This is a genomic window from Mesorhizobium sp. C277A (genome assembly GCF_040324395.1).
Taxonomy (GTDB): Bacteria; Pseudomonadota; Alphaproteobacteria; order Rhizobiales; family Rhizobiaceae; genus Mesorhizobium.
Genome location: NZ_JAMYVW010000002.1, coordinates 4,718,831 through 4,776,501 on the forward strand (window position 1 = coordinate 4,718,831; position 57,671 = coordinate 4,776,501).

The following is a 57,671-nucleotide window of genomic DNA, read 5'->3' on the forward strand; positions in this document are numbered from 1 at the left end:
AGCGGCACGAAGGCCGTGGAGAACAGGCGATCGAGCCATGCCTCCGGACCAAGGCCGGACTGCTCCATCAGGGCGCTGGCGATCGGCCTGCCGTGGGCGTCGCGCTGCGGCAGGGCGCCCATCATCATCGGCCGCTGGCCCGCTGTCAGATCCTTTTCGGGGCTTTCGCGCCATATGGCGCCCAGCATCTCGCAAAACTGATAGGGCGCGCCTTCAACGCCGGTATAGTGCGGATGCGGATAGAAGGCGCCGGCGACTTCCTTCAGCACCTTGACGTCCTTGAGCACCGGGTCCGCGGCCGCCACCGTGGCCAGCCAGCGCGACAGATCGGCGCCGATCGCCATGTATTTGCCCGGCACGCCGCGCCACGCTGAGGTGTTGAGGACGGTCAGCGGCAGCTTGACGTGCAGCGCCTCGGGCCGTGCCACATTGGCAAGCGTGCGCAGCGACTGCAAGGGCAGGAACGGATCGCCGAACTGGCCAAGCGGCACCAGCCGGCCGGCGGCGATCTCGCTACCATATTGCGAGGCGATCATCGCCTGCCACTGCCAGGGGTGGACCGGCAGCAGCCTATGCGTCGATCGCGAGATCCCGGCGGCGCTGAAAGCCGCTTCGAGCCTTGCGCGCTCGTAGTCGCCGAGTGCGGCCTGCAGCAGCGCCTCTTCGTCGAGCCCGCAGTCAAGCGCCAGCAGGCAGCGATCGCTGGCGGCGGCAAGCCAGAAGAGCTGGAATGCGGTGGCCGATTCTGGCGCGTAGCGCTCGAAGTCGTCCCGTCCCCAGCCAAGCCGTCCCTTGTTGGCAGGGGCCTTCGGATGGCCGTCGAGCAATGCCTGCAACTCGGTATCCGGCAGCGCGGCTAGATCGGCGGCCGGTCGATTGCCGCGTGCCTTGGCGATCCGCATGTCGGCCATCAGCGTGTTGTAAAGCTCCTTCGCATAGGTGCAGAATGTTGCCGGCGACATGCCGAGCGTCTCGCGCGCGTCGGCGAAGAAGGCGACCGCATCGTCGACCGGCAGCTCGATGCCGGCGTCGCGAGTCAGCGTCTCCGGACGGACGGCGATCTGGCCCCACAGGCGCCGCGTCGCGGCAAAGCGATAGGTCACGCCGGGGCCGGGCGTCAGCTCCCATCGGCCGGGCGAAAGCTCGCGCGGCGACAGGCACTCCTCGAAGGTCAGTTCGGAAATGGCCTTGGCGACGGCGTCGCGGTTGATCGCGGCCCAGCGTGTCGCCTCCCCCGCTTTGGCAATCGGTTGCTGCACCGTCACAGCGGCACCTCGCGGAAGAAGCGCTCGCGTTCGCAGCAGACCAGCGCCGCGCGCTTGTGCGGGAAGTCGAACTCCTTGACCTTGTCGTAGGCGGCGCCGGCGCAATAGCTCAGCATCTTCTGGTGCGCGGCGCGTGGCTCGCCGACGACGCGCTGCGTGCGCGGCTCGTCGAGGAACAGATAGTGGGTGACGGAGCGGAACAGTGACAGCGTCTTCGGCCGGCCGAGATGGCGCATATTGCCGATCAGCCCATGCCAGCCGCGGTCCCAGTCGAGCGGCTCATAATAGGGCCCGAGCCGGTCCTCCTTGGCCCAGTAGAACTCGAAATAGCCGGTCGGCTCGCCGTCGAAGCTGGCGATGACGCCGAAAATATGCGGATCGCTTTCCTGCTCGGCGAGATATTTGTCGAGATCCTCATGGCTCTGGGCAAGTTCCCAGAAGAAGGCGACGCGGCCATCGTTCATCCAGCGATGGAAGAGGTCGAGATCGGTCCGGCGGTCGATCGGCCGCAGCGACACGGTGAGGCCGATTTCCGGAATCCAGCGTTCGTACATCGGGCCGCAGGGGCGCGGTTGGCGCAATGGCGGCAGCCGGTCTTCCGGGCCGATAGCGGTCGTCAATGCCGGATAGGTGACATGCGAGGCCTGGCTGCGCCACAGCAGCGGCAGCTGGCGCAGGACCGACCGATGGATGACGGCGCATTCCGGTTCACCCGGAACCGTCTCGGTGGCCAGCGCCGAAACCGGCCACAGCGTCTTGGCCGCCGGCAGGAAGGCGCAGTCGAAGGAAGGATGCAGGCGCAGCGCGGCGTCGACGAGACCTGCCAGGATTTGCGGTTGGTCGAGGCGGCCGCCAATGAACGCGACATCGTCGATGAGCAGGCGGCCATCCGCGTCGGAGATGCGGGCCTGTCCCACCGCTGTTCCCTCAGCGTTGACCAGGCTGACATGGCCATCGCCGGCACGGATGGCGAGCGGCTCCGCGGCCGAGGCCAGATGCTGCCATCCTTCGTTGCCGGCGACGGTGGCGGGTGACCAGTTTTTCGCAGCCTCGATGTTCATGCGTATTCTCTCACATGCAGGGGGTTCGGAAGCTCGACGTAACCTGCCAGCGGGTCGGTCACTTCGGTGTTCTCATTGATGTCGCGCAGCGCGATCAGGAAATTGCCCTTGGCGGCGAGCGTCGGCGCGTTGAGCAAATAGTCGACGCAGGACCGGTCAGCCATCGGCGTGGCGGCCAGCCGCTCGAGCGAGCGGCGGAATATCGCCAGCAGATCGTTTTCGTTGGTGAGGCCAGCGGCCGCAAGGGCTGCGACGGCGGCGAAAGCGCCATTGACGACCAGATAGTAGCCGAACAGCTTCGCGGCCGCTTCCGCTGGGAAGACATGATCGCCCGCCTGACCAGCCTCGGGCACGAATTCGCGCAGCCTGGGCAGGAATTCCTCGACATAACCGGTGCCCTGGCAGTCGCGAAAATAGAGCGCATTCGGCCAGCCGCCGGCGAGGCCGACGACGAGGTTTTGCTGATGGGCGCCGAACAACAGGCCGAATTCCGAGAAGGCCACAATAAACGGCACGATGGCAGTTTCGAGGAAACGCTCGAACCAGAAACGCGCCGTTTCCTCGACAGGTCGCTTCTCGTCGCGGGCGATACGGTGGACCAGGTCGGACAGATGGCTTTCGGTACGGCCGGGATGGCGCTCGCAAAGCGCGCCGAGAACGGCAGCCGGCGGACTGCCCGTGCCGCGAAACGGGTTTTCGCGGAACGAGACGATGGTGTCCGTCATCAGCCGGCCGTCTTCGTCGCGCAAGCCGAACCAGGCCGGCTCACCCAGCACCGTCATGGTCGGGCAGCGCCGCTGCAAGGCATCGCCAAGCTTGCCCTTGACCAGCCGGTGGACCGAAAGGCCGCGCCGGCACTCATGCTCCTCGACGATGCGCCTGGAATTGGTCAGGCGCAGGCTGAGCGAGAATTTCAGCATCCACTCGGCTTCAGCTGAATGAACCGTGCGCAGCGAGGTCGTGGCTGCCACGCTGGTCCGCCGAGCCCAACATCGACGATACGGCCGGCGCAAAACAGGCGCTCGACGCGGTCTTCCAGCATGAGCCGTACGGCCTGCCACGGATGCATCGGAACGAGAACCTTGCCCTGTTGCTTGCCAGCCCGAGCAAGCAGCTGCGGATCGCTGGCGGCAAGCCCGCGGACCATCTCGGTGACATCTAGTGGCTCGACGCTGCCCCCAGTGAGGATGGTCGGGTCGACGGCCCACCAGCGCAGTTTGAACGCATTGCAGTATTCATGCCCGAAGCGCGCGGAATCCGTGTGCGTGAACTCTTCGCGACTCATCGGCGCCGGATGCACGGCATGGCCGAAGCGCAGGGCGCTTTCGGCGTCGATGAAATCAGGATCGCCTTCGGAGAAGGGCCGCGACGATCCACGCGCCGCAGTCGCGTCAGCGATTGCGGCGATGCTGGCCAGGCTGCGGCGCAGGAAGGTCAGTCGGCTTTTCGCTGTCGCCCGGCCGGCAATGTCGGGATCCGCCAGGATCAGCGCCAAAAGGCTGAAAAGGTCGATCTCGGTCGCTTCGCAATCGGCCCCCTCGTTACTAATATCGAGGCGCCAGAGCGGCATCGCTAAATCGTGGTAACCAACCTTCGAGCGATGCCGCGCCTCGACGAGCACCGCCGCGCGCGAGGCAGGGAAATTCAGACGCAGCACGGCTGCCTGCGGCCGAAACAGCCCGGTTTGCCTGGCGTTGACGAATTCCCAGCCATCCCATTCACGCAGCAACGCGTTGAGTAACGGGCTTAATGCTGAGGAAGATTCAGGTTTTACTTGTTCCATGTGCATCCCCATAAATCCTAATAATACTGAATGCATTTACGTTTATACATTGTCGTCTTTAAACATTTGTGTTGATTAACTGTTCTAAACAAGAAATAAGCTTGGTCTTATGACGACCGGTATGAAAAATCGATCTTCGCTTCTGCGCCGCCTGGCGATCGCGGTCTCGGCAATCGGCTTCGGCCAGTCGGCCTTCGTATCGCTCGTTCCCCTGGTGATGGAGCGGCTGAGGCTCGACACGTTTGCTATCGGCGCGGCAACTGCTGTCGGCGCGGCGGCCTTTCTGGTCGGCTCGCCGCTGTGGGGTCGCATGGGCGAGCGGCTTGGCCATGCCAGGCTGCTGCGCTTGCTCGGCCTCGCCATGCTGGCCGGCCAGACGGTGTTCGCCATTCTGCTGATAGCCGGCATGGGAGCCGCGCTCGGCATCGCTTTGCTGATGCTTTCGCGAACCGTGTACGGTTTTGCCGCGTCCGGCGTCATGCCGACGGCGCAGGTCTGGGCCAGCCGCTCGGTTGCCGATGACAGGCGACAGGCGGCGCTGGGACTGCTTGGAGCCGGCGTCAGCATGGGGCGGCTGGCCGGTGCGCTGGCGGCAACGGCTGCCGTCCTGTCGCCGCTGCTGCCGCCCATCCTGTTCCTGTTCAGCCCGCTGTTGCTGTGGCTCGCGCCGGGCAAAGGGGAAGCCGGCGGACGGAGCGACGGCAAGGCAGCCGACGTCGGCCGTGGAATATCGCCCTTCGATCGCCGCGCTCTGCCTTGCCTGGCGATGGGCTTGTGCCTGACGCTCGGCTTCGGACAGGTGCAGATGATGCTCGGCCCGATGGCCCAGCAGCGTTTTGGCCTTGGTGCGACGCAGGCCACGACGGTGACCGGCCTGGCCCTGATGCTGGTCGCCATCGTCATGGTTTTGGTCCAGGGACTGCTCATGGCGCGCCTGCGGCTGGCGGAGCGCAACAGCGTCGTCGTCGGCTGTCTCATGGTTTGCGTCGGCATGACGGCGCTGGCCGTCACGGCCAGCCATGTTGCCTCGGCAGTGTCTCTGGTGGTGGCGGCGGCCGGCATTGCCCTGGCGACACCCGGCTACACCGCCTGGCTGATGAAGCGCCTGGAGCCCGGCGAGCAGGGCGCGGCGGCCGGCTGGCTCACCAGCACCCATGTGCTCGGCCAGAGCATCGGCGCATTGGCCGGCGGCTTCGCCTTCACGCTCTGGCCTTTTGCGCCACTGGCTGGCTGCGCGGCGTTGGCGCTGGCCGCCGCCTGTCTCGCTGCCATGGTTCGTGAGACCGGGCGTTAGGAAGACCGCGCTCATTCGGCGACCTCCGGCAATGGCGGCATCGGAGTACCCGGTTGGGCTTTTGCGGTATCGGCGAAATGGGCATTCAACATGCGATAGGTCGCCACCACGGCTATGCCCGACAGCACGGTCGCCAGGGTGAACAGCGCGGAGTAGCCGAGCATGTCGGCGAGGCGCCCGGCAAGCATGGAGCCGACGAGGTAGACGATAAGCTGGACGCAGGACAGGATGGTGAAGTCGGTGCCCGGCTGGTCCGACGACGTCACGGCCATGAACAGGCTGTAGAGCGCCACGATCTCCATGTAGCGCACCAGCGTCTGCAGGAACGAGGCGCCGAAGATCGGCCAGAAGCCGGCGATAGCGCCGAAAGCATGCAGTGCAAAGATCAGGAAGCAGATGGTGCGCAGCGCGCCGAGCAGGCCGAGCACCGAGGCGGCGCCCCTTTTGTGCAGCAGCCATGCCGCCAGCGCCGAGCCGCCGAGCCCGACGGTGAGCGCGGCGCCGCCCGAGAGATAACCGATGATGTCGAGCGGCACGCCGGCATCGACGAGATAGGAGCCTTCCATCGACTTCACCAGCCCCTCGCTGGCGCGGTAGATGAGCGCGATCCACAGGATCTGGCGTGCCTCGGGCCGGCGCAGGAAACGCAGGATCGAGGGGCGGTCGATGGCCGCCTGCAGCGCGCTGGCGACGGGATCGGTCTCGCGCATGGCGAAGGCAGCAAACAGCGGGATGACGGACAGCGCGGCCACCATGGCCACCATGGTTTGCCAGCCGGCATGATGATAAACCAACAGGCCGAGCGTGCCGCCGAGAACGACGCCGAGCGCGACGGCGCCGCCCTGGATCGCATTGCCGATCGGCCTGTCCTTCGGGTCGAGATATTTGGCCGCGTAGCCGTCGGTGGCGATGTCCTGGGTCGACATCAACAGGCTCACGACAAGGCCGACGGCAAAGATACCGGCGACATCGGTCGGCTCGATCCAAAGCATGGCGGCGATGCCGGCGATGACGCCGATCTGGGTGATGATGACCCAGCCGGCGCGATGGGCGCGGGCCATTGGCCGAAAGCGGTCGACCAGCGGCGCCCATAGGAATTTCAGCACCAGCGGCAGCATCAGCAGCGCCATCAAGCCAATGGCGGTGCGCGACACGCCCTGCTCGCGCAGGATCGGCGGGATCGCCGCGGCAAACAGATAGCTCGGGATGGCCTGCGCCAGATAAAGGCAGGCGAGAACGACGAAAAGCCGCAGGCGCGAAAGCCCGGCGGGCGCCGGCCGGTCTGCGTCGGCGCTCATTTGACATAGTCCTTCGGTGCGTAACCGTTCAGGAAGGCGCCGGCCTCCGCCCGGCTGCGGGTGACGAGCACTGGAAAGCCGAACAGGCTTTGCCAGATGCGCTGCATGTTCTCGTCGACGGCGGTGCGCACCAGCGCACAGGCGCGGCAGGCTTTTTCGAGCTGCTCGCGTTCCGCCTTGTACCAGAGGTTTTGCGCCTTGCGCTGGGCGTCGCTCAGCGCGATCTCGATGCGGATATCGACCAGGAGCACGAACGGCTCCCGTTCCTGCGAAAGGCGGCCGAGCGCCTCGATATAGCGCGCGCCATCCGCCGGATCGGCTGGCGCTTCTGCCAGCAGCGAGACTAATGCACCGTTTCGTTGGAGAGACACCGCCACCGCCGCCCCTCAGAATGTGATCTGATAGGACAACGCAACCGAACGTCCCAGACCCGGAACGTCGGCGCCGCGGGTCGCCGATGCGGAAGGGTTGATGTAGTAGGTGTCGAACACATTGCGCACGGCAAGGTTCAGCACGCTTTCATTGCCGAACGTCTTCGAGACGGCGAGATTGACCAGTGCTGCACCGTCCAGTTCCTGGGTGGCGATGCGGTCGCGTCCGGAAAACAGCTCCAACTCGCTGCGCAGGGTCAGCTCGTTCTCGAAACGGGTGGTGAGATAGACCAGGCCCTTGTAGGTCGAGGGGACACGGTTGTTCGGCAGATACTCGTTCGCTTCGATGTGGCCGTCGCGATCCGCGTCGTATTTGCCTTCGACATAGCCGACCGATCCGCCCAGCGTGAACATGCCGCTGAGGTCTGCCTCGAGATTGGCTTCGACGCCCCAGATACGTTCCTTCTGCTGCGACACCCGGTTGTTGACGATGTCGTAGCTGACGCCGTTGTCCGAGGTCGACAGATAGGTGCTGACGCCGCCGCGATAGTCGCCCCAATCGCCGCGCAGACCGGCTTCCCAGGTGTTCACCAGCTGGGGTTCAGGCGCGATATCGGCATAGCTGATCGCGTAATCCGGCGCGTTGGTGCACGGCAGCAGCGGCCGGATGGCGGTGCCATAGGCGTCGCAGGTTTCGGCGTTGGAGTTCAACCCGGCGCGGCGGGTGAAGCCGCCAATGTCGGTCAGGCTGTAGCCTTGCGAGAAATTGCCGAAAAGCTGCATCCTTTCGGTCAGATCGTAGACGGCGCCGGCGTTGAAGGTGACGGCGTCGTAGTCGAACGAGCCGCCGGTCACCCGGATCGCCGGCAGGCCGATAATGTTGCGGCCGAGCAGAACGGCAGCGGCAGGCCGGGTGAAGTCTTCAACATTGAGATAAAACTGGTCGTAGCGCGCGCCGCCGCTGATGCGAAAGCGATCCGTCACCGGAATTTCGCCTTGCGCAAACAAGGCAACCGAGTTCTGGGTCGTGGGCGAGATGGCGTCCTGACCGTTGGTCAGCTGCTGATCGGTGGCATCGAAGACGTAGTCGGCGCCCCAGGTCAGCGTGCTGCCCTGAGTGATAAAGTTCATCGGCGTGTTGACGGTCAGGTTGACGCCGCTGCGCCGCGATTGCAGCGCCGTCTGGTTGAAGTCGGCGGTCGGGTCCGTACCCGGCGGCAGGATCACCGGCCGCGTCGGGTTCGTCGGTAAATACACCTGGCTGTTGACGGCCGAGAATTTGGTAAAGGGCGACTGCTTGAAGATGTCGTTGTAGAACGCCTTGACCTCGAGGTTTCCGAGCGCGAAGTCGCTGTCGGTGTATTTGGCGGTCAGATATTTCGAATCTTCCTTCAGCGGCTTGCCTTCATAGGGATCGCCGAAATCCGGGGAGACGGGATTGGTCGTGTAATCGGTGAACCAGTCCGGCTTCTGGTTGGCATAGGTCCAGTCGACGCTGGCCTCGAAGCGCCTGGAATCGAACTGGTAGCCGGCCACGCCGAAGAGATTGCCCGTGCCGGTGCGGTCGCCGCCGCCTTGCCCAAGCATGGCGTCCGAAGCCATCTCGTTGCCGTGGCCGTCATAGGTGCGGCGCGACAGATCACCGGACGCCGAGAAGAAATAGTCGAAATCGCCTTTCTTGCCCTCGACCGAGACACTGGTGCTTGGCTCGGCCGATTTGCCGGGGTTCTCGGTGAAGGCGGTGACGCCGGTGCGCACCGTCACCTTCGGCTTGTCGCTGTCGCCGCGTTTGGTGATGAAGTTGATCGTGCCGCCGGTGGCGCCGGCGCCATAAAGGCTGGAAGCGCCGTTGATGACTTCGATGCGCTCGACCGAATTCAGGTCGATCATCGACAGGATGCGTGACACGTCCCGCAGCGGCGTGTTGCGTGGCACACCGTCGACCATGATCAGCACGCTGCGGCCGCGGAAGGTTTCCGAGGCGCCCGAAATGGTCTGGTTGCGTGGCGCGTAGCCGGGGACGATGCGGCTGATCAGGGTCGCGGCGTCGATGTTTTCCTGCGCGGCTTCCTCGACCTGTTGCCGTTCCACGACCTGAACGGACTGGGCAACGCTGGAAATGGACCTTTCATTGCGGCCGGTGACCAGGATCTGATCGAGCACGGTGGCTCCCTGCTGGTCCGTCGGAGCGGCTTCCTGGGCAAATGCCGCGCCTGCCATAATCGACGAACCCAAAGCCGATGACCAAAGAAGCGTACTGAAAAATCTGCGCATGCTGTCCCCATCCATGCCCTGGTCCCCAGCGCCAGAGCGGAAAGGCCCAGTTATAATTCATGATAAAACGAGTCAACATTTATTTTGTGGCTTTTCAAATCAGGATTAGTCAGCGAACCGATGAGAGCCGGGTACATGAACGGCGCGCATTTTAGCCGGCACTAAGATGCTGAGTTTTCTTGACAAACGGCTTACGGGCGGCCGGCGGCGGCGTCAGCCTTTGTGCTTACAAGAAGCTCTGCGGATCGATGTCGACCTGCACGCGGACCGAGCCGCGCTGCTTCGGCCCTTCGGCCAGCATGGTGCGGATGAAGCCTTGGATGTCGGCGCGCTTTTCACCCTGGATCAGCAAACGGAAACGATGGCGCCCACCGAGCAGCGACAGCGGCGCCTCGGCCGGACCGAGCACGAACAGGTCGCTGGCCTGGGGTGCTGCACGGCGCAGGCCGCGCGCGTGGCCTTCGGCCTCGGCCCGCGTCACCGCACTGACGATGACGCCGGCAAGCCTGCCGAAGGGCGGCAGGGCTGCCCGTTCGCGCTCAGTGATCTCGCGTTCGTAAAAGGCCTCGGCATCGCCCGAGACGATCGCCCGCATCACCGGATGGTCCGGCTGGAAAGTCTGCAGCAGGCCGAGGCTCTTCTTGCCGGTGCGGCCGGCGCGGCCGGTCACCTGGCTGAGCAACTGGAAGGTGCGCTCAGCGGCGCGGGGATCGCCATTGGCGAGGCCGAGATCGGCATCGACGACACCGACCAGCGTCATGTTGGGAAAGTTATGGCCCTTGGCGACCAGCTGCGTGCCGATGACGATGTCGGCCTCGCCATTGGCAATGGCCTCGAGCTCCAGCCGCAGCCGGCGCACTCCACCCATCAAATCGGATGACAGGACGATCGTGCGCGCGTCGGGGAAATGCGCCACGACTTCTTCAGCTATCCGCTCGACGCCAGGCCCGCAGGCGACCAGATGGTCGAGCGTGCCGCATTCCGGGCAAGCCTCCGGCCGCTTCTCATTGTGCCCGCAATGATGGCAGACGAGTTGGCCGCGAAAGCGGTGCTCGACCAGCCAGGCCGAACAAACCGGGCAGCCGAAGCGGTGGCCGCAGACACGGCACAGCGTCAGCGGCGCATAGCCGCGCCGGTTGAGGAACAGCAGCGACTGCTCCTTCTTCTCCAGCGTACGTTGCATCTGGTCGATCAGCAGCGGCGACAGAAAGCCGCCGCGGGCCGGCGGCGCGCGCCGCATGTCGATCGTCTTGAGATCGGGAAGCGCGGCTTCGGCAAAGCGCGCCGACAGCACCGCCCTGCTGTAGCGGCCCTGCTGCGCATTGACCCGGCTTTCGACCGATGGCGTCGCCGACGCCAGCACCACCGGGAAGCCGCTGATATGGCCGCGCACCACCGCCATGTCGCGCGCATTGTAGAAGACGCGATCCTCCTGCTTGTAGGCGGGGTCGTGCTCCTCGTCGACGACGATCAGCCCGAGCTCGCGGAACGGCAGGAACAGCGCCGAACGCGCCCCGGCAACGACGCGCACGCCGCCTTCCGCCACCTGTCGCCAGACCTTTTCGCGCATTCGGGGCGGCAGGTCGGAATGCCATTCCGCCGGCTTGGCGCCGAAACGCTGCTGGAAGCGTTCGAGGAAGGCATGCGTCAGCGCGATCTCCGGCAGCAGGATCAACACCTGCCTGCCCTGGTCGAGGGCTGCCGCCACCGCCTCGAAATAAACTTCCGTCTTGCCCGAGCCGGTGACGCCGTCGAGCAGCGTGACGTTGAAAGCAGCGGCCGCGACATTGGCGCGCAGCATGGCGGCCGCGTCTGCCTGGTCCGGCATCAGCTCCGGCATGGCGTAGGAGGGATCGGGCGCGGCGACCACCGGTCGAGGCGGGATCATCACCGTCTCGAACACGCCTTGCGCCTTGAGTCCCTCGACCACCGTCGACGACACGCCCGCCGCGTGCGCCAGGCCGGATCGCGTCCAGGCAAGCCCCCCTTCCGCCGTCTCCAGCACGCGCGTCCTGGCATCCGTCATCCGGTCGGGCATGACGAGGGTCCGCTGCAGGCCCTCGATCCATGGTTCGGGATCGAACGCCTCCGGCGCGCGCAACAGCATGCGCGCCACCATGCCGGGCGGCGACAGCGTGTACTGCGCCACCCAGTCGACGAAGCGGCGCATGCCGCGGTCGATCGGCGGGCAGTCGAAGACCTGTTCGATCGGGCGCAGCTTTTTGGCGTCGATATTCTCGACCGCACCATCCCAGACGATGCCGGCAACCTGGCGCGGACCGAGCGGCACGCGCACGATCGAGCCCGGCACCACGCGCACGCCGGCAGGCACAGCGTAGGTGTAGGGCCGTTCGGCCGGCATCGGCACCAGCACCGGCGCGGCTGCGACAAAGGGCGAATCTTCGATCATCGGGCGTGACCTTGCCCCGACTTTGGTCTAGATCAAAGGGCAACCCGGAATGTGCATGGCATGCACATGGAAATCTTTCAGGAGACCCCCATGAAATTTTTTGTCGACACCGCTGACATCAAGGACATCAAGGAACTGAACGACCTGGGGCTGCTCGACGGCGTGACCACCAATCCCTCGCTGATCCTGAAATCCGGCGGCAAGATCGCCGAGGTCACCAAGCAGATCTGCGACATCGTCAAGGGCCCGGTTTCGGCCGAGGTCGTTGCGATCGAATACAAGGACATGATGGCCGAGGCCAACATCCTGGCCAAGATCGCCGACAATGTCTGCATCAAGGTGCCGCTGACGCTCGACGGCCTGCGCGCCTGCAAGACGATCCGCACCGAGATGAACCGCATGGTCAATGTAACGCTGTGCTTCTCGGCCAACCAGGCGCTGCTGGCGGCAAAGGCCGGCGCCTCGTTCATCTCGCCCTTCGTCGGCCGCGTCGACGACACCGGCGCGGACGGCATGGAGCTGATCCAGGAGATCCGTCAGATCTACGACAATTACGATTTCGACACCGAGATCCTCGTTGCTTCGGTTCGCACCGTGAACCACGTCAAGCAGGCAGCCCTGATCGGCGCCGATGTCGTTACCGCGCCGGCCGCGACGCTGAAGGCGCTGGTCAAGCACCCGTTGACCGACAAGGGCCTGGATCAGTTCGCTGCCGACTGGGCCAAGACCGGCCAGAAGATCGGCTGAGATCGGTTCGATACAAACAAAAAGGCCGGGAAACCGGCCTTTATGTTGCGGACTGCTAAAAGTCTAGTTGGCAGCGCCAGGGAATGCTCAGGCCTTCTTGCCGTGCCTGACCAAGTCCTGGGCGACCGACAGGCTCACCATTTCAGCCAGCTCACGCGCGGCGCGGTTCTCGGCGTCGAGCTGTGCCCGGTAGGAGGCGAACTCCTGCGTCGGCTTGTCGAAGGATGATGGGATCGACCGTTTGCCGGTTGCGATCACCACGCCGGTCCTGGCATCGGTCAGCACATAGTTCGCCGTCAGCGTCACCGTGCCTGCCGTCGGCTCGTCTTCGTCGGTCTGGATCTGCACCACCGCGGCCGATTCGACCAGTTCGGTGACGCCGAGATCGAGCATGTAGACCGGCGCCGGCGGCTCGCCGGCGCCTTGGCCAAAGGCAAAGATCAGATTGTTGCGGACCTGCTGGGCGTAGCGTGTCTTGACCGGCTTGACCGCGACCGACGCCAGTTCCGCCGAAGCGCTGACCGTGGAGCCGGCGCTCAGCGGCGCGCTGGAATAGAGCGGCCTGACCGTACAGGCCGAAACCAGCGCCATCGAAGCGACCATGCCGTACAGCGCTGCGCGGCGCAGCAAGCGCGCCGTCTTTTCCAGATCAGGCCCCATCCTTCTGAAGTCAAACAACGACATTGACGATCCTCTGCGGCACGATGATCACCTTGCGGGGCGCCTTACCTTCCAGCGCTTTCTGCACGAAGTCGAGAGCCAGAACCGCTTTTTCGATCGCACCTTGGTCCGCGTCGCGGGCAATTGTCAAATAGCCGCGCATCTTGCCGTTGACCTGGACCGGCAGCACAACCTCGTTGTCGACGACCAGCGCCGGATCGTAGACCGGCCAAGGCCGTTCGGCGACCAGATCAGTGCCGCCCAGCGTGTGCCAGCACTCTTCGGCCAGATGCGGCATGACCGGCGCGACCACATGCACCAGGATCTCCACCGCCTCGCGGCAGGCGCCTTTCAGCGCCGCATCGGCCTTGCCCTCGGCAACGTCGTTGAGCGGCGTGTTCAAGGCATTGGCAAGTTCGTAGATGCGGGCGATGGCCCGGTTGAAGCCGAGCTTCTCGATATCCTCGCCGATAGCCTTCAGGATCTTGTGCGCGGCCTTGGAAACGGCGCCCGCCTCGCCCTCCTTCGCCGCCTGCGGCTTGACGCCGTCGAGCGTCTCGGCGGCGATCGACACCAGGCGCCAGATGCGCTGGATGAAGCGGTGCGCGCCGGCCGCGCCGTCGTCGGTCCATTCGACGTCGCGCTCGGGCGGCGAATCCGACAGCATGAACCAGCGCGCAGTGTCGGCGCCGTAGCCATCGGTGATGTCTTCCGGGCTCACCGTGTTCTTCTTCGACTTCGACATCTTTTCGAGCGAGCCGATCGCTGCCTCTTCGCCGGTGGCGATCTCGATGGCGCGGCGCGTGCCGCCGGCATCCTCGATCCTGACCTCAGCCGGCGACAGCCAGCGGCCATTGTTCGACGCACCGCCGACGCGGTAGGTCTCATGCACCACCATGCCTTGCGTAAACAGGCCCTTGAACGGCTCGGCGAGGTCGAGATGACCGGTCGCGCGCATGGCGCGGGTGAAGAAGCGCGAATAGAGCAGATGCAGGATCGCGTGCTCGATGCCGCCAATATACTGGTCGACGGCCAGCCAGTCATCGGCAGCCTTCGGCTCGGTCGGCTCATTGGCCCAGGGCGCGGTGAAGCGGGCGAAATACCAGGACGAATCGACGAACGTGTCCATCGTGTCGGCCTCGCGCCGCGCATCCTTGCCGCATTGCGGGCATGTGACATGCCGCCAGGTCGGATGACGGTCGAGCGGATTGCCGGGACGGTCGAACTCGATGTCGTCGGGCAGCTTGACCGGCAGGTCGGCCTTCGGCACCGGCACCACACCGCAATCCTCGCAATGGATCATCGGGATCGGACAACCCCAATAACGTTGCCGCGAAATACCCCAGTCGCGCAGGCGGAAGTTCACCTTGCGCTCCGCCATCGGCCGGCCGCCGATGGTCTTCTGCTCCAGCAGTTTCGCGACCTCGTCGAACGCCTGCTCCGGCTTCATGCCGTCGAGAAAGCGCGAATTGATCATCACGCCATCGTCGTCATAGGCCTCTTCCGTGACCTGGAAGGTCTTTGCGTCACCATCTTCCGGCATCACAACCGGAATGACCGGCAGGCCGTATTTGTTGGCGAAGTCGAGGTCGCGCTGGTCGCCCGACGGGCAGCCGAAAATGGCGCCGGTGCCGTATTCCATCAAAACGAAATTGGCGACATAAACCGGCAGTTTCCATGAGTCGTCGAACGGATGGACGACGCGGATGCCGGTGTCGAAGCCTTTCTTCTCGGCAGTCTCCAGTGCGGCCACCGACGTGCCCATATGCCTGATTTCGTCGATGAACTTGGCCAGCTCGACATTGGTCTCGGCGGCCTTCCTGGCCAGCGGATGGTCGGCGGCGACCGCCATGAAAGAGGCGCCGAAAATGGTGTCGGGCCTGGTCGTGTAGACTTCCAGTTCGTTCGCATCGCCGATCGGAGCGGCCAGCGGCCAACGGATCAGCAGCCCTTCCGAGCGGCCGATCCAGTTCTGCTGCATCAGCTTGACCTTTTCCGGCCATTCGCCAAGCCCGTCCAGCGAGTCCAGCAGGTCCTGCGCGTAGTCGGTGATCTTGAAGAACCACTGCGTCAGCTCGCGCTGTTCGACCAGCGCGCCCGAGCGCCAGCCGCGCCCGTCGATGACCTGCTCGTTGGCGAGCACCGTCATGTCCTCCGGGTCCCAGTTGACCTTGGAGGATTTGCGCGTCACCAGCCCCTTCTCGACGAAATCGAGGAACAGCATCTGCTGGCGGTGGTAATAGTCGACGTCGCAGGTGGCGAACTCGCGCGACCAGTCCAGCGACAGGCCCATCATCTTGAGCTGCTCGCGCATGGCGGCGATGTTGGCGTAGGTCCATTCCTTGGGATGGACCTTGTTCTGCATCGCCGCATTTTCGGCCGGCATGCCGAAAGCGTCCCAGCCCATAGGGTGCAGCACGTTAAAACCCTTGGCCCGCTTGTAGCGCGCCACCACGTCGCCCATCGTGTAGTTGCGGGTGTGGCCGATATGGATCTTCCCGGAGGGATAGGGGAACATCTCCAGCACGTAGTATTTCGGCTTCGGATCGTCGTTATGCGCTTCGAACAGCTTCTTTTCGGCCCAGGCCTTCTGCCATTTGGGCTCTGACGCGCGCGGATTGTATCGTTCGGTTGCCATCGGATGATTTTCACTTAAAAGCAGGCGCAGACCGCCGGACAAGGCCCGGTGGCCAAGGTAAATGTCGTCGCGGTGTTCACCATGGATTGCCGGACCCGTCAACTGCGGCGAGCCGGCCAAGACGATTAAAGACAGGCAGGATATGGGCATGGCCAGCGCCGTCGAACAGTTTTTCGCCGTCAAGACGAGGATCGCTGCCACCGAGCGCGAGGCCGGCCGTGACGCCGGTTCGGTGACGCTGGTTGCGGTGTCGAAGACTTTTGAGACCGACGTCATCCGCCCGGTCATCGAGGCTGGCCAGCGCGTCTTCGGCGAAAACCGCGTGCAGGAAGCGCAAGGCAAATGGCCGGCCTTGAAAGCGGAATTCCCTAATATCGAACTGCATCTGATCGGCCCGCTGCAGTCGAACAAGGCGAGGGAAGCCGTCGCTCTCGCCGACGTCATCGAGACCGTCGACCGCGAAAAGCTCGCCGCCGAACTCGCCAAGGAAATCGTGCGCCAGGGCCGCACGCCGAAACTCTACGTCCAGGTCAATACCGGCTCGGAGCCGCAAAAGGCCGGCATCGAGCCGGGCGACGCCGTTGCCTTCGTCGCCCGCTGCCGCGATGTCCATGGCCTCGCCATCGAAGGCCTGATGTGCATCCCGCCGGCCGACGAAAACCCCGGCCCGCATTTCGCCCTGCTGGAAAAGCTCGGCAAGGAGGCCGGGGTCGCAAAACTGTCGATGGGCATGTCCGGCGACTTCGAGACCGCCATAGCCTTCGGCGCCACCAGCGTCCGCGTCGGCTCGGCGATTTTCGGCGGCCGATAAACCTCGGTGATCTCGCCGCCCTAACAGTAGCATTGTTGCTGCATCGCTGCAGCGATGCTATATCTAGCCAAGCTAGCTAGGTACCTTCCATGAACTGGCATCTGCAGGACGCAAAAAACAATCTCTCGAAGCTGGTTCAGCAGGCTCGTGAAAAGGGCCCGCAGACCATCACCTTGCGTGGAAAGCCCGCTGCTGTCGTGTTGGCCGCTGAAGAATACGAAAGGCTCGTCGGCTCTAAGCCCTCACTTGCGGAATACCTTCTTTCCGGTCCCGAATGGGACGACGACTTCGTCGAAGAGGTCAATCGCCGCTCCAAGGGGCCCGGCCGAGACGTGGACCTCTGATGTTTCTTCTGGATACGAACGTCGTGTCGGATGCGCGAAAGCGAGGGGGGCCAGTGGCGGATTGGATAATCAAGCAAGAGCGCCAGTCTCTGTTTCTAAGCGTCATCACGCTCGGTGAAATCGCACGCGGAATCGAAATGAAGCGGCGAAACGACCCCGACACTGCAAACCATTTAGCAACGTGGTTCCACGGTCTGCGCCACAGCTACGAAAACCGAATTCTCGGCATAGACGAGAACATCGCTGCCCAATGGGGTCGCATCTCCGCGATCCGCACGCGCGGCGACGCAGATGGGCTTATAGCCGCGACGGCGCTCTTCCACGATCTCATACTGGTCACACGCAACGTCGCCGATTTCGACGATACTGCCGTCACAATGTTCAACCCTTGGGAAGCCTGACCCGCCTCTGTTGATCCGGTGTTGGGTCGGCCGCAGGTTGAGCCAGAGCCGGCCCATCATTGTGCCACCACTGGAAACGAAACGCACCGTTCCTATTTGCTTGGCGTCATCACCAATCTGCTGGAGCCGCCACCATGCGCTACAATCAACTCGGAAATACGGGGATGTTCGTCTCCGAACTGTGCCTCGGAACCATGACCTTCGGCGCCGCCGGCGAGAATGCCCAATGGGGCCTGATCGCCAGCCTCGACCAGAAGGGCGTCAACGACATCGTTGCCCGTTCCATCGCCGCCGGCGTCAATTTCTTCGACACGGCCGACGTCTATTCATTCGGCCAGTCCGAACGCCTGCTTGGCCAGTCGCTCAAGGATCTTGGCGTCAAACGCTCGGACGTCGTCATTGCCACCAAGGTGCATGGCGCCATGGGCCAGGGCCCGAACGAGCGCGGCTCTTCGCGCGGCCACATCATGGATTCGGTCGAGGGCAGCCTGGAGCGGCTGCAGCTAGACCATATCGATCTCTACCAGCTGCACGGCACCGACACCGTGACGCCAGTCGACGAGACGCTGCGGGCGCTCGACGATCTCGTTGCCAGCGGTAAGGTCCGCTATGTCGGCGTCTCCAACTGGGCGGCCTGGCGCATCGCCAAGGCGCTGGGCGTTGCCGAGCGCAAGGGATTTTCCCGCTTCGAGACCATCCAGTCCTATTACTCGATCGCCGGCCGCGACCTCGAGCGCGAGATCGTGCCGCTCATCAACGAGGAAAAGCTCGGCCTGATGGTCTGGTCGCCAATGGCCGGCGGCCTGCTGTCGGGCAAATACGGCCCCGGCGCGCCCGGCAATGGCGAAGGCCGCCGCGCCGCCTTCAACTTCCCGCCGGTCGATGAGGACCGCGCCTGGGCGGCCGTCGCCGTGATGCGCGAGATCGCCCAGAAGCACGGCGTCAGCGTCGCCACGGTGGCGCTCGGCTATGTCCTGGCCAAACCTTTCGTCATGAGCGTCATCATCGGCGCCAGCCGCATGGAGCAGCTCGAGCAGAACCTTGCCGCGGCCGAGGTGAAGCTCGACGCCGACGATCTCGCCAGACTGGATGAGGTCAGCGCGCTGCCGGCCGAATATCCCGGCTGGATGCTGGAGCGTCAGGGCGCCGGTCGCCGCCCGGCGCCGTTCACCCCGAAGAAATAGTCACCGCTGTCGCCTGATGCTTGGGGGGTCATCTGGCTCCCCAACGTCTTTTCAGCTCATCCGCACGCTCTCGACCAGAAAGTCGAGAAACGCCCGCACCCGTGCGGGCAAATGCCGGCCTTGGCCGACATAGACGGCGTGGGTAGGCTCCTCGTCGCCCGGATTGAAATCCTCCAGCAGCGCCGTCAGCCGCCCCGCCGCGATGTCATCGGCCACATGCCAGTGTGCCAGCCGGGCGATGCCGGCGCCGCCGACCGCCATCAACCGCATCGACTCGCCATCGCCGACCAGCGTGTTTCCGGTGATCGGCACCATGACGGCGTTCCCGGTTGCATCGACAAACGACCAGCCATCGACATGCCGGACAAAGCCGAAAGCCATGCGATTGTGCCGGCTGAGATCGGCTGGAATCAGCGGTGTGCCATGTGTCTTGAGATAGGACGGTGCGGCAACGACCGTCATCCGGGTTTGCCCGAGCTTGCGCGCCACCAGCCGCGATTCGCCGAGCGGCCCGGCGCGGATGGCGACGTCGGCACGCTCAGCCATCAAATCGATGACGCTGTCGGTCAGCACCAGATCGACCGAAATCTCGGGATAGCGTTCGAGGAAATCAGGCAGCAGCGGGATCAGCCGATGCACCCCGAAGGGCACATAGGAGTTGACGCGCAGCCGTCCGCGCGGCGCGGCACCCACGGCCGCCTCGCGCTCGGCCGCCGCCATATCGGCTAGGATGCGCACCCCGCTGTCATAGAACGCCGTCCCTTCCGGCGTCAGCTGCAGCTTGCGCGTCGAGCGGGTGACCAGCCGCGCGCCGAGCCTTGCCTCCAGTCGCGCGATCAGCTTGCTCACCGCCGACGGTGTCATACGCAGCGAACGAGCCGCAGCCGAGAAGCTGCTCGCGTCGACGACGCGGACGAACACTTCGATCTCGCCGGAACGGTTGATGTCGGGTCTGGCCATCTGTGAATCTATTTCACAGGAAATATGCCCAAGGCAAGTCTGGTTCACAAGGCATGGCAACACGATCTCTGCGGTCGGGGCGCGGGTCTGGACAGCGCGCTCATTCGAGTTCGAACTGGAAACCGCCATGCCTCTTGCTCTCTACGCCCTCGCTGCCGGCGCCTTCGGCATCGGCGTCACCGAATTCGTCATCATGGGGCTGCTGATCGATGTCAGCAAAGATCTCGGAGTCTCGATCTCGGCCGCCGGCCAGTTGATTTCGGGCTACGCGTTGGGCGTTGTCATCGGCGCGCCGCTTTTGACCATCGCCACCGGCAACTGGCCCCGCAAGACCGTCCTTCTGGCCCTTATGGCGATCTTCACGCTCGGCAACCTCGCCTGTGCGATCGCCCCCGACTACTGGACGCTGATGGGCGCCCGCATCATCACCGCCTTTGCCCATGGCACTTTCTTTGGCGTCGGCTCGGTGGTCGCCACCGGCCTGGTCGCGCCCAACAAGAAAGCCTCGGCGATCGCGCTGATGTTCACCGGACTGACTATCGCCAACATCCTCGGCGTGCCCTTCGGCACCTGGCTAGGCCAGGCCTTCGGCTGGCGCGCCACCTTCTGGGCGGTAACCCTGGTCGGCTTGGCAGCCTTTGCCGTCATCCTGCTTCTGGTGCCGCGCAGCAAGGAAGCGCCCGAGAAGACCAATCTGCGCGCCGACCTCGCCGTGCTGCGCCGCACGCCGGTGCTGCTCGGCCTCGCCACCACCGTGCTCGGCTATGCCGGCGTCTTCGCCGTCTTCACCTACATCGCCCCGCTGCTCACCGAGATCAGCGGCTTCAGGGAGGCCGCGGTGTCGCCGATCCTGCTCGTCTTCGGCGGCGGTCTTATCGCCGGCAATCTGCTTGGCGGCAAGGTCGCCGACCGCTGGTTGGTGCCAACGGTGCTCGGCAGCCTCGTGGTGCTGGCGTTGGTGCTGGCCACAATGACCTTCGCCGTCCACAGCCAAATCCTGGCCGTCATCTATGTCGGCCTGCTTGGTGCCGCCGCCTTCGCCACCGTGGCGCCGCTGCAGATGTGGGTGCTGGAAAAGGCGCAAGGCGCGGGCCAGAGCCTCGCCTCCTCCTTCAACATCGCCGCCTTCAACCTCGGCAATGCCGCCGGCGCTTGGCTTGGCGGCGCGGTGATTGCCCATGGCCTCGGCCTCGGCTCACTAACCTGGATCGCCGCTTTGCTGCCGGTCGTGGCTCTTGGCGTCGCTGCCCTGGCGCTGCGCCTCGATCGCGCCCCCACAATCGGGGCGCCGGTCTGCGCCCAGTCATGAGCATCACGCGCAATCCTTCTTCGACATCATCAAGGAGCATAAAATGGATTATCGACGTCTCGGCGCATCGGGCCTGAAAGTGCCCGCACTCTCTTTCGGAGCCGGCACTTTCGGCGGCTCCGGGCCGCTGTTCGGGGCCTGGGGCAACAGCGACGCCAAGGAAGCGCGGCGGCTGATCGACATCTGCCTCGAGGCCGGCGTCAATCTGTTCGACACCGCCGATGTCTATTCGAACGGCGCCTCCGAGGAAGTGCTTGGCGAAGCCATCAAAGGCCGCCGCGACGCGATGCTGATCTCGACCAAGACTTCGCTGCCGATGGGCGACAGACCGGCCGACTACGGCTCGTCGCGCTCGCGGCTGATCAAAGCCGTCGACGCCGCCCTGAAGCGCATGGGCACCGATTATATCGACCTGTTGCAGCTGCACGCCTTCGATGCCGGCACGCCGATCGAGGAGGTGTTGTCGACGCTGGACGACCTCGTGCGCGCCGGCAAGCTGCGCTATGTCGGCGTCTCCAACTTCTCCGGCTGGCAGGTGATGAAATCGCTGGCGGAAGCTGACAAGCATGCTTATCCGCGCTACGCCGCGCATCAGGTCTACTACTCGCTGGTCGGTCGCGACTATGAATGGGAGCTGATGCCGCTCGGTATCGACCAGGGCATCGGCGCGCTGGTGTGGAGCCCGCTCGGCTGGGGCCGCCTGACCGGCAAGATCCGCCGCGGCCAGCCCCTGCCGGAAAAGAGCCGGCTGCACGACACCGCCGATTTCGGCCCGCCGGTCGCGGACGAACATCTCTACCGGGTCATGGATGCGCTTGATGCGATGGCTGAAGAGACCGGCAAGACCGTGCCGCAGATCGCCATCAACTGGCTCTTGCAGCGCCCGACCGTGTCCTCGGTCATCATCGGCGCCCGCAACGAGGAACAGCTGCGCCAGAACCTCGGCGCCGTCGGCTGGGCGTTGACGCCGGAGCAGGTCAAAAAGCTCGACAAGGCAAGCGAAGTGACCGCGCCCTACCCGTACTTCCCCTATCACCGCCAGGAAGGTTTCGCCCGGCTGAACCCCCCCGCGGTGTGATCGCCGACGTTGAAGCTGCCAATCTCCCCCGCAAGGGGGAGATCAGCTATACTGCCGCTCAGTGCAGCACGAACTCGCCATCCACCTTGCGCCATTCGTTCGGCGCGATCAGCTTCTGGTGGGTGTAGCTGATCGAATGCAGCGGCCCGTCGAGCCTGGCCTTCCAGAACTCGATGAATTTGATCAGCACTGGAAACTTCGGCGCCAGATCGTAATCCTGCCAGATGAAGCTCTGCAGCAGATGCGGATGGTCGGGAAAATGGTACAGAATCTTGGCCGTGGTCAGGCCATACCCCTTGAGCATCAGGTCCATTTCGGAATGATCGCGCATGACAGCCCCTTGGCCTAGTGATTCTCCATTCCTCCCAACACCGAATTGTGCGCGCCGTTCCTTAACTGTCTATGATTTCCTGATCCCAGTCGGGTTTTATGCACGAAAACATGCAGTTAGCAGCGCCCGCCGCCGAGTGCTGATACAACCGGAAACGGAAGCTGCGGCATCCCGCCACGCGAATCCAACGTCTAATGTTGCCGTCAGCGCGGAACTGTTAATAATGCCGCCGAATTCGCGGTAGCGTCGCCGTGATCCTGGCGGTGGTCAAGCCGGCGGGCTCGTTTGGGAGGTAAGTGAAGACATGTCCGAGGTGAAGATCCACCGCGTCCAGCCGGCGTGGAAGAAGAACGCGCTGATCGACAACGACACCTACCTCAAATGGTATGCCGACAGCGTGAAGAATCCGGACAGGTTCTGGGGCAAGCACGGCAAGCGCATCGACTGGTTCAAGCCGTTCAGCAAGGTCAAGAACACCTCCTTCGACGGCAAGGTGTCGATCAAATGGTTCGAGGACGGCGAAACCAACGTCTCCTACAACTGCATTGACCGCCATCTGAAGAAGCGCGGCAACCAGACAGCCATCATCTGGGAAGGCGACAATCCCTACGACGACAAGAAGGTCACCTATAACGAGCTTTACGAGCATGTCTGCCGGCTCGCCAATGTGATGAAGAAGCACGGCGTCAGGAAAGGCGACCGCGTCACCATCTACATGCCGATGATCCCGGAAGCGGCCTACGCGATGCTGGCTTGCACCCGCATTGGCGCCATCCACTCGATCGTCTTCGGCGGCTTTTCACCGGACGCGCTGGCCGGCCGCATCGATGACTGCAAGTCGACCTTCGTCATCACCGCCGACGAAGGCCTGCGCGGCGGCAAGCCGATCTCGCTGAAGGAAAACACCGACAGAGCGATCGAAATCGCCGCCAAGGCCGGCACCAAGGTCGAAAAGGTGGTCGTCGTGCGCCGCACCGGCGGCAAGACCGGCTGGGTCCAGGGACGCGACATCTGGTACCATGACGAGATCGCCACGGTGAAAGGCGACTGCAAGCCGGAGAAGATGAAGGCCGAGGATCCGCTGTTCATCCTCTACACCTCAGGCTCGACCGGCAAGCCGAAGGGCGTGCTACACACCACCGCCGGCTATCTCGTCTATGTCTCGATGACCCACCAATATGTCTTCGACTACCATGACGGCGATATCTACTGGTGCACCGCCGATGTCGGTTGGGTCACCGGCCACAGCTACATCGTCTATGGCCCGCTCGCCAACGGCGCCACCACGCTGATGTTCGAGGGCGTGCCGAACTACCCCTCGCAGTCGCGCTTCTGGGAAGTCATCGACAAGCACAAGGTCAACATCTTCTACACTGCGCCGACGGCGCTGCGCGCGCTGATGGGCGCCGGCGACGAACCGGTGAAGAAGACCTCGCGCAAGTCGCTGCGCGTGCTGGGCTCGGTCGGCGAACCGATCAATCCGGAAGCTTGGGAGTGGTATTTCAACATCGTCGGCAACGGCAAGGTGCCGATCGTCGACACCTGGTGGCAGACCGAGACCGGCGGCATCCTGATTACGCCGCTGCCCGGCGCCACCGACCTCAAGGCCGGCTCGGCGACGCGGCCCTTCTTCGGCATCAAGCCGCAACTGGTCGACGGCGAAGGCAAGGTGCTGGAAGGGGCGGCCGACGGCAACCTCTGCATCGCTGATTCCTGGCCCGGCCAGATGCGCACCGTCTATGGCGACCACGACCGCTTTGTGCAGACCTATTTCTCCACCTACAAAGGAAAGTACTTCACCGGTGACGGCTGCCGCCGCGACGCTGACGGCTATTACTGGATCACCGGCCGCGTCGACGACGTCATCAACGTTTCCGGCCACCGCATGGGAACGGCCGAGGTCGAATCGGCGCTCGTCAGCCATGAGAAGGTGTCCGAGGCCGCCGTTGTCGGCTATCCCCACGACATCAAGGGCCAGGGCATCTACAGCTACGTCACCTTGATGAAAGGCGTGGAGCCGAGCGAGGAACTGCGCAAGGAGCTCGTGGCCCATGTCCGCAAGGAGATCGGCGCCATCGCCTCGCCCGACAAGCTGCAGTTCGCGCCCGGACTGCCGAAAACCCGCTCCGGCAAGATCATGCGCCGTATCCTGCGCAAGATCGCCGAGGACGATTTTTCCGCACTCGGCGATACCTCGACACTGGCCGATCCGGCCGTGGTCGATGATCTGATCGCCAACCGCCAGAACAAGAAGGGCTGAGGGGATTTGATGGCTGCACTGGGCGCAGTCACGGAGCTCTGGCGTTACCCTGCAAGTTCGCTTGCCGGCGAACGCCAGGACGCCATTTCGGTCGGCCTTGAAACCATCGACGGCGACCGGCTGTTCGGCCTTGTCGATGTCTCGGACAATGAGATCGCGCGGCCCGACCGCGACGCCAAGTGGCACAAGGTGCCGCGCATCCGCACCCGGCTCACCAACGATCGCGAGCTGGAGATCGCCGTTCCCGACGGCGACTGGCTGGCAGTGCCGGGTGTGGAATGCGACCAAGCCATCTCGGCCTATCTCGGCTTCGCCGCCTCGATCCGGCCGTTCAGCCAGGACAACGCCCCCGGCTACACCGGCCCGCTCACCGCGGCGCGGTACCGCAAAGCGCCGATCCATCTCTTGACCACCGCATCGCTGGCGCGGCTAAAGGCGCTGCACCCCGAAGGCATTCCCGATCCGCGCCGCTTCCGCCCCAACATTGTCGTCGACATGGCGGCGGTCGAAAGCTCGTTTCCCGAGACCGAATGGATTGGCCGCAAGCTTGCCATCGGCGACCTGCTGGTGACCGTCTCGGAGCCGTGCCGCCGCTGCGGCTTCACCATCATCAGCCAGGACGGCTTCGACCACGATCCCGGCATCCTGCGCAATCTGGTCCGCCACAACGCCCATAATCTCGGCGTCTATTGCACTGTGGACAGGCCTGCCCGTGTCGAGATCGGCGCGCCGATGCGGTTCGTGTAGGCCTCTACCGCGAGGCAGCGAATCGCAGACCTTGGAAAGCGTGGGGTTCGGCCCCGAATCCTATCCCTACCGATACAGATCCGCCCGTGTCGGCGGCAGCCCGCTCGGGCCGCGTGCGCGTTTGGTGACGACGGTCTGAAAAATCTGCGCCGAGGCGCGCTCGAAGGTGATCGAGCAGCCGGTGAGATAAAGCAGCCACAGCCGCGCCTTGGCCTCGCCGACTTCGGCGACCGCCTCGTCGAAGCGAGCCTGCAGCCGCTCGGCCCACAGCCGGCAGGTGCGCGCATAGTGCTCGCGCAGATTCTCGACGTCGTAGACCAGGAAGCCATGCGCCTCGAGATTGCCAAGCGTCATGCCGATCGTGTCGAGCTCGCCGCCGGGGAAAATGTATTTGAGCAGCGCCTTGAACTCCGGCCCCTTGCGCAGGGTTTTCTTCAAGTCGCCCTTGCTGCGCCTGGTGATGGCGTGGTGCAGATAGATGCCGCCGGGCTTCAGCAAGCGATGGATGGTCTTGAAATAGGTGGCGTGGTTGGCGAGGCCGAGATGCTCGAACATGCCGATCGACGATATCTTGTCGAAGGAGCCTTTGAGCTCCGTATAGGATTTGATCTCGATGGTGATGCGGTCTTCCAGCCCTTCGGCGCGGATGCGCTCGCGGGCGAGGTCGGTCTGCGCCTGCGACAGCGAAACACCATGGCCGATGACGCCGTAATTCTTCGCCGCGTGGATCAGCATGGCGCCCCAGCCGCAGCCGATGTCGAGCAGCTTTTCGCCCGGCTTCAGCCGCAGCTTGCGGCAGATATGGTCGAGCTTGTCGGCCTGCGCCTGATCGATGCCATTGGCGAAATCCGTAAAATAGCCGCAGCTGTAGACCATGCGCTCGTCGAGGAAGAGCCGGTAGAAGGCATTCGAAATGTCGTAGTGATGCTGGATCGCCTCCTGGCTCGACCCGCTGACATAGGGGTTGCGCCCGGACAGATCGGTGCGCGCACTCATCTGCTTGCGTGACAGGAGCACCGCCGGCAGGTCGCGCAGGATCGCCAGCTTCGGCAGCGACTTGAGCTTGGTCCTGAGCTTGCCTTGCGACGGCAGTGCATAAAAATCGAAAATCGTCCCGTCTTCGATGTCTATCGTCTTGGAAATCCACATCTCGATCAGCGTCGACAGTGATGGCCGCTTCACCACCTGCCAGACAATGTCCTGGTCGTTGATGGTGAGCACGGGCCCGGTGGCGGGACCGATCCGCTCGCCGGTCCACAGCTTGACCGCAAAACCCGGCTTCAGCGTTTCGATCACCGTTCGCACGATGCGCGCGGCCTTCTCGGCTGCCTCCATGGCCATCCTCCCGAGTCCTGACAATCCACCTTGCATGGATTTTGCCCGCCCTCGCGGCTCTTCGCAACCCGGCGCAAAAGGCGGCTCGCCAGCTATTTCAAATCGGCATCTTGTTTTTTGCTGCAACGCACCCCATCATCTGTACGTGTTCAACAAATCGAAAGGAGGTGATCCGATGTCGAGTGATTTCGTTTTCCAGAACGTGGCCTCAGCGGATTGCACTTTCGGGAAGCAGTCTTCCCGTTAAGGCGCGATAAGCGCGGCGGGTGACCTCGGTCGCCGCCATTGGCCGCGCCACGGACGGAAACACGGAAGGCCGCCGGCTTCGTCAAGGAGCGGCGGCCTTTTCCATTTCCGGATTGTGTGTCGAAACGGATCAGAATCCGGTCACGCCAGCATCCGCGCGTTGATCGTCTTGTCGACGCCGTGATAGGGCGGATTGAACAGCTTGCCTTCCTGCTCGTAGGTCCAGACCTTGAACAGCGAGAGTTGATGCGGGCCGAAACTGTGCAGCAGCGGGACATCCGTGGCATCGCGGCCGCGCGCGATGACGACGCGGCCGATCCTGGGTTTGTTGTGGCGCGGGTCGAACGTGTACCACTTGCCGTCGAGGAACACTTCCATCCAGGCCGAAAAGTCCATCGGCGCCGGGTCGGCCGGTACGCCGATGTCGCCGAGATAACCGTTCACATAGCGGGCCGGGATGTTCATGCAGCGGCAGAGCGTGATCGCCAGATGGGCGAAGTCGCGGCATACACCAACCTGCTCCTCATGCGCTTGGGCCGCGGTGCGCGTCGACCGCGCATAGCCATAGCCGAAGGACAGCCGGTTGTGGACATAGTCGACGATCGCCTGCACCCGCGCCCAGCCGGAGGGAACATGGCCGAAAAGCTGCCAGGCCAGACTGCTCAGATGATCGGTCTCGCAATAGCGGCTGCCGAGGAGGTAGCCGAGCACATCGTCCGGCAGTTCCGCCACCGGCACTTCCCTGGCCAGCGTGTTGACCGCGTCAGGCTCGCCGCTGTCCTCGACGGCTGCGTCATAGAGAATGCGGAAACTGCCGGCGGGTACGGTGAAGCGGCGGCAGGTATTGCCGAACAGATCGTGATAGACCTTGCTCGGCACTGAAGGCGACGTCAGCACGCGCGTCTGCCGTTTGATGTCGGCCTGACGATCCCTGTGGATCTCAAGCAGCGAGATGACCGGCGTGGCGCCGACGCATTCAATGGCGATTTCGTAGCCGAGCCGGATCAGCACAATGATTGCCCCTTCGATCCCGTGGAAAACAGTATGCTCAAAACGCCAGAGACGGGACCATGGTTCCCTGGAACTATCGAAAAGGCTCTCCCGCGGCTTCCCAGGCAGGCGTGGCGACGTTACGGTCGCATGACATGTTTTGACCCTCCCGAAACGATCCCTAACCCCGTGGAAAATCTGATGTTTGCAGGCAGAAAATTCGCCGCGTTCCTGTTCGATATGGATGGCACGGTGCTCAATTCGATCGCCTCGGCCGAGCGCGTCTGGGCGGCGTGGGCGCTTAAGCACGGTCTCGACGTCGAAGCCTTCCTGCCGACGATCCATGGCGTGCGGGCGGTCGAGACCATCACCAGGCTGGCGCTTCCCGGCGTCGACCCTGTTCATGAGGCGTTTGTGCTGTTGCAGGCCGAGTCGGACGATGTCGAAGGCGTGCTGCCGATCGCCGGCGCCGTGCCGTTCCTCAACGCTTTGCCGCCAGAGCGCTGGGCGATCGTCACCTCGGCGCCGCGCCCGTTGGCGCTGCTGCGCATGCGGGCCGCCGGCATCCCGGTTCCCGCCTTGGTGGTCGCGGCCGAGGATGTGTCGCACGGCAAACCGGCACCCGACTGTTTCCTGCTGGCGGCAAAACGGCTCGGCGTCGATATCGGCGACTGTCTGGTCTTCGAGGACGCACCGGCCGGTATCGCGGCGGCGGAAGCAGCGGGCGCGTCGGTGATGGTGATCAGCGCCACTCACCAGCATCCAATGACGACTCAGCACAACTCGATTGGCGGCTACGAAACCGTCTCCATCGCCATCGATGACAGCGGCTGGATGACGTTGGGGGCACAGCGCAGCGCGGCCTGAGAACTGGAGAACTGCTATGCGCCTTTTTCTTCAACTCTTCAGTTCACCAGTTCCCCAGTTCTTCCGTTCCTGAACCCCTAGAAATCGCTAGCCAGTCCCTTCACTTCCCAGTCGCCGTAGCGGCCGGGTTCCTTGCCGCCGCGGCCGCCGATTTCCTTCGGCAGCGCCGATTCCTTCTGGCGATACGCTTCACGGCGCGCCTCGGCTTCAGCCAGCGCCCGGCTGGCCGCCGGCGTCAGGTCCTTCTCCCGGTCGGCATCGGCTTTGCTGGGCTGGTCGGTCATGCGATATTCCGAGCGGATTGAAACGAAGGGCGGCGTTTCCCATCATATAGCCATGAGTTCACCCCGATCGACCTTTTTTGCCACGGCCGCACAGGGAGCAGACAATGAGCACGCTACGCACCACCATGCTCCTGGCCGCGATGACGGCGCTGTTCATGGGCGTCGGCTTTCTGATCGGCGGCACCGGCGGCATGATGATCGCCTTCCTGGTCGCCGCGGGCACCAATCTGTTCAGCTACTGGAATGCCGACAAGATGGTGCTGTCGATGAACCGCGCCGTCGAGGTCGATGCCAGGAACGCACCCGAATTCCACGCCATCGTCGAGGCGCTGGCCAAGCAGGCCGGCCTGCCGATGCCCAAGACCTATCTGATCGACAATCCGCAGCCGAACGCCTTCGCCACCGGCCGCAATCCCGAGAACGCCGCGGTCGCGGCCTCGACCGGGCTGCTGGAGCGCCTGTCGCATGAGGAGGTGGCGGCAGTCATGGCGCATGAGCTGGCCCACATTCAGCATCGCGACACGCTGACCATGACCATTGTCGCGACACTCGCCGGCGCCATCTCGATGCTCGGGAATTTCGCCTTCTTCTTCGGCGGCAGCCGCGACAACAACAACCCATTCGGCTTTGTCGGCGTGCTGGTGGCGATGCTTGTCGCGCCCTTCGCCGCCATGATCGTGCAGATGGCGGTCAGCCGCACTCGCGAATACGAAGCCGACCGGCGCGGCGCCGAAATCGTTGGAAATCCGCTTTGGCTGGCATCAGCGCTTGACAAAATCGCCCGCGGCGCCGAACGCATCCGCAACCCGGATGCCGAACGCAATCCCGCGACCGCGCATCTCTTCATCATCAATCCCCTTCACGGCGAGCGCATGGACAGCCTGTTTTCGACCCACCCGAACACCGACAACCGCATCGCCGCGCTGCAGGCGATGGCGCGCGACATGGCAGGCCGCCAGCCGGCGCCGCGCCAGGCGCCGACGCCAGAGCCGATCGAAGAATTGCCGGCCGATGCCGAGCAAGGTCCGTGGGGCAAGGCAGCACGCCCCACGCAGCCGACCAAACCGGCCAAGCCGAAAGCCAATCCGTGGGGCCGCAACCCGACCGGACCCAAAGGTCCGTGGTCGTGAGCGGCGCCAGACCCCGGCCCGCACATTCAGGCGTTCGCGAAAACAGCTCGGACGAATTCGTCGCCGGCCTCGCCGCGCGCGAGGCAGCGGCGCGGCTGCTGGCCGCCGTTATCGACGCCAAGACGCCGCTCGACGGGCTGACCGACCACGAGAACGGCCATCCGCAATACAAAGTGCTCGACCTGCGCGACCGCGGCCTGGTGCGCGCCATACTGGTGACCGCGCTGCGCTACCGCATGACCATTGCCGGGCTCCTCGCCCGCCGCCTTGAAAAGCCGCTGCCGCCCAACGCCACAGCGCTGTCGCACATCCTGCATGTTGCGGCGGCGCAGATCCTGTTCCTCGACATCCCCGACAGCGCCGCCGTCGATTTGGCTGTGACCCACGCCAAGTCGGACCCACGCACGCAGCGCTTTTCCGGCCTCGTTAATGGCGTGCTGCGCACTTTGGTGCGCGCCAAGGAGACCGAACTGCCGGCAGCTCTTGCCGCCACCGACGAGGCGCCAAAATGGTTCTCCGACCGGCTGAAGGCCGCCTATGGCGCCGAGATGACCAGACAGATCCTGGCGGCGCATCGCGTTGAGGCGCCGGTGGATTTCACGGTCAAGGCCGATCCCGAACTGTGGGCCGAAAAGCTCGGCGGCATCGTGCTGCCGACCGGCACGGTGCGAGTGGAAAAGCTCAACGCCTCCGTCACCGAACTGCCGGGCTTCAGCGAAGGCGCATGGTGGGTCCAGGACGCCGCCGCCAGTTTTCCGGCGCGGCTGTTCGGCGATGTCAAAGGATTACGCGTCGCCGACCTCTGCGCCGCCCCCGGCGGCAAGACCGCCCAGTTGATCCTTGCCGGCGCCAAAGTCACCGCCGTGGACACCTCGAAGAACCGGCTGGCGCGGCTGACGCAGAACCTCGAACGGCTCGGGCTGTCCGCCGAGATCGTGCAGGCCGATCTGCTGAAATACCAGCCGGCGGAGCTTTTCGACGCCGTCCTGCTCGACGCGCCCTGCTCTTCCACAGGCACGGTTCGGCGCCACCCTGACGTGCCATGGACCAAGACGGCAGCCGACGTCGAAAAGCTAGCCGATCTGCAAGCAAAGCTGCTCGCCCGCGCCGTCACTTTGGTCAAACCGGGCGGTCGGATTGTTTTTTCCAACTGTTCGCTGGACCCGATCGAAGGCGAGGATCTGTATCGCGTCTTTCTGGCCGGCAACAAAACCGTCGCCGACGATCCACTGCTGCCCGGCGAAATCGCCGGCATCGACGCCTTCCTGACCCCGCAAGGCACGCTGCGCACCACACCCGCCGATCTTGACCGTGGTTCGCCAGGGGTTTCCGGCCTGGACGGCTTCTTTGCCGCCCGCATGCGACGTCTGGCCTGACTCCGACGCGACGACATGCCTAAAGCATGTCGTCCAAGGACCAGTGCTTCCCCCACCTTGCATCGATCTCATCATCGACATTCTGGTAGCGGATATCGGTGGAGAGCCGGATACGCCCCTCCGCGCTCTGGTTGGTTGTCGAGGCGTGGATCATGTAGGGCGAGTGCAGGACGACATCGCCGGCCTCGAAATCCGCGATCAGCCAGCGTGTATCGAAGCGCTCCGCCATGTCGGGCAGGTCCTTCGACACCCAGCCGCCCTCGCTCATGTTCCGGTTGTAGGCGCTGATGCGCTCCTGCGGGCTCAGCCCGGCATTGTCCCTGGCGAACCGGGCCTCCATGTCGAGGCCGATGGCGTGCGATCCCTCGAGATAGACCAGGCCGCCCATGTCGACGGGAACGTCGCCGATCGGGATCCAGGCAGTGACGATGCGGCTGGTGCCGCCGCGCAGATAGACGAGGTCGTAATGCGCCGGCGTCGCCACGGTGGTGTCCGGTTGGGTGAAACGCATGATCTTGCGCTTGTGCAAATAGGACAGCCCGCCGACGAACGCATCCATCAGCCGGGCCATCAGGGGCTGTGCGCAGAACCCTTCATAGGCGGTGGAGCGAACCAGCGCCATCAACCGGCGATCGGCGAACTGACGGTCGAACGTGCCGGCCGCCGCCAGGCCAAGCTCGGGATCGGACCCGGGCTGCAGCAAGCCGGTGTCGGCCAGATACGAAAACACCCAGCCGCGAAAATCCATGACGTCGCGGCGCGGCAGCATACCTTTCAGCCAGACATAGCCTTGCTCGGCAAGGAGGCCGCGAATGGCATCGATGCCGATCCCGGCGTCGGTTGGCACGAGGCGACCCAACCGGTTCGGCGCCATCGATAATGTCTTGCCGTTGGCGTTCAGATCGATTGACGCAACAGGACTCCGTCGTTGCATGCCACCTGTTGAGCTTGACATTTCAGCCACCTGCGATTTTTCATCCTTAGCTGGAAATGTCATACTGTTAGCACACTCGCCCATGGACAGAACGAAGCCATGGACTTTTCGCTCATGAACGATCTCTCTTACGCACTCTACAGATCCGCACCGGCCGCGGCCGGCGGCCTGTCGGTTACAGGGATTGGTCGGCATCGCGTCACGCAAGCGATCCAAGCGCGCAAATTGCCGGAATTCGCCGTGGTGCTGATTGAGAACGGTCAAGGCTGGCTTGAAACCAGGACTGCCGGCATGCAGACGATCCAAGCGCCGGCCCTGTTCTGGCTGCTTCCCGGGAGGATGCATTCCTACGGCCCGGACGCATCGGGCTGGCTCGAACGCTGGGCGCTCTTCGACGGCGCCTTGATACGCGATTTCACCCGGCTGCGGCTGATCGCCGAGGACGCCCCTGTCGTCCCCTTGCGCGACCTCGGCAAAATGCAGCGGCTGTTCGACAGGCTGCATAGTGAGCGCTCGATACGATGCTGAGCCAGGCAGAAGCCGCCGCCACGATGCATCGCATCGTCGTGCGTGCTGCCCGCCAGGCAATGGATTGGAACGACCGTCAACGAAACCCCAGCCTCCAGGATGCCGCCGACATGCAGCCCATCGTAGACGAATTGCGCCGCTGCGCGTGCGACTCGGTGGATCTCGATGCCTTCGCCGCGAAATTCTCGATGTCGCCGGCAACCTTGCGGCGCAGATTTGCGCGGGCAGCCGGCATGTCGCCCAAGGCCTTCCAACTGCGCACGAGGCTCGACTGCGCCAAACAGATGCTGGCCGCCTCCGATTCGCCCATCGAGTCCATTGCGGCCGCCGTCGGCATCCACGACGCCTTCTATTTCTCCCGTCTGTTTCGCGACCGGGAAAACTGTTCGCCCAGCGAATTTCGGTCTCGCCACAACCGCAAGTGAGTGCCGGATTGCCGGGCTTAAACCCGCGAAGCGCTTGACTTTTTTCGGGGCGGGTCGGTGGCCGGCAGCGTGAGGCGCTTCACGTCGGCGGAATTCGACTTCGCACAAGTTCTTGAATCATATAAGCTTGTGCTGGGGTACCGGAACATGATGCCGAAAAGTGTGACGCGGTTTTCGGGCGACAGCATGCTCTATCTCCAGGCGACGAGGAGGGGTTTTGGCACTGGCTGCCGGCAGCACGACACGTCTGTGGACGCTTGTCGCTAAGGAGTTTTGGCGCAAGACGCGCCGGCGCCTTCGCGCAGGGCCAGTCTATCGCTGGCGCTATTCCGGGCGCACGCCCGAACGCGTCCTGATTGCACCGCCCGACCTCAGGCTCGCCGATCCGCAGATCGCGCTCGAGATTTATTATGGCCGCTATCCGCTGTCGGGACATCTGGTCGAGACCGGCGGCAAATCGCCATTCCAGATCGACGTCGCCAACCGCGGCTGGGTGAAGACGCTGCACGGCTTTCGCTGGCTGCGCCATATGCGCGCCGCCGGCACCGAGCTGGCCGCCGCCAATGCACGCGCGCTTGTCTCCGACTGGATCGCCATGCATGGCAACCAGATTTCCGGCATAGCCTGGGAGCCCGGCACCACCGCCAAGCGCGTCATTGCCTGGTTGCAACACTCCTCGGTTGTCCTACAAGGGGCTGAATTTCCGTTCTATCGCGCCTTCCTGAAATCGCTCGCCGTGCAGATCCGCTATCTCCGCTCGATGGCGCGCGAAATGCCGGACGGCAAGGACAGGCTGCGCGCTCGCATCGCGCTTGCCTTCGCCGCGCTGTCGCTGCCGGCGCCGGCCTCGGCACTGCGCGGCGCCACCCGCAACCTGGCGGAAGAACTCGACCGGCAGATCCTTCCCGATGGCGGCCATATTTCGCGCAACCCGATGGCGGTGCTCGAACTGCTCGCCGATCTCCTGCCGCTGCGCCAGACCTATGCCAACCAGGCCGAAACGCCACCGGCCGCCCTGATGGGCGCCATCGACCGCATGCTGCCGGCGCTCCGTTTCTTCCGCCATCAGGATGGCAGCCTCGCCCGCTTCAACGGCATGGGCGCCACCATCCACGACCGTATAGCCACCATCTTGCGCCACGACGACACCGCCGGCGCGCCGCTGCTGCACGCGCCGCATTCCGGCTATGAGCGCCTGTCGATGGGCGGCGTGACGGTGATTGCCGATACCGGCCCGTCGCCGGCCGTCGATGTGTCCAACGCCGCGCATGCCGGGTGCCTGGCCTTCGAACTCTCGTCCGGTCGCCAGCATTATATCGTCAATGCCGGCATCGACACCTATGGCGCCGCCGAGTTCCGGCCGCTGGCCCGTGCCACCGCGGCGCATTCGACCGCCACCATCAACGACACCTCGTCAGCGCGGTTTTCCCATTCGCTGCGCGTCAACGACCTGCTCGGCTCACCCTTGCTCGGCGGCCCGCAGCATGTGCCTTGCAAGCGCATCGACCAGAAGGGCGCGCAAGGCTTCATCGCCCGCCATGACGGCTATGTGCAGCGCTTCGGCTTCCTGCATGAGCGCGAGCTGAAACTGTCGAGCGAGGGCAATGTGCTCGCCGGCAGGGATCGCTTCCTCCGCCCGGGCGGTGCGGCGATCCGCAACAATGGCCGCGACTTCGTCGTGGTGCGCTTCCACATCCACCCTGACATCAACCTTTTGCAGGACGAGCATGACCGCCTGGTGCTGACCGCCGACCAGGCCGACACCTGGGTGTTCACCTGCACCGAAGTGGTGCCGGAGGTCGAGGAATCGATCTATTTCGCCGGCCTTGGCGGCCCGCGTCGCAGCCGCCAGATCGTGCTCGCCTTCAAGGCCTCGGAGATCGCCGAGGTGCATTGGCAGCTCACGCGCACCGGCATCGCCGGCCGAGAACAGCTGAGCGTCGTTGCCGGCGCCGGCTTGATCGAGCTTCCGGCTTGATTTCCTGACCTCATGTGCTACGGCCCGGCAACGCTCTCCAATCAGCCCTGAAAGGCCGCCAGCCTATGGCCGTCGCCGCCAAGAACATTCCGGCACCCGACCTCGTTCCGGTCCGCCGCGCCCTGCTTTCCGTCTTCGACAAGACCGGCCTGATCGACTTCGCCAAAGGGCTGGTCGCGGCCGGCGTCGAGCTGGTCTCGACCGGAGGCACGGCAAAGGCGATCGCCGGGGCGGGGCTGGCGGTGCGTGACGTCTCGGAACTGACCGGCTTTCCCGAGATCATGGACGGCCGCGTCAAGACGCTGCATCCGTCGGTGCATGGCGCGCTGCTCGCCGTGCGCGACGATCCCGAACACGCCAAGGCGATGCACGATCACGGTATCGAGCCGATCGATCTGCTCGTCTCCAATCTCTACCCGTTCGAGGAGGTCCGCCGTTCCGGCGCCGACTATGCCGCTGTTGTCGAGAACATCGACATTGGCGGCCCGGCGATGATCCGCGCTTCGGCCAAGAATCACGCCTATGTCGCCATCGTCACCGATCCCGGCGACTACGCCTCGGTGCTGAACGCGCTGGAGATGAACATCGGCTCGCTGTCGCTGGATTTCCGCCAGAAGCTGGCGGCGAAGGCCTTTGCCCGCACCGCCAGCTACGATGCGGCGATCTCCGGCTGGTTCGCCGAAACGCTTGAGATCGAGCACCCGACCTGGCGCGCCTTCGGCGGCAGGCTGGAAAGCGTCATGCGCTATGGCGAGAACCCGCATCAGAGCGCCGGCTTCTATGTCAATGGCGACAAGCGGCCGGGGGTCGCCACGGCTCGCCAGTTGCAGGGCAAGCAGCTGTCCTACAACAACATCAACGACACCGATGCCGCCTTCGAGCTGGTCGGCGAGTTCGACCCCAACCGCTGCGCCGCCGTTGCCATCATCAAGCACGCCAACCCGTGCGGCGTCGCCGAGGACGCTTCGCTGGCTGCTGCCTATGCGAGAGCGCTGGCCTGCGACCCGGTTTCGGCCTTTGGCGGTATTGTTGCCATGAACCGCATCCTCGATGCGGAAGCGGCGCAGGAGATCGTAAAAACCTTCACCGAGGTGATCATCGCGCCGAACGCGTCGGAGGACGCTGTCCGCATCATCGCCGCCAAAAAGAATTTGCGCCTGCTGGTCACCGGCGGTCTCCCCGATCCGCACGCCGGCGGCATCACTGTGAAATCCGTCGCCGGCGGCATGCTCGTCCAGGGCCGCGACAACGCGGTGGTCGACGATCTCGAACTGAAGGTGGTGACCAGGCGCGCACCGACGGCGGCCGAGATGGCCGACCTCAAATTCGCTTTCCGCATCGCCAAGCACGTCAAGTCGAACGCCATCGTTTACGCCAAGGACGGCGCCACGGTCGGCATCGGCGCCGGCCAGATGAGCCGCGTCGATTCCTCGCGCATCGCCGCACGCAAGGCGCTCGACGCGGCGGAAGCGGCCGGTCTCGCCGAGCCGCTGACCCAAGGCTCGGTGGTCGCCTCCGACGCTTTCTTCCCTTTCGCCGATGGGCTGATCTCAGCCATCGAAGCCGGCGCCACTGCCGTGATCCAGCCCGGTGGCTCGATGCGCGACGAAGACGTCATCGCCGCCGCCGATGAACATGGCATCGCCATGGTGTTTACGGGCGTGAGGCATTTTAGGCATTAGGCGCCGCCTTCCCTTCTCCCTTGTGGGAGAAGGTGGATCGGCGCGAAGCGCAGGGGAGAAGGAAAAGTGCGGCGCTATTCCACCGGCTGATCCGCCGGGTACGGCGTCCAGATCAATATCGCGATCCCAACGCCCAGGAACAGCACGATGGCCGCCATGCCGAGCCGCGCCGAGCCGCTGGCGAGCGTGATCGACGCCACCATGAACGGCGCCAGGAAACTCGTCGCCCTTCCGGCCAGCGCATAGATGCCGAAATAGCGGCCGGATTCGGCCGCGGTCACGCTGCGCGCCATGTAGGAGCGTGACGACGCCTGCACCGGTCCGAACGCCAGCCCGATCAACAGGCCATAGAAAATGTAGGCCTTTTCCGCCGCCGTGCCGAACAGGCCGCCACTATCGGCTCCCGGCATCATCCAGGCGCCGAACAGCGTGTAGCCTGGCCCGGTCGAAACGATGCCGATGGTGGCGATGCTGAGCAGGACGAGCGAAATCATCACGATGGTCTTGGAGCCAAGCGCGGTGTCCAGCCATGCGGCAACCAGGCAGCCGACGATGGCGACGACGTTGAGAATAATGCCGAACATGCCGATCTCGGTGATCGACCAATGGAACATCGCTGCCGCAAAGGTGCCGCCCAAAGCGAGCAGCGCATTGACGCCGTCCTGATAAATCATGCGGGCGACAAGGAAGCGGAAGATGCCTTTGCGCCGGCGCACTTCAGTCAGCGTCGACTTCAGTTCCGACAGCCCCTCGCGCACCGCCGGCCCGATCGGAATGCCTTTGATGGCGTCTGGCGTGAAGAAGAACATCGGCAGGATGAACAGGAAATACCAGCCGGCCGACAGCGGCCCGGTGGCGCGCGCGTCCTCGCCGAGCTTCGGGTCGAGCCCAAAGAGCGGGTCGATCCCGATGATCGTCTTGCCGGTCTCCAGCGAACCTGCAAGACAGGCGACAACAAAGATCAGCGCGATCATGCCGCCGAGATAACCAAGTCCCCAGGCAATGTTGGAGACGTGGCCGATCTCGCTCTTCGGCACCAGGCGCGGCATCATCGAATCGTTGAACACGGTCGAGAATTCCGCCGCGACCGAAGCGAGAGAAAAGAACAGCACCACCAGGAAAAGGTTCGAGCCGGGAGCGGCGAACCATAGCAGGCAAAGGCTGATGATCTTGATCGAGGCGAAGAACGCAATCCACGGCTTGCGCGGCCCGGTCTGGTCGGCAATCGAGCCGAGGATGGGCGACAAAACGGCAATGACCAGGCCCGCAACAGCGATGCCGTAGCCCCAGGCCGCCTGGCCCGAAACCGGATCGTTGGCCATGCGCGAGACGAAATAAGGGCCGAAGATGAAGGTGGTGACGACGGTGAAGAACGGCTGCGCCGCCCAGTCGAAGAACATCCACCCCCAGATGCCACGCCCGGATGCCCGCTGCGCTGTTTCTACTGCCGCCATGATGATTCCCCCGGCACCGCCCGTGTCGGGCGCCATGTCTGCATGTTTCGAATGCTCATGCAAACCGCCAAAGATTCGCGCTGCCCCTCACCTGGATGTCGCCGCTGTCTACCTGCATAGAGACGCGAAGAAAGGCGCCGCGCCCCTACCTCCCCCTTGTGGGGAGGTCGGACCGAAGGTCCGGGTGGGGGTCGGTGCCGCACCCCCACCCCGCTGCTTCGCAGCGACCCTCCCCACAAGGGGGAGGGTAAAGTCCCGAGCCTCACATCCCCGTCAGATCGCTCATCAGCCCCGAAGCCACCGACAGCCTGGACACGGTGATATCCCCGCCTTCGGTCAGCGCCTGCAGCCGCTCGCGGATGCGCGCCACGCGCTCGCCGCCGGCTTCCAGCCAGGCCGCCACAGGATCCGCCGTCCCGGCATGGCCGGCGAGAGCGGCCACCGCAATGCCGCGCCGCGCCGCGCCGATCGTGTCGGTGGCGCGCGACAGCGCCAGCTGGTCGTAATAGTCCGACGGCGTGATTGAACGCGCCGCCTCTTCGACGCGCGGAATGCGGAAGGCATCGCTGACGGCGAAGAACGCCTTGGCCGAGGCGACGACGTCGGCATTGGCCGTCCGCGCCGTCAGTGCGATGTCGGGGATCAGTCCCGCCACATCGGCCATTGCCAGCTGCCCGGCGAGCTTTTCCGGGGCGCCGGCCTTGAAGAGGCCGTGCCGCTGCTCCTCGACCCGCTCGCGCGAGAAGGCCGGTAGCAGCGAGAGCAGCTTCGGCTCCAGCGCCATGCGCGCCTCTTGCAGTTCGGCAATGCGCTGGCCGAGCGCTGCGGTGCCGGCATCGTTCTTCAGATACCAGCCGCTGGTCACGAAGATAAGGCGGCTGACGGACTGGTAGAGATCGAGCTGCGCCTGGCCGTCGATGTGGCTGTCCAGCGCATCGATCTCCCGATAGAGCGCCGGCAACGCGAAGCCGTCGCGCACCACGGCGAAGGTGCGCACCACGTCGGCCGCGCTGCGCCCCGTGGCTTCCTGCAGCCGGTTGACGAATGACGGTCCGCCGCGATTGACGAGATCGTTGGCGACGACGCGGGCGATGATTTCGCGGCGCAGCCGGTGGCCATGGATCTCGGCCGCATATTTCTTCGCCATCCGGTCAGGGAAATAGCCCATCAGATCGCGGTCGAAATGCGCGTCGTCAGGCACGTCGCTGGCGACGATGTCGGAAAACAGCACGATCTTGGCATAGGCGAGCAGCACGCCAAGCTCCGCCCGGGTCAGGGGCTCGCCACGCGCCTCGCGCTCGGCAAGGGCGGCCGGCGACGGCAGCGTCTCGACAGCGCGGTCGAGCAGGCCCCGAGCCTCCAGCGCCGCCATGAAGCGGCTCTGGTGCGCGATGTCGGCAAGGCCGCGCTTGCGGGCGATGGAAAGCGCCAGCGTCTGTTCGTAATTGTTGGACAGCACGAGGCCGGCGACCTCGTCGGTCATCTCGGCCAGCAGCTTGTTGCGCGCCGGCCGGGTCAGCGATCCCTTGCGCATGGCGGACGCCAGCGCGATCTTGATGTTGACCTCGACGTCGGAGCAGTTGACGCCGCCGGAATTGTCGATGGCATCGGAGTTGCAGCGACCGCCATTCATGCCGAATTCGATGCGGGCACGCTGCGTGACGCCGAGATTGGCGCCCTCACCGATCACTTTGGCCCGCACATCGAGCGCGGTGATGCGGATGGCGTCATTGGCGCGGTCGCCGACTTCGGCATTGGTTTCGCCCGAGGCCCGTAAATACGTGCCGATGCCGCCGAACCACAGAAGGTCGACGTTCGCCTTGAGGATGGCGGTCATGATCTCGGCCGGTGTCGCGGTGGTCTTGGCGAGGCCAATCGCCGCCGCCGCTGCCGCAGGCAGCGTGATCGACTTCTGGCTGCGCGAGACGATGACGCCGCCTTCCGACAGTTTGGTCTTGTCGTAGTCCTGCCAGGACGAACGCGGCAGCGCGAACATGCGCTCGCGCTCGGCCATCGACGCCACTCTGTCTGGATCGGGATCGATGAAGATGTCGCGATGGTCGAAGGCGGCGATCAGCCTGGTCTGCGGCGACAAGAGCATGCCGTTGCCGAACACGTCGCCCGACATGTCGCCGACGCCGACGACGGTGAAGGGGGTGGCCTGGATGTCGCGGTTGATCTCGCGGAAATGCCGCTTGACCGCTTCCCAGGCGCCCTTGGCGGTGATGCCCATCTTCTTGTGGTCGTAACCGGCCGAGCCGCCGCTGGCGAAGGCATCGTCGAGCCAGAAACCGTGTTTCTCCGAAATGGCATTGGCGGTGTCGGAGAAGGTTGCCGTGCCCTTGTCGGCGGCGACGACAAAGTAGGGGTCGTCAGGATCGCGCCTGACGACGCCGGCTGGGGGTATGACGCCATTGAGGCCGATATTGTCGGTGATCGACAGCAGGCTGGAAACGAAATTCTTGTAGGCTGAGGTGCCGGCCTCGAAGATGGCGTCGCGGCCGGCGCTCATCGGCAGCTTCTTCGGATAGAAGCCGCCCTTGGCGCCGACCGGCACGATGACGGCGTTCTTGACCTGCTGCGCCTTGACCAGGCCGAGCACCTCGGTGCGGTAATCCTGGGCGCGGTCCGACCAGCGCAGGCCGCCGCGCGCAACCGGGCCGAAGCGCAGATGCACGCCCTCGACCTCGGACCCATAGACGAAGATCTCGCGCCACGGCCGCGGCGCCGGCAGGCCATCGACCGCTTGCGAGTCCAGCTTGATCGCCAGCGACTGGCCCCGCGCCTTCGTTCCCGCAACGAAATGATTGGTGCGCAACGAGGCTTCGATCAGGTTGAGATAGCGGCGGATGATGGTGTCGTCATCAATGTTAGGGACTTCCTCCAGCGCGTCCTTGATCTTGGCCTTGAGGTGCTTGGCGGCGATGACGCCTTCCGTCTCGGCGGTCGGGCCGAGACGAGCGACGAACAGTGCATGCAGGCCGCGCGCAATGTCGGGATAGCGGTTGAGCGCGGCCGAGATGAAATCCTGGCTCTGCGGGATACCGGCTTGCTGCAGGTAGCGGCCATAGGCGCGCAGAATGCTGACTTCGCCCGACCACAGGCCGGCGGTCTGGGCAAGCCCGTTATAGCTGTCATTGTCGATGTCGCCGCGCCAGACCGACAGGAAAGCGTCCTCGAACAGCGCGCCGCCATCGCTGAGGTCGATCGGCTTGCCGTAGCTGTTCTCCAGCTCCATGTCGTGGATGAAGACGGTGTCGCCGCCGTCCTCGCCAACCTCGAAGGTGCGCTCGCTGATGACGCGGAAGCCGATGTTTTCCAGCACCGGCACGCGACGCGACAGCGCTACCGGGCTGCCGTGGTGGTAGATCTTCAGCGCTGCCTGATGCGGTTTCTGCTCGGCATGGCGGTAATAGTCGATGGCGATCGGGTTGGCGGTGCTGATGCCGGCGATGCGCCCCGCATCCTTCAGCGCGACGGCCGCGCTGAAGGAATCGCGATAGCTCTCAGGCAGACGCGCGGCGATCGCCTTCAGCGATGGATCGCCGCCGACGGCTTCCGCGGCTTCGGCCAGCGCGTCGTCCCAGGTTCGCACGATATCGCGGATCGCCGCTTCGATCGCCGCCTGCTCGACCTTCGGCGTCTTGCCGCCGGAGCGGCCGATGATGAAATGCACACGCGCCAGCCCGCCCTCGGGGAAAGCCGGATAGTAAGCCGACAAACGGCCTTCGAAGACGGTCTTGAGATAGGTGCCGATCTTCTCGCGCACGACGCTGTCATAGCGGTCGCGCGGCACGAAGACGAGGATCGAGACGAAGCGGTCGAACTGGTCGGCGCGCACCAGCGCCCGCACCCGCGGCCGCTCGACCAAGCCGAGAATGGCCGCGGCGTGCTTCTTCAGGATCGGCACCGGCACCTGGAACAGTTCGTCGCGCGGATAGCTCTCCAGAACGTTGATCAGTGCCTTGCCGGAATGGTCGTGCCGGTCGAAGCCGGACTTGGCGATGATGGTCTCGGCCTTTGACCTAAGATACGGGATTTTCATCACCGAGCGCGTGTAGGCAGTCGAGGTGAACAGGCCGACCATGCGCAACTCGCCGGCAAGCGTGCCCTTGGCGGTGTAGGTTTTGACGCCGATATAATCGAGATAAATGCGGCGGTGCACCAGCGACTTGGCGTTGGCCTTGGTGACGATCAGCGGCTCCGGCCCATGCAGGAAGGCGCGGATTTCGGGCGTCGTCGTCACCGCCTCGGTGCCGCGCCGGAGCACCAGCACATCCGGGTCGGCGAGGATGCCGAGACCGGGTTTGTCGGCGCGCTCCAGATTGCCGCTCTCCGCGCCGCCGGAATATTTGAACTCGCGCATGCCAAGGAAAGTGAAATTGTCGTCGCGCAGCCATTCAAGGAAGGCGATGGCCTCGGCAACGCTCTTCTTGTCGAGCGGCACGGCGGAATAGCGGAATTCGGAAATCGCCTGATCGAGACGGGCGAGCATCGGCTTCCAGTCGCTGACGGCGGCGCGCACCTGGTTGAGCATCTTGCGCAGGCGGTCGGCCAGCGCGTCGGCCTGCTCCGCCGTCAGGCGCGGAATATGGACATGGACGACGCTCAGGCGGTCGTGATTGCCATCGTCCTTGAGGGCGCTGCCGTCGCCGAGGATCTCGTCGACGCCGGCCTTGCCGTGACGCACGACGATGACCGGATGGGTGACCAAAGTCGGTTCGCCGGCAGTTTCTGTGATCTCGCCGAGGATCGAATCGAACAGGAACGGCATGTTGTCGTTGACGACGGTGATGATCGTCATCGGGCGGCCCTCGCGGGAGACGCCCGACCCGGCATCGACGGCGACGACACTTTGGCCCTTCTTGTGGGCGGCGACCGCACGTCCTGCCAGGTCGGCGGCGCGCTCCAGGTCGGCGGCGTCATAGGCGGCAATGTCTTCGGCCGGCGCGCGGGCCAGCAGATAGTCGGCGAGCCTGGCCGGCTTCCCGTCGGGTTTCACCCCGGCAGTGGCTGTTTTCTTCGGCTTAGCTGCGGATTTCACGCTCGCCATGTTGTCCTCCCGTCACATGCTTTTACGACTATGGTAGCAGATGACCGCTGTTTGGCGACAAAGGTTTGACGGCTCGATAAGAATTACAGGAATTCGACGGTCAGGCGGCGGTGAACCAGGAGCGAGACCCCATGTCCGGCAAAATCAGCGCACTTGACCTCGGTATCGCGGAACTGAGCGAGGCGACAAAAGCCTATTTCGCCAAATGCGAGGAAAAGCTCGGCCTGGTTCCCAACGTGCTTCTTGCCTATGCCTTCGACGAGAAGAAGCTGCGCGCCTTTACCGACACCTACAATGATCTGATGCTGGGTGAATCCGGCCTGTCGAAGCTGGAACGGGAGATGATCGCGGTCGTCGTTTCCTCGATCAACCACTGCTATTATTGCCTGACCGCGCATGGCGCGGCGGTGCGCCAGCTCTCCGGCGATCCGGCTCTCGGCGAGATGATGGTGATGAACTTCCGCGCTGCCAATCTTTCACCGAAACAGACGGCGATGCTCGAATTCGCCGTCAAGCTGACGGAAGAGCCGGCAAAGATCGTCGAGGCGGACAGGGAAGCACTGCGCAACGCCGGCTTCACCAACCGCGACATCTGGGACATCGCCTCGACCGCCGCCTTCTTCAACATGTCGAACCGCGTGGCGGCGGCCATCGACATGCGGCCGAACGACGAATACCACGCCATGGCGAGGTGAAAGTTTCCTTCTCCTCGTAGGAGAGGTCAACGCGCCGCGATGGCCCCGGCAGCGCCGGCCATCGTCGTGGCGCTGATTCGGTTGGCGATCTTCATGGCGCGCCTGCTTTTGAGCAGCTTGCGCGCCTGTGAGGCCGCGACGACCCAGGCGAGATCGATGGCGATCAGAACCACCGCCATCGTCGCCGTCAGTTCGACCCAGCCGATGACACTCACCGAAGCGAGGTCGATGATCGTCGGCAGCAGCGCCAGATAGAACATCATGATCTTGGGATTGCCGAGCGTCACCGCCATGCCGGCAAAGAACAGTTTTGCCGGCGAATCCTCGCGCGGCATCTCGCCTTCTTTTGCGTCGACAGGTGCGGTCCACATCTTGAAGGCGAGGTAGGCGAGGTAAGCGACGCCGATCCATTTCACGACGACGAAGGCGAAATGGAAGGTCTGCGCCACGACCGCCAGCCCGAACACCGCCAGCGACAGCCAGATGGCCTCGCCGATCCACATGGCGAGCAGGAACGGGAATACGTCGCGAAAGCCTTTCGAGATGACGCGGGCGACAAGGGCTGCGATCGACGGGCCGGGCGAGCCGGCGGCAACGAAGAGAGCGGCGGCGAAGATCAGGAGCGAGGTGAGGTGCATGACGGAGCCCTTCGAGCGTTGGGTGGCAAAGGATATCCGATCGCTGGCGATTTGGCATCCTGCAGCCTGATGGGCCAGCCGACGCGGCAAATTTCAGCGGCCGGACCTTGCCCGCGCCAGTGGTTTGAGAAAGGATCGCGGCTATGAAATCAATCGTCATCCACGCGGCAAAAGACCTGCGCATCGAAGAGACCGATCCGGGCGTGCTGGGCACCGGACAGGTCGAAATATCGGTCGAGGCCGGCGGCATCTGCGGCTCGGACCTGCACTATTACAATCATGGCGGCTTCGGCGTGGTGCGCCTGCGCGAGCCGATGATTCTGGGACATGAGGTCGCTGGCACGGTGAAGGCGCTTGGCGCCGGCGTTTCCAGCCTTGCCGTCGGCGACCGCGTTGCGATTTCGCCCAGCCGGCCCTGCAATGCGTGCCGGTACTGCCTGCAGGGCGTGCAGAACCAATGCCTCAACATGCGATTCTACGGCAGCGCCATGCCGATGCCACATATACAGGGCGCCTTCCGCCAGTGCCTCGCCGCCGAGGCCTGGCAGTGCCACAAGATCGCCGACCATGTCTCCATCAACGAAGCCGCCTTTGCCGAGCCGTTCGCGGTAACGCTGCATGCCGTCAACCGCGCCGGCTCGCTGCTCGGCAAGCGGGTCTTGGTCACCGGCTGCGGGCCGATCGGTGCGCTCAGCATCCTTGCCGCACGTGTCCACGGCGCGCGTGAGATCGTCGTCACCGATGTCATGGACGCGGTTCTGGCCAAGGCCAACGAGATCGGCGCCGACCGCACCATCAATGTCGCCACAGATGCCGACAAGCTCGCTGGCTACAATGTCGAGAAGGGCAGTTTCGACGTCATGTTCGAATGCTCCGGCGATGAGCGCGCGGTGCGAGCCGGGCTCGATGTGCTGAAGCCGCGCGGGGTGCTCGTGCAGCTCGGCCTAGGCGGCGACATGTCGCTGCCTCAGAATCTCATCGTCGCCAAGGAGATCGAAATGCGCGGCTCCTTCCGTTTCCACGACGAGTTCGCGCTGGCCGTCGATCTGATCAACAACCGTCGCGTCGACGTCAAGCCGCTGCTGACCGGCATCTATCCGATGGACGAGGCGGTTGCGGCTTTCGAGATCGCCGGCGACCGCAACAAATCGATGAAGGTACAGATCGCCTTCGCCTGAGCAGGGCGAGACACCCTATGAACCTTGCCCGCTCGGCGTCTTGCCGCTAGAAGAACCGTCCCGACATTCATTTCGAGCTTCATTTTGCCTCAGTAACCGCCGGTCTCGCCAACTCCCCTGATCACACTTGGCAGGGCGCCGCATTAAGCGGTGCCTGCTCCATTTCACGTGTTCCTCAGGCGGCGGTTCGAGACCGGTTTGGCACTGCTGAACCGTTGTCGCGCGCTTTGCCGCCCGTGACAGCTGATTTCCGACATAGCTAGCTCTCGCCACGCCGTGCCCGCATGGGCATCTCGCCATTGCCGACCTGAAGAACTTCCACACTGGAAGGTCTTCCGGCTTGTCCCAACATCTCGCTATCCACTGGGCAATCACGCCCGAAATCGCGCCTCGACCCCTGGTCCACTGCAACCGCTGCAGCGTCGTGAAAGCCTATCGCTGCAGCGGCAAATTCCGCGTCAACGCCAATGGCAAACGCATTGATGTCTGGCTGATCTATCGCTGCATCGACTGCGACAATTCGTGGAATTTCGGCATCTTCGAACGCTGCAACCGCCGCGACATCGAACCCGCGCTGCTGGCAGCGCTCGAAAGCAACGATCCGGCCCTCGCCCGCCGCCATGCCTTCGATGTCGTGGCTTTGCGAAACCGGGTCGGCCGCGTCGAGGAGTTTCCCGATGTCGCCGTTCACAAACACCGGCTCGGCGGCGAAGGCCGACCCGCAGCCGCGCTTGAAATCAGGCTTGGGCTGGAAATGCCGACATCGCTGCGGCTCGACCGTCTGCTCGCCGGCGAACTCGGCATCTCCCGATCAAGGCTTCAGGCGCTGGAGGAGAAACGATTGCTGGTTGTTGTTCCCGAAGGCGCCAGAGCTTTGCGCAAGCCGGCCCGCGACGGCACGGCGATTCGCATTGACCTGGCCGACGAGCCGGATCGTGAAGCCATCATTTCGGCTGCCGTGGGTGAATGACAAGAGGGGCGAAGCACCGGTGCTTCGCCCCTCTCGAATTTAGACAATCAGACGATTACGCCGCGCCCACAACCTTGGCCGACTTCTCGAAGCGCTTGCGCTCGTTCGGGTCGAGATAGAGCTTGCGGAGCCGAATGGTCTTCGGCGTCACCTCGACCAGCTCGTCGTCCTGGATCCAGGCCAGCGCGCGCTCCAGCGTCATGCGGATCGGCGGCGTCAGCTTGACCGCCTCATCCTTGCCGGCGGCGCGGATGTTGGTCAGCTTCTTGCCCTTCAGCACGTTCACTTCGAGGTCGTTGTCACGGCTATGGATGCCGATGATCATGCCCTGATAGACCTTGACGCCCGGGTCGATGACCATCGGGCCGCGGTCTTCGAGGTTCCACATGGCATAGGCCACTGCCTCGCCCTGTTCGTTGGAGATCAGCACGCCGTTGGTGCGGCCCGGCAGTTCGCCCTTGTAGGGCTGGTAGGCGTGGAACAGCCGGTTCATCACGGCGGTGCCGCGCGTGTCGGTCAACAGTTCCGACTGGTAGCCGATCAGTCCGCGCGTCGGCGCGTGGAAGACGATGCGCTGACGGTTGCCGCCCGAAGGCCGCAGCTCGACCATCTCGGCCTTGCGCTCCGACATCTTCTGCACGACGATGCCGGCGTGCTCCTCGTCGACGTCGATGACGACTTCCTCGACCGGCTCCAGCAATTCACCGTTCTCGCCCTTCTGCATGACGACGCGCGGACGCGACACGGCGATTTCAAAGCCTTCGCGGCGCATCGTCTCGATCAGCACGGCCAATTGCAATTCGCCACGGCCGGAAACGAAGAACGAATCCTTGTCAGGCGATTCCTCGATCTTGAGCGCGACATTGCCTTCGGCTTCGCGCAGCAGGCGGTCGCGGATGACGCGGCTGGTCACCTTGTCGCCTTCAGTGCCGGCGAGCGGCGAATCGTTGACCAGGAAAGACATGGTCACGGTTGGCGGATCGATCGGTTGCGCATGCAACGCCTCGGTCACCGCCAGGTCGCAGAACGTGTCGGCGACGGTGCCTTTGGACAGGCCGGCAATGGCGACGATGTCACCCGCCTGCGCCTCTTCGATCGGCTGGCGCTCGAGGCCACGGAACGCGAGAATCTTGGAGATGCGCCCGGTTTCGATCTGCGTGCCGTCATGGTGGAGCACCTTGACCGCCTGGTTGGACTTCAGCGTGCCGCTCTCGATACGGCCGGTAATGATGCGGCCGAGGAAGGGATTGGCTTCCAGGATGGTGCCGATCATGCGGAACGGGCCGGGATGAACGGTCGGCTCCGGCACATGCTTGATGACGAGGTCGAACAGCGGCGCCAGGCCCTGGTCCTTCGGGCCTTCCGGATTTTCCGAGACCCAGCCATCGCGGCCAGAACCGTAGAGGATCGGGAAGTCGAGCTGCTCGTCGGTGGCGTCAAGCGCTGCAAACAGGTCGAACACCTCGTTGACCACCTCGACGTGACGGGCGTCCGGACGGTCGATCTTGTTGATGACGACGATCGGCTTCAGGCCGACCTTGAGCGCCTTGCCGACGACGAACTTGGTCTGCGGCATCGGGCCTTCGGCGGCGTCGACCAGCACGATCGCCGAATCCACCATCGACAGGATGCGCTCGACCTCACCGCCGAAATCGGCGTGGCCGGGTGTGTCGACGATGTTGATGCGGGTGTCCTTCCAGTCGACCGAGGTCGCCTTGGCCAGGATGGTGATGCCGCGTTCCTTTTCGAGGTCGTTGGAATCCATGGCGCGCTCGGCGACGCGCTGATTGTCGCGGAAGGAACCGGATTGCCGCAGCAATTGGTCGACGAGGGTGGTTTTTCCATGGTCGACGTGCGCGATGATCGCGATATTACGAATTTTCATTTTGTGGTCTCGGGAGCGTTGCAGGCAGCAGGCCAGAAGGCGCCGCCTCTTTCGGTTGCGCGGCTCATACAGGGTTTTTCGCAATTGCGAAAGAGGAGGCGCACCACCAAATACTCATCAAATCTTAAGCATCTCGGTGTGAGATGGTTTTGTTAACCAAGGCGGGAACCTTTCTGGGCCCGGGTAGTTCGAAATTCATGACCGACAAACTCAACCGATTTTGGCCCCTCATCGCTTCGGTCGCATTCGCTGCCGTGCTGGCGGCGAATGCCGCTCAATCGGCCGCCACGGTGAAGGAAGCCAATCCGGCCTCGTCGTCCGACCGGACGGCCGAGCAGATGTTTGCCGACGCCCCTGATGGCGTCGACCCCGTGGTCACCGGCCCGGTCAGCGCCTCTTTCAAGCAGAGGCAGCAGGTTGCCGGCTGCGACAGCGCGGTGTGGCCGAAGATTCCGACGGTTTGCTACCCGGACTGACGGCTGCCCATTCCAGGCGTAGCGATCCTTCGCACCGACCCAAAGGCTTACGCCGACCGCACCGGATCGAGCGTCACCAGGGGGAGATTAGTACCGCGCCCTACGCCGCTTGCGGCTCCGGATCGAAAGCCGGCCTGCTCGTATTGATCAGCAGCGACAGACACGCAGCCACGATCGCCGTCATGCCGGCGATCAGGAAAGCCAGTTCGTAATTGCCCTGCAATTCGCGCATGGTGCCGCCGAAGGCGGCGGCGGTGGCGGCGCCGACTTGGTGGCCGGCTACGATCCAGCCGAACACGATCGGGCCGCTGCGGTCACCGAAGGCCTCGTTGGCGAGCCTGAGCGTCGGCGGCACGGTGGCGATCCAGTCGAGACCGTAGAGCACCGCGAAGATGATCAGGCTGGTCGCCGAGAAGCCGGAATAGGGCAGATAGATCAGCGCCAGGCCGCGAATGCCGTAGTAGACGCCGAGCAGCTTGCGCGGGTCGAAACGGTCGGTGAGCCAGCCCGAGAGCGTCGTCCCGATCAGGTCGAAAATGCCCATAAGCGACAGCAGGCCCGCGGCCTGTACCTCGGGGATGCCCATGTCGCCGCAGAAGGAGATCAGATGCGTGCCGACCAGCCCGTTGGTGGTGAAGCCGCAGATGAAGAACGTGGCGAACAGATACCAGAAGACGCGGGTGCGGGCAGCGCGGCGTAGCGTGTTCAGCGTATGCGCCAGGAAATTGCCTTGCGATGCCGGCGATACCGGCGGCACGTCATCCGCCCCGGCGCCATAGCGCACCATGCCGATCGAAGCGGGACGCTCCGGAACCAACAGCCAGACCAGCGGCAGAAGACAGGCGGTGGCGATCGAGACGGCGATAGCGACGGGCTGCCAGCCGCCCGACTGGGCGAGCGATGCCAGCAGCGGCAGGAACACCAACAGGCCGGTGGCGCTGGAGGCCGACATCAGCCCCATCACCAAGCCGCGATTGGTCTTGAACCAGCGGTTGACGATGGTGGCGCCGAGCACGGTGGCGACCGCGCCGGAGCCGATGCCTGAAAACACGCCCCAGGTGAGGAACAGGTGCCAGGGCTCGGTCATCAGTAGGCTGAGCGCGGTCGAGCCCGACATGATCACAAGCGAGGCAAGCAGCGTGCGGCGCAAGCCGATACGCTCCATCAATGCGGCGGCAAACGGCCCGGTCAGGCCGTAAAGGAAGATGCCGATCGCAGCGGCAATCGAAACCGTATCGCGCCCCCAGCCGAAGCTTTTATCCAACGGCAGCATCATCACCGAGGGTGCGGAACGAAGCCCGGCCGCGATCAACAGGCAAAGGAAGATGACGCCAACCACGACGAAAGCGTAGCGCTGGCCAAAGGGACGGGATTGAGCTATCATGTTACTGACCGGTACGTTGCAGGGTGAGGACATGTATACGTACCGATCGGTAACACGTCAATCGAGTCATACCATGCCAACGGACAAAAATATTGAACTGACCATCAAGGACGGTCATGCAGCCGCACCGCCCAAGGCTGCCAAGAAAATCCTCGACGTGGCCTACGACCTGTTCTACCGCCGCGGCATCCGGGCGATCGGCGTCGACGAGATCGTCAAGCGCGCCGGCGTCACCAAGCCCAGCCTCTACCGCAGCTTTCCCTCCAAGGACGAGCTCGCCGCTTCCTATCTCAGGCAATATGACCGTGAGTATTGGGAGCGTTTCGACGAAGCCGTGGCTGCCCATCCCGGCGACCCGCGGGCACAGCTCAGGGCTTTCCTGACTCGCGTCGGCAAGCGCACGCAAAGGCCGGACTATCGCGGCTGCGGCATGACCAACGCGGCGGTGGAATATCCCGAACATGGCCATCCGGCGCGCGTCGTCAGCGAGGCCAACAAGCAGGAGTTGCGCCACCGCCTGCGCGCGATGGCCGCAGCGATGGGCGCTAAAGACCCTGAGACGCTCGGCGACGGCCTGCTGCTGTTGATCGAAGGCGCCTATATCAGTGGCCAGCTCTTCGGCCTCGGCGGCCCGGCGGCAGCGGTCGCCCGCAACGCCGACCTGCTGATCGAGGCGAGCTTGAAGAAATAGACCTCTTGCGATCCATTCCAACCGCAAGCAATATCGCTGTCATGTCAGCGATCAAAACAGAATCGCAGGTACCGACTTGAACATTGCTCAGACGATTTTGGACGATCTCAAAAAAATGTTCGGGATCAATTACATGAAGCGGGGCGACCTGGCGTTGATCTCGCACGAGGAAAAGAGGGATATTGCCACGGTCTTCGACCTGAACGAGCACAGGGTCAAGGAGGCCGTTCTGCGCAGAGTGCTTTTTCTGTTTTTGGTCGCATCGGTTGCGATGTATGTTGGGATGTATTTCGACGGCAAGGCACACGGCATTACCCAAACGGCGCGCATTCTGATCGCGTCGATAAGCGCAGTCGCTTTGGTATTTTTATACCTGGATGTTTTTGTTCCCGTCGTCCTGCTTGCCGCCTGCGCGTCACTCCTCGCAATCTGCTGGATGGACTACCAGGCGTTCGTTGCAGCCGCTTCGTTTTCCGCTTTGTACGCGCTATATTTTTTTGCGAGGCTCAGAGCCCGATAGCGAAATAACCACAGGGATTATTCGCCATGCGCGCTCTTCTGCTCTCGCTTGCCCTTGCCGGCCTCTGCCAGGTCGCCCATGCCGACGGAATATCCAGCGTCTACACCGACCTCGACTCGCAAAAGGATTGCGTCACCTATGCGCAGGCCGAGGAAGGTGACGGCGACTGGGCCGAACTCGCCTGCTCCGGCTATCGCGGCTATCCCGTGCTGATCGCCTATGACGATGCGCGTGAATCGCTGTTCTACGGGTTTCCGCCCGGCGGCGAGATGACCTCGGTCTGGGAGAGCTTTTCCGGCTTCAACTCGTCCGGCGCCAGGGTCGAATGGCGCATCGAGACCAAGGGCGACGTTGCCGTTCCCTTTGCCGTCATCCACCGCCGCTCGATCAGCAATCCCGAGGACGAGAACAAGCCCACCGAAGTGCTGCTCGTCGCCAAGGTCGCCCAGATGGAAGCCCGCGACGGCTGCACCATCGGCCTCGTGCTGGCCACCGGCAACCCGCAGGCCAACGACCAGGCGCGCAAGCTGGCGGACGAAAAGGCGAAGAGTTTCGCCTGTGGCAAGGACAAGCACACCGTCATCGGCAACGTCCCGGCTTTTGGCAGGGTGGATAACTAGCCACGTGGGTGCAAGGCACCCCCCTCTGCCCTGCCGGGCATCTCCCCCTCAAGGGGGGAGATTGGCAGCTTCGCTGGCGGCGCTTTTTCTTTCGGCGCTGAAAATTGACGAAAGCCGTTGCGACATCCGATCTCCCCCTTGAGGGGGAGATGGCCGGCAGGCCAGAGGGGGGTGCCTCGCTGGCGTTTGCCGCTTACTTGAACGAGACGCAGGCCTCTCTCGGCGCTACTTTGCCGCCTTCGCCCGTGCGATCGCGTCGACGATCATCTTCTTGGCGTATTTGGAATCGTGCCAGCCTTCGATCTTGACCCATTTGCCGGGCTCGAGATCCTTGTAGTGCTCGAAAAAGTGCTGGACCTGGTCGCGGGTGATCTCGGGCAGCTGCGTGTATTCGGTGACGTTTTCGTAGCGCAGCGTCAGCTTCGGCGACGGCACGGCAATGACCTTCTCGTCCTGGCCGGCATTGTCTTCCATCACCAGCACGCCGATCGGTCGCACATTGATGACGCAGCCCGGCACCAGCGCGCGCGTGTTGCAGACCAGCACGTCGATCGGGTCGCCGTCGCCCGACAGCGTGTGCGGCACGAAACCGTAATTGCCGGGGTAGCGCATCGACGTATGTAGGAAACGGTCGACGAACAGCGTGCCGGCCTCCTTGTCCATCTCGTACTTGATCGGCTCGCCGCCGATCGGCACCTCGATGATGACGTTGATGTCCTCGGGCGGGTTCTTTCCGATGGCTATGGCTTCGATTCGCATGGCTTAAATCCCTCTCTCGATGTCCAAGATCGATAGCGGGCGGCGCGGCATGGTGCAATGCGGCGATTGGTGCGAAGCGCTAACGGAAGCGCACGGTTTATGATGATTTGTAACCGAGGCCGGTCATTCCCAGACGAAGGCGACCTTCTTGAGCGCCCTCTGCTCGAAAATCTCGACTCCTTCGGCGACGTCACGGCCACCCGCGCCGGCATAGAAGGAAAGTGCGTTCTGGTTGTCTTCCAGCGCCCACACCACCATTCCCTTCAGCCCGTGGTCGGCAAGCCGCGCCCGCGCCGCCTTGAACAGCCGGCTGCCGAGCCCGATGCCTTGATATTCCGGACGCAGGTAAAGTTCGTAGATTTCGCCCTGTTGCTTCAGCTCGCGGGCGCGGTTCTTGCCGATCGTGGCATAGCCGGCGATGGTGCCGCCGATCTCGACCACCAGAACGGTGGCGGCGCGGCGGATGGCGTTGGCCCACCAGTCGGCGCCGCGGCGGTTGATCATCGAGGTCAGCGAGCGATGCGGGATGATGCCGGAATAGGCGCCCTCCCAAGCCTGCTGGTGCACGTCCGCAATGGCGCCAGCGTCGCGCGGTTCGGCTTTCCTGATGTCGATGCTCAGCGTATTCATGATTTGTTAACCATAAACCCGCATCGGCCATTTGCAAGAGTCGAGGTCAGCCCGCCGACCGCTTTCTCACAGCCGATCGCGACACTGCTGACAATGGGCAAAGCCTGCCTGGAAACGCACCCAGCCGGCGCGGTCAGGCGTCCGTCCGGGTAGCGCGTGCTGGCTTTTCAGATCTCGACGAGATGATCGTCCAGTTCATTGGCATCGCCCGACGTCACCGGGAAATGCTCGGCCAGCACCGCGCCGACCTGCCCGATCGCCTTGACGAAGCCGTCGGCGAGCCGGTCGTCACCGGCATGCTGCAGGAGATCGCGCACCACGCCGTCCCAGACATGCTGGCCGACCTTGCTGTCGATGCCCGAATCGGCGACCACATCGGCATAACGCTCGGCGATCGACACGAAGACCAACACGCCGGTGCGCGCCGTGGTGCGGTGGACATTGCGGGCGAGGAACTGCCTGAGCGCATTGTGATGTGCCGCCTGATAACGCTGCCGGCGCGGCACCAGATGGATGCGCAAGCCCGGCAGCGCCCACAAAAGCACCAACACCGAGGCCAGTGCCAGCAGTTGGACAATGACGAAATGCGGCAGCCGGATCGACAGCCACCAGGCTTCCAGCCCATAAGCGACGGCGAGGCTGGCAATCAGCATGCCTGATGTCGCCATGAAGGCGGCGGGAAAGAAATAGCCGTCGCTGGCATGCGCAACGACGCAGTAGATCTCGCCGTCGGTTTTGGCCTCGGCCGCGCGGATCGCGGTGGCGATGCGCTCATGGTCCTGTGGGCTGATCGGTCGTGTTGCCATCTTCTCTCACCAGCTCCCTGAAGACCCGCCACCGCCAGACGAACCGCCGCCGCCTGAAAACCCGCCGCCGCTGCTTGAGCCCGAAGACCAGCTGCTGCCCGAACTTCCCGATGACCATCCGCTGCCCGACGACGAACTTGTTGTCCAGCTGCTGGAGCCCGAGGACGATCCGCTCGGCCCCTGGCCGTAGCGAAAGGTCATGCCCAGCCATTTATACACGCCCGGCGACAGCTTGGTGCCGAAGATCGGCGGCAGGAAGGCCATCGCCAGGCCGCCGAAGAACATCGCCGCCCACAGGATCAGGAAGACCGCGACGACGGGATCGATGGGCGTGCTGCGGTCGGCCGGGTTGCGCTTGCCGCGCGCCTCCAGCTCTTCCGGGTTGCCTTCCAGCACCATGACCATGTCGTCGACGGCCTTGGAAATGCCGCCGGAGAAATCACCGGCGCGGAACGCCGGCACCATGTCGTTTTCGATGATCAGTTTGGTGTGCAGGTCGGTCAGCGTGCCTTCCAGCCCGTAGCCGACCTCGATGCGCATCTTGTGGTCGTTCTTGGCCACCAGCAGAAGCACGCCGTTGTTTTCGCCGGCCTGGCCGAGTTTCCAAAAGCGGAACAGCCGGTTGGCGTAGGGTTCGATCTCCTCGCCGTCGAGGCTGTTGATCGTGGCGACGACGATCTGGTCGGAGCCTTTGGTCTCGAAATCCGCGAGCTTCTGCGTCAGTGCCGCCTTGGTCGCGGCGTCGATAATACCGGCATTGTCGACCACCCGCCCGGTGAGTGCCGGCAGGTCTGCCGCCAAGGCTACAAACAGCATGGTGAGCATCGTCAACAGGGCGATGCCGATCGTCGCGGCTGCGCGGCCAGGTCTTGGCGGATTGAAGACGCGTACTGTCATGCCGTCACGAGTTCCCCTCAACCACCATGACTGTCCTCAATCACCATGATCATGTCGTCGACCGCTTTGGAAATACCGCCGGAGAAATCCCCGGCGCGGAAGGCCGGCACCATGCCTTCAATGATCCGTGTGGCGTGCTGGTTGGTGAGCGTGGCTTCCAGCCCGTAGCCGACCTCGATGCGCATCTTGCGGTCGTTCACGGCCACCAGCAGAAGCACGCCATTGTTCTTGGCCTTCTGGCCGAGCTTCCAAGCGTTGAACAGCCGGGTGGCGTAAGGCTCGATCTCCTCGCCGTCGAGGCTGGGAACCGTCGCGACGACGATCTGGTCGGAGCCTTTGGTCTCGAAATCGGCCAGCTTCTGCGTCAGCGCCGCCTCGGTCGAAGCGTCGATGATGCCTGCATTGTCGACGACACGACCGGTGAGGGCGGGCAGTTCCGCCGCCAGCGCCGCGAAGCTGACGAGCAAGACCAGCAAGGCAGCGCCGGTCATCGTGGCGAAGCGGCCATGCCAGGGATTGGCGATGCGTGTTGTCATCTCGTCACCAGCTTCCCGAGGAGCCGCCGCCGCCGGACGAACCGCCGCCGCCGGAAAAGCCGCCACCACCGCTTGAACCCGACGACCAGCCGCCCCCGCCCGAAGACCAGCCGCCGCTGGATGACCGCTTGTGCGGCTCGAATGTCATGCCGAGCCAGCGATAGCGGCCGGGACCGAGTTTTTGGCCGAAGATCGGCGGCAGGATGGAGGCGGCCATGCTGCCGAAGAAGATGATTGCCCAGATGCTGATGAAGACGCCGAAGAACAGATTGTCGGTATTGATGGGCGGCTTCTGGTTGCGCTCGCCGCGCGCCTCCAATTCCTCCGGATTGCCTTCCAGCACCATCACCATGTCGTCGACGGCCTTGGAAATGCCCCCGGAGAAATCGCCGGCGCGGAACGCCGGCACCATGTCGTTTTCGATGATCAGCTTGGTGTGCAAATCGGTCAGCGTGCCTTCCAGCCCATAGCCGACCTCGATGCGCATCTTGCGGTCGTTCGGCGCCACCAGCAGCAGCACGCCGTTGTTTTCCTTGGCCTGGCCGAGCTTCCAGAAGCGGAACAGCCGGTTGGCGTAAGGCTCAATCTCCTCGCCGTCGAGGCTGGGGATGGTTGCGACGACGATCTGGTCGGAGCCTCTGGTCTCGAAGTCGGCGAGTTTCTGGGTGAGCGCGGCTTTGGTGCCTGCATCGATGATCCCGGCATTGTCGACGACGCGGCCGGTCAGCGCGGGGAGGTCGGCGGCGAAGGCGGTGAGGGGCAGGAAGACGGCCAGAAAGGCGAGAAGAACACCAAGGTTGGCGTTCCTTCGCGTCCCCCTCTGTCCTGCCGGACATCTCCCCCTCGAGGGGGAGATTGGCAATCTCGCTGCCGACGCTCAGCCGGCAACGCTGATATTTGGCGCAAGGACAGAAGACAGCTGATCTCCCCCCTTGAGGGGGAGATGTCCGGCAGGACAGAGGGGGGTGTGAAGGAACGCAAGGCTGGCAAAGGCCAAGCTCACCCAGACGTCATCACCCGCCCTGCTTCGTGCCGAAATCGACCTTCGGCGGCTGCATCTTGTCTTCTTCGACGGTGAAGTTGGCGAAGGGCTCGTTGCTGCGGAACCAGAAGGTTGCCCATAGCACCGACGGAAAGGTCCTCAGCGTCAGATTGTAATCCTTGACCGCCAGGATGTAGTCGCGCCGCGCCACGGCGATACGGTTCTCGGTGCCTTCGAGTTGCGCCTGCAGCGCCAGGAAATTCTGGTTGGCCTTGAGGTCGGGATAGGCCTCCGACACCGCGATCAGCCGCGACAGCGCGCTGGTCAGCCCTGATTGCGCATCCTGGAACTTCTTGAGCGCTTCGGGGTCCTTCAGCGTTTCCGGCGTCACCGTGATCTGCGTCGCCTTGGCGCGCGCTTCGACCACCGCATCGAGCGTGTCCTTTTCATGCGAGGCATAGCCCTTCACCGTCTCGACCAAATTGGGAATGAGGTC

Annotated in this window: 48 protein-coding genes and 3 pseudogenes (2 of these 51 running past the window's edge); 23 read left to right on the forward strand and 28 right to left on the reverse strand. The window is 64.0% G+C overall.

All coding sequences use genetic code 11. The features are described 5' to 3' along the window. The 4 genes and pseudogenes from NKK52_RS23280 to NKK52_RS23295 all read right to left on the reverse strand — a co-directional run. Positions 1-1,265 carry the 5' portion of an IucA/IucC family protein gene (locus NKK52_RS23280; protein WP_050588639.1) on the reverse strand. 556 nt of this gene lie to the left of the window's left edge, so only the first 1,265 of its 1,821 coding nucleotides appear in the window; its start codon is at positions 1,263-1,265; its stop codon lies beyond the left edge, outside the window. Then, a complete protein-coding gene (locus NKK52_RS23285) occupies positions 1,262-2,326 on the reverse strand; it encodes a GNAT family N-acetyltransferase (protein WP_023684094.1) in 1,065 nt (354 codons plus the stop codon). Before NKK52_RS23285 ends, NKK52_RS23280 begins: the two co-directional genes overlap by 4 nt. Further along, complete coding sequence (locus NKK52_RS23290) at positions 2,323-3,051, reverse strand: IucA/IucC family C-terminal-domain containing protein (protein WP_245263113.1); 729 nt, start codon at positions 3,049-3,051, stop codon at positions 2,323-2,325. Before NKK52_RS23290 ends, NKK52_RS23285 begins: the two co-directional genes overlap by 4 nt. After that, positions 3,028-4,145, reverse strand: a pseudogene (locus tag NKK52_RS23295) (IucA/IucC family protein); the annotation flags it as partial. The pseudogene NKK52_RS23295 and the gene NKK52_RS23290, both read right to left, overlap by 24 nt. Positions 4,146-4,230: 85 nt before the next feature. Between NKK52_RS23295 and NKK52_RS23300 the strand changes: the two are divergent. Then, complete coding sequence (locus NKK52_RS23300; RefSeq protein WP_023752656.1) at positions 4,231-5,403, forward strand: MFS transporter; 1,173 nt, start codon at positions 4,231-4,233, stop codon at positions 5,401-5,403. An 11-nt stretch (positions 5,404-5,414) separates the two neighbouring features. On the opposite strand, the gene NKK52_RS23305 is transcribed toward NKK52_RS23300, so the two are convergent. From NKK52_RS23305 to NKK52_RS23320, 4 genes are all read right to left on the reverse strand, one after another. Continuing rightward, positions 5,415-6,701: an MFS transporter gene (locus NKK52_RS23305; protein ID WP_023684092.1), complete on the reverse strand. Its 1,287-nt coding sequence runs from the start codon at positions 6,699-6,701 to the stop codon at positions 5,415-5,417. Beyond that, positions 6,698-7,072 (reverse strand): hypothetical protein, encoded by a 375-nt coding sequence (locus NKK52_RS23310; protein WP_156939278.1) that lies wholly within the window; start codon positions 7,070-7,072, stop codon positions 6,698-6,700. The genes NKK52_RS23305 and NKK52_RS23310 overlap by 4 nt, the downstream gene beginning before the upstream one ends. A gap of 15 nt (positions 7,073-7,087) precedes the next feature. After that, the gene (locus tag NKK52_RS23315) at positions 7,088-9,235 is read right to left on the reverse strand and encodes a TonB-dependent receptor (protein ID WP_245263105.1); all 2,148 of its coding nucleotides are present in this window, start codon (positions 9,233-9,235) and stop codon (positions 7,088-7,090) included. 337 nt (positions 9,236-9,572) lie between these two features. Further along, positions 9,573-11,756: a primosomal protein N' gene (locus NKK52_RS23320; RefSeq protein WP_023684089.1), complete on the reverse strand. Its 2,184-nt coding sequence runs from the start codon at positions 11,754-11,756 to the stop codon at positions 9,573-9,575. Between the two features lie 90 nt (positions 11,757-11,846). Here NKK52_RS23320 and fsa point away from each other — a divergent pair, with 90 nt between their 5' ends. Beyond that, positions 11,847-12,503 carry a fructose-6-phosphate aldolase gene (gene fsa / locus NKK52_RS23325; protein WP_023684088.1) on the forward strand — a complete coding sequence of 219 codons (657 nt, stop codon included), beginning with the start codon at positions 11,847-11,849 and terminating at the stop codon, positions 12,501-12,503. 87 nt (positions 12,504-12,590) lie between these two features. Here fsa and NKK52_RS23330 read toward each other — a convergent pair whose 3' ends face one another. Continuing rightward, complete coding sequence (locus NKK52_RS23330) at positions 12,591-13,187, reverse strand: LPS assembly lipoprotein LptE (RefSeq protein WP_023684087.1); 597 nt, start codon at positions 13,185-13,187, stop codon at positions 12,591-12,593. Next, entirely contained in the window at positions 13,174-15,801 is a 2,628-nt protein-coding gene (leuS, locus tag NKK52_RS23335) for a leucine--tRNA ligase (protein ID WP_023684086.1), read from the reverse strand. The genes NKK52_RS23330 and leuS overlap by 14 nt, the downstream gene beginning before the upstream one ends. A 148-nt stretch (positions 15,802-15,949) precedes the next feature. Between leuS and NKK52_RS23340 the strand changes: the two genes are divergently transcribed. The 4 genes from NKK52_RS23340 to NKK52_RS23355 all read left to right on the forward strand — a co-directional run bounded on the left by NKK52_RS23340 (position 15,950) and on the right by NKK52_RS23355 (position 18,541). Further along, positions 15,950-16,612: a YggS family pyridoxal phosphate-dependent enzyme gene (locus NKK52_RS23340; RefSeq protein ID WP_023684085.1), complete on the forward strand. Its 663-nt coding sequence runs from the start codon at positions 15,950-15,952 to the stop codon at positions 16,610-16,612. A gap of 89 nt (positions 16,613-16,701) precedes the next feature. Next, positions 16,702-16,956 (forward strand): type II toxin-antitoxin system Phd/YefM family antitoxin, encoded by a 255-nt coding sequence (locus NKK52_RS23345; protein ID WP_023684084.1) that lies wholly within the window; start codon positions 16,702-16,704, stop codon positions 16,954-16,956. Continuing rightward, positions 16,956-17,357, forward strand: a complete 402-nt coding sequence (locus NKK52_RS23350; protein ID WP_023684083.1) for a type II toxin-antitoxin system VapC family toxin — start codon at positions 16,956-16,958, stop codon at positions 17,355-17,357. Before NKK52_RS23345 ends, NKK52_RS23350 begins: the two co-directional genes overlap by 1 nt. Before the next feature lie 134 nt (positions 17,358-17,491). After that, positions 17,492-18,541, forward strand: a complete 1,050-nt coding sequence (locus tag NKK52_RS23355; protein ID WP_023668653.1) for an aldo/keto reductase — start codon at positions 17,492-17,494, stop codon at positions 18,539-18,541. 51 nt (positions 18,542-18,592) lie between these two features. Here NKK52_RS23355 and NKK52_RS23360 read toward each other — a convergent pair whose 3' ends face one another. Next, complete coding sequence (locus tag NKK52_RS23360) at positions 18,593-19,501, reverse strand: LysR family transcriptional regulator (RefSeq protein WP_023684082.1); 909 nt, start codon at positions 19,499-19,501, stop codon at positions 18,593-18,595. 127 nt (positions 19,502-19,628) lie between these two features. Here NKK52_RS23360 and NKK52_RS23365 point away from each other — a divergent pair, with 127 nt between their 5' ends. Both NKK52_RS23365 and NKK52_RS23370 read left to right on the forward strand, forming a co-directional pair. Further along, a complete protein-coding gene (locus NKK52_RS23365) occupies positions 19,629-20,810 on the forward strand; it encodes an MFS transporter (protein WP_352512150.1) in 1,182 nt (393 codons plus the stop codon). Between the two features lie 43 nt (positions 20,811-20,853). Then, complete coding sequence (locus tag NKK52_RS23370; protein WP_023684081.1) at positions 20,854-21,888, forward strand: aldo/keto reductase; 1,035 nt, start codon at positions 20,854-20,856, stop codon at positions 21,886-21,888. Positions 21,889-21,946: 58 nt separating this feature from the next. On the opposite strand, the gene NKK52_RS23375 is transcribed toward NKK52_RS23370, so the two are convergent. Next, entirely contained in the window at positions 21,947-22,219 is a 273-nt protein-coding gene (locus NKK52_RS23375) for an usg protein (RefSeq protein WP_023668649.1), read from the reverse strand. Positions 22,220-22,523: 304 nt separating this feature from the next. On the opposite strand from NKK52_RS23375, the gene acs reads away from it, so the two are divergent. Both acs and NKK52_RS23385 read left to right on the forward strand, forming a co-directional pair. Beyond that, on the forward strand, positions 22,524-24,479 hold the full coding sequence (gene acs, locus NKK52_RS23380; protein ID WP_023684080.1) for an acetate--CoA ligase: 1,956 nt from the start codon (positions 22,524-22,526) through the stop codon (positions 24,477-24,479). A 9-nt stretch (positions 24,480-24,488) separates the two neighbouring features. Further along, positions 24,489-25,226 (forward strand): MOSC domain-containing protein, encoded by a 738-nt coding sequence (locus tag NKK52_RS23385; RefSeq protein ID WP_023684079.1) that lies wholly within the window; start codon positions 24,489-24,491, stop codon positions 25,224-25,226. Between the two features lie 66 nt (positions 25,227-25,292). On the opposite strand, the gene NKK52_RS23390 is transcribed toward NKK52_RS23385, so the two are convergent. Both NKK52_RS23390 and NKK52_RS23395 read right to left on the reverse strand, forming a co-directional pair. Further along, entirely contained in the window at positions 25,293-26,561 is a 1,269-nt protein-coding gene (locus tag NKK52_RS23390) for a class I SAM-dependent methyltransferase (RefSeq protein ID WP_023684078.1), read from the reverse strand. 387 nt (positions 26,562-26,948) lie between these two features. Continuing rightward, on the reverse strand, positions 26,949-27,818 hold the full coding sequence (locus tag NKK52_RS23395; RefSeq protein WP_023684077.1) for a transglutaminase-like domain-containing protein: 870 nt from the start codon (positions 27,816-27,818) through the stop codon (positions 26,949-26,951). Positions 27,819-27,998: 180 nt separating this feature from the next. On the opposite strand from NKK52_RS23395, the gene NKK52_RS23400 reads away from it, so the two are divergent. After that, the gene (locus NKK52_RS23400; RefSeq protein ID WP_023684076.1) at positions 27,999-28,664 is read left to right on the forward strand and encodes an HAD-IA family hydrolase; all 666 of its coding nucleotides are present in this window, start codon (positions 27,999-28,001) and stop codon (positions 28,662-28,664) included. Between the two features lie 77 nt (positions 28,665-28,741). Here NKK52_RS23400 and NKK52_RS23405 read toward each other — a convergent pair whose 3' ends face one another. Further along, complete coding sequence (locus NKK52_RS23405; RefSeq protein ID WP_023684075.1) at positions 28,742-28,948, reverse strand: DUF1674 domain-containing protein; 207 nt, start codon at positions 28,946-28,948, stop codon at positions 28,742-28,744. 104 nt (positions 28,949-29,052) lie between these two features. Here NKK52_RS23405 and htpX point away from each other — a divergent pair, with 104 nt between their 5' ends. Both htpX and NKK52_RS23415 read left to right on the forward strand, forming a co-directional pair. Further along, positions 29,053-30,078 carry a zinc metalloprotease HtpX gene (gene htpX, locus NKK52_RS23410; RefSeq protein ID WP_023684074.1) on the forward strand — a complete coding sequence of 342 codons (1,026 nt, stop codon included), beginning with the start codon at positions 29,053-29,055 and terminating at the stop codon, positions 30,076-30,078. Further along, positions 30,069-31,454 carry an RsmB/NOP family class I SAM-dependent RNA methyltransferase gene (locus tag NKK52_RS23415; protein ID WP_023684073.1) on the forward strand — a complete coding sequence of 462 codons (1,386 nt, stop codon included), beginning with the start codon at positions 30,069-30,071 and terminating at the stop codon, positions 31,452-31,454. Before htpX ends, NKK52_RS23415 begins: the two co-directional genes overlap by 10 nt. Positions 31,455-31,473: 19 nt before the next feature. Here the strand turns inward: NKK52_RS23415 and NKK52_RS23420 are convergent, their stop codons facing one another. Further along, positions 31,474-32,388: a phytanoyl-CoA dioxygenase family protein gene (locus tag NKK52_RS23420; RefSeq protein ID WP_245263103.1), complete on the reverse strand. Its 915-nt coding sequence runs from the start codon at positions 32,386-32,388 to the stop codon at positions 31,474-31,476. A 114-nt stretch (positions 32,389-32,502) separates the two neighbouring features. Between NKK52_RS23420 and NKK52_RS23425 the strand changes: the two are divergent. The 3 genes and pseudogenes from NKK52_RS23425 (at position 32,503) to purH (ending at position 37,001) form a co-directional block, all read left to right on the forward strand. After that, positions 32,503-33,341: pseudogene (locus NKK52_RS23425) on the forward strand (helix-turn-helix transcriptional regulator). Positions 33,342-33,558: 217 nt separating this feature from the next. Next, on the forward strand, positions 33,559-35,319 hold the full coding sequence (locus NKK52_RS23430) for a heparinase II/III family protein (protein WP_023684071.1): 1,761 nt from the start codon (positions 33,559-33,561) through the stop codon (positions 35,317-35,319). A gap of 65 nt (positions 35,320-35,384) precedes the next feature. Continuing rightward, positions 35,385-37,001 (forward strand): bifunctional phosphoribosylaminoimidazolecarboxamide formyltransferase/IMP cyclohydrolase, encoded by a 1,617-nt coding sequence (gene purH / locus NKK52_RS23435; RefSeq protein WP_023684070.1) that lies wholly within the window; start codon positions 35,385-35,387, stop codon positions 36,999-37,001. A gap of 74 nt (positions 37,002-37,075) precedes the next feature. Here purH and NKK52_RS23440 read toward each other — a convergent pair whose 3' ends face one another. Together NKK52_RS23440 and NKK52_RS23445 are read right to left on the reverse strand one after the other, a co-directional pair. After that, positions 37,076-38,455: an MFS transporter gene (locus NKK52_RS23440; protein ID WP_031198488.1), complete on the reverse strand. Its 1,380-nt coding sequence runs from the start codon at positions 38,453-38,455 to the stop codon at positions 37,076-37,078. A gap of 262 nt (positions 38,456-38,717) precedes the next feature. Then, on the reverse strand, positions 38,718-43,508 hold the full coding sequence (locus NKK52_RS23445; RefSeq protein WP_023681419.1) for an NAD-glutamate dehydrogenase: 4,791 nt from the start codon (positions 43,506-43,508) through the stop codon (positions 38,718-38,720). 131 nt (positions 43,509-43,639) lie between these two features. On the opposite strand from NKK52_RS23445, the gene NKK52_RS23450 reads away from it, so the two are divergent. Then, positions 43,640-44,203 (forward strand): peroxidase-related enzyme, encoded by a 564-nt coding sequence (locus NKK52_RS23450; protein WP_023681420.1) that lies wholly within the window; start codon positions 43,640-43,642, stop codon positions 44,201-44,203. 26 nt (positions 44,204-44,229) lie between these two features. On the opposite strand, the gene NKK52_RS23455 is transcribed toward NKK52_RS23450, so the two are convergent. After that, positions 44,230-44,841 carry a LysE family translocator gene (locus NKK52_RS23455; protein ID WP_023681421.1) on the reverse strand — a complete coding sequence of 204 codons (612 nt, stop codon included), beginning with the start codon at positions 44,839-44,841 and terminating at the stop codon, positions 44,230-44,232. A gap of 143 nt (positions 44,842-44,984) precedes the next feature. Between NKK52_RS23455 and NKK52_RS23460 the strand changes: the two genes are divergently transcribed. Beyond that, positions 44,985-46,019, forward strand: a complete 1,035-nt coding sequence (locus NKK52_RS23460) for an L-idonate 5-dehydrogenase (protein WP_023681422.1) — start codon at positions 44,985-44,987, stop codon at positions 46,017-46,019. A gap of 340 nt (positions 46,020-46,359) precedes the next feature. Next, complete coding sequence (locus NKK52_RS23465; protein ID WP_023681423.1) at positions 46,360-46,989, forward strand: DUF1062 domain-containing protein; 630 nt, start codon at positions 46,360-46,362, stop codon at positions 46,987-46,989. 55 nt (positions 46,990-47,044) lie between these two features. Here NKK52_RS23465 and typA read toward each other — a convergent pair whose 3' ends face one another. Then, the gene (gene typA / locus NKK52_RS23470) at positions 47,045-48,874 is read right to left on the reverse strand and encodes a translational GTPase TypA (RefSeq protein ID WP_023681424.1); all 1,830 of its coding nucleotides are present in this window, start codon (positions 48,872-48,874) and stop codon (positions 47,045-47,047) included. Between the two features lie 197 nt (positions 48,875-49,071). Between typA and NKK52_RS23475 the strand changes: the two genes are divergently transcribed. Next, complete coding sequence (locus NKK52_RS23475) at positions 49,072-49,350, forward strand: hypothetical protein (protein ID WP_023753187.1); 279 nt, start codon at positions 49,072-49,074, stop codon at positions 49,348-49,350. A gap of 100 nt (positions 49,351-49,450) precedes the next feature. Here NKK52_RS23475 and NKK52_RS23480 read toward each other — a convergent pair whose 3' ends face one another. Next, entirely contained in the window at positions 49,451-50,734 is a 1,284-nt protein-coding gene (locus NKK52_RS23480; protein WP_031198487.1) for an MFS transporter, read from the reverse strand. 73 nt (positions 50,735-50,807) lie between these two features. Between NKK52_RS23480 and NKK52_RS23485 the strand changes: the two genes are divergently transcribed. The 3 genes from NKK52_RS23485 (at position 50,808) to NKK52_RS23495 (ending at position 52,565) form a co-directional block, all read left to right on the forward strand. After that, entirely contained in the window at positions 50,808-51,425 is a 618-nt protein-coding gene (locus tag NKK52_RS23485; protein WP_023681427.1) for a TetR/AcrR family transcriptional regulator, read from the forward strand. 76 nt (positions 51,426-51,501) lie between these two features. Continuing rightward, on the forward strand, positions 51,502-51,945 hold the full coding sequence (locus tag NKK52_RS23490; protein ID WP_023681428.1) for a hypothetical protein: 444 nt from the start codon (positions 51,502-51,504) through the stop codon (positions 51,943-51,945). A gap of 26 nt (positions 51,946-51,971) precedes the next feature. Then, complete coding sequence (locus tag NKK52_RS23495) at positions 51,972-52,565, forward strand: hypothetical protein (RefSeq protein WP_023681429.1); 594 nt, start codon at positions 51,972-51,974, stop codon at positions 52,563-52,565. 225 nt (positions 52,566-52,790) lie between these two features. Here the strand turns inward: NKK52_RS23495 and ppa are convergent, their stop codons facing one another. The 7 genes and pseudogenes from ppa to NKK52_RS23530 form a co-directional block, all read right to left on the reverse strand. Then, positions 52,791-53,324 carry an inorganic diphosphatase gene (gene ppa / locus NKK52_RS23500; RefSeq protein WP_023668623.1) on the reverse strand — a complete coding sequence of 178 codons (534 nt, stop codon included), beginning with the start codon at positions 53,322-53,324 and terminating at the stop codon, positions 52,791-52,793. A gap of 123 nt (positions 53,325-53,447) precedes the next feature. Further along, positions 53,448-53,954 (reverse strand): GNAT family N-acetyltransferase, encoded by a 507-nt coding sequence (locus NKK52_RS23505; protein ID WP_023668622.1) that lies wholly within the window; start codon positions 53,952-53,954, stop codon positions 53,448-53,450. A 167-nt stretch (positions 53,955-54,121) separates the two neighbouring features. Then, a complete protein-coding gene (locus tag NKK52_RS23510; RefSeq protein WP_023681430.1) occupies positions 54,122-54,760 on the reverse strand; it encodes a TPM domain-containing protein in 639 nt (212 codons plus the stop codon). 6 nt (positions 54,761-54,766) lie between these two features. Next, positions 54,767-55,657: a TPM domain-containing protein gene (locus NKK52_RS23515; protein WP_023681431.1), complete on the reverse strand. Its 891-nt coding sequence runs from the start codon at positions 55,655-55,657 to the stop codon at positions 54,767-54,769. A 35-nt stretch (positions 55,658-55,692) separates the two neighbouring features. Further along, positions 55,693-56,148 (reverse strand): annotated as a pseudogene (locus NKK52_RS23520) (TPM domain-containing protein); the annotation flags it as partial. Between the two features lie 49 nt (positions 56,149-56,197). Beyond that, positions 56,198-57,055 (reverse strand): TPM domain-containing protein, encoded by an 858-nt coding sequence (locus NKK52_RS23525; RefSeq protein WP_502902995.1) that lies wholly within the window; start codon positions 57,053-57,055, stop codon positions 56,198-56,200. A gap of 151 nt (positions 57,056-57,206) precedes the next feature. Next, positions 57,207-57,671 carry the 3' portion of a LemA family protein gene (locus NKK52_RS23530; RefSeq protein ID WP_023681434.1) on the reverse strand. Its footprint extends 168 nt past the window's final position, so 465 of the gene's 633 nt are visible here — the last part of the coding sequence; its start codon lies off the right edge, out of view — the gene reads right to left on this strand; the stop codon is at positions 57,207-57,209.

Coding starts and splice junctions, on each gene's coding strand:
- NKK52_RS23285 (WP_023684094.1), bottom strand. CDS start 2,326: ATGAACATCGAGGCTGCGAAAAACTGGTCACCCGCCACCGTCGCCGGC.
- NKK52_RS23290 (WP_245263113.1), bottom strand. CDS start 3,051: ATGACGGACACCATCGTCTCGTTCCGCGAAAACCCGTTTCGCGGCACG.
- NKK52_RS23300 (WP_023752656.1), top strand. CDS start 4,231: ATGAAAAATCGATCTTCGCTTCTGCGCCGCCTGGCGATCGCGGTCTCG.
- NKK52_RS23305 (WP_023684092.1), bottom strand. CDS start 6,701: ATGAGCGCCGACGCAGACCGGCCGGCGCCCGCCGGGCTTTCGCGCCTG.
- NKK52_RS23320 (WP_023684089.1), bottom strand. CDS start 11,756: ATGATCGAAGATTCGCCCTTTGTCGCAGCCGCGCCGGTGCTGGTGCCG.
- fsa (WP_023684088.1), top strand. CDS start 11,847: ATGAAATTTTTTGTCGACACCGCTGACATCAAGGACATCAAGGAACTG.
- NKK52_RS23330 (WP_023684087.1), bottom strand. CDS start 13,187: ATGTCGTTGTTTGACTTCAGAAGGATGGGGCCTGATCTGGAAAAGACG.
- leuS (WP_023684086.1), bottom strand. CDS start 15,801: ATGGCAACCGAACGATACAATCCGCGCGCGTCAGAGCCCAAATGGCAG.
- NKK52_RS23340 (WP_023684085.1), top strand. CDS start 15,950: ATGGCCAGCGCCGTCGAACAGTTTTTCGCCGTCAAGACGAGGATCGCT.
- NKK52_RS23345 (WP_023684084.1), top strand. CDS start 16,702: ATGAACTGGCATCTGCAGGACGCAAAAAACAATCTCTCGAAGCTGGTT.
- NKK52_RS23350 (WP_023684083.1), top strand. CDS start 16,956: ATGTTTCTTCTGGATACGAACGTCGTGTCGGATGCGCGAAAGCGAGGG.
- NKK52_RS23355 (WP_023668653.1), top strand. CDS start 17,492: ATGCGCTACAATCAACTCGGAAATACGGGGATGTTCGTCTCCGAACTG.
- NKK52_RS23360 (WP_023684082.1), bottom strand. CDS start 19,501: ATGGCCAGACCCGACATCAACCGTTCCGGCGAGATCGAAGTGTTCGTC.
- NKK52_RS23365 (WP_352512150.1), top strand. CDS start 19,629: ATGCCTCTTGCTCTCTACGCCCTCGCTGCCGGCGCCTTCGGCATCGGC.
- NKK52_RS23370 (WP_023684081.1), top strand. CDS start 20,854: ATGGATTATCGACGTCTCGGCGCATCGGGCCTGAAAGTGCCCGCACTC.
- NKK52_RS23375 (WP_023668649.1), bottom strand. CDS start 22,219: ATGCGCGATCATTCCGAAATGGACCTGATGCTCAAGGGGTATGGCCTG.
- acs (WP_023684080.1), top strand. CDS start 22,524: ATGTCCGAGGTGAAGATCCACCGCGTCCAGCCGGCGTGGAAGAAGAAC.
- NKK52_RS23385 (WP_023684079.1), top strand. CDS start 24,489: ATGGCTGCACTGGGCGCAGTCACGGAGCTCTGGCGTTACCCTGCAAGT.
- NKK52_RS23390 (WP_023684078.1), bottom strand. CDS start 26,561: ATGGAGGCAGCCGAGAAGGCCGCGCGCATCGTGCGAACGGTGATCGAA.
- NKK52_RS23400 (WP_023684076.1), top strand. CDS start 27,999: ATGTTTGCAGGCAGAAAATTCGCCGCGTTCCTGTTCGATATGGATGGC.
- NKK52_RS23405 (WP_023684075.1), bottom strand. CDS start 28,948: ATGACCGACCAGCCCAGCAAAGCCGATGCCGACCGGGAGAAGGACCTG.
- htpX (WP_023684074.1), top strand. CDS start 29,053: ATGAGCACGCTACGCACCACCATGCTCCTGGCCGCGATGACGGCGCTG.
- NKK52_RS23420 (WP_245263103.1), bottom strand. CDS start 32,388: ATGCAACGACGGAGTCCTGTTGCGTCAATCGATCTGAACGCCAACGGC.
- purH (WP_023684070.1), top strand. CDS start 35,385: ATGGCCGTCGCCGCCAAGAACATTCCGGCACCCGACCTCGTTCCGGTC.
- NKK52_RS23440 (WP_031198488.1), bottom strand. CDS start 38,455: ATGGCGGCAGTAGAAACAGCGCAGCGGGCATCCGGGCGTGGCATCTGG.
- NKK52_RS23445 (WP_023681419.1), bottom strand. CDS start 43,508: ATGGCGAGCGTGAAATCCGCAGCTAAGCCGAAGAAAACAGCCACTGCC.
- NKK52_RS23450 (WP_023681420.1), top strand. CDS start 43,640: ATGTCCGGCAAAATCAGCGCACTTGACCTCGGTATCGCGGAACTGAGC.
- NKK52_RS23455 (WP_023681421.1), bottom strand. CDS start 44,841: ATGCACCTCACCTCGCTCCTGATCTTCGCCGCCGCTCTCTTCGTTGCC.
- NKK52_RS23460 (WP_023681422.1), top strand. CDS start 44,985: ATGAAATCAATCGTCATCCACGCGGCAAAAGACCTGCGCATCGAAGAG.
- typA (WP_023681424.1), bottom strand. CDS start 48,874: ATGAAAATTCGTAATATCGCGATCATCGCGCACGTCGACCATGGAAAA.
- NKK52_RS23475 (WP_023753187.1), top strand. CDS start 49,072: ATGACCGACAAACTCAACCGATTTTGGCCCCTCATCGCTTCGGTCGCA.
- NKK52_RS23480 (WP_031198487.1), bottom strand. CDS start 50,734: ATGATAGCTCAATCCCGTCCCTTTGGCCAGCGCTACGCTTTCGTCGTG.
- NKK52_RS23485 (WP_023681427.1), top strand. CDS start 50,808: ATGCCAACGGACAAAAATATTGAACTGACCATCAAGGACGGTCATGCA.
- NKK52_RS23495 (WP_023681429.1), top strand. CDS start 51,972: ATGCGCGCTCTTCTGCTCTCGCTTGCCCTTGCCGGCCTCTGCCAGGTC.
- ppa (WP_023668623.1), bottom strand. CDS start 53,324: ATGCGAATCGAAGCCATAGCCATCGGAAAGAACCCGCCCGAGGACATC.
- NKK52_RS23505 (WP_023668622.1), bottom strand. CDS start 53,954: ATGAATACGCTGAGCATCGACATCAGGAAAGCCGAACCGCGCGACGCT.
- NKK52_RS23510 (WP_023681430.1), bottom strand. CDS start 54,760: ATGGCAACACGACCGATCAGCCCACAGGACCATGAGCGCATCGCCACC.
- NKK52_RS23515 (WP_023681431.1), bottom strand. CDS start 55,657: ATGACAGTACGCGTCTTCAATCCGCCAAGACCTGGCCGCGCAGCCGCG.